The sequence below is a fragment of the Variovorax sp. OV084 genome (genome assembly GCF_900111625.1).
Lineage (GTDB): Bacteria > Pseudomonadota > Gammaproteobacteria > Burkholderiales > Burkholderiaceae_C > Variovorax.
In genome coordinates, this window is sequence record NZ_FOII01000002.1 from 730,154 (window position 1) to 787,824 (window position 57,671).

45 protein-coding genes (2 of these 45 running past the window's edge) are annotated in these 57,671 nt (G+C 67.3%); 19 read left to right on the plus strand and 26 right to left on the minus strand.

What is annotated here, in order from left to right:
- The 5 genes from BMW87_RS09735 to BMW87_RS09750 all read left to right on the plus strand — a co-directional run.
- A protein-coding gene (locus tag BMW87_RS09735; RefSeq protein ID WP_093075975.1) for a phosphocholine-specific phospholipase C crosses the window boundary here: on the plus strand, positions 1-1,060 show its final stretch. The gene continues 1,184 nt to the left of window position 1, outside the view; 1,060 of the gene's 2,244 nt are visible here — the last part of the coding sequence; its start codon lies off the left edge, out of view; its stop codon occupies positions 1,058-1,060.
- 127 nt (positions 1,061-1,187) lie between these two features.
- The gene (locus BMW87_RS35070; RefSeq protein ID WP_177192752.1) at positions 1,188-1,361 is read left to right on the plus strand and encodes a hypothetical protein; all 174 of its coding nucleotides are present in this window, start codon (positions 1,188-1,190) and stop codon (positions 1,359-1,361) included.
- 28 nt (positions 1,362-1,389) lie between these two features.
- A complete protein-coding gene (locus tag BMW87_RS09740; RefSeq protein ID WP_093075976.1) occupies positions 1,390-3,648 on the plus strand; it encodes a phosphocholine-specific phospholipase C in 2,259 nt (752 codons plus the stop codon).
- Between the two features lie 20 nt (positions 3,649-3,668).
- Positions 3,669-5,063 carry an 8-oxoguanine deaminase gene (locus BMW87_RS09745; RefSeq protein WP_093048272.1) on the plus strand — a complete coding sequence of 465 codons (1,395 nt, stop codon included), beginning with the start codon at positions 3,669-3,671 and terminating at the stop codon, positions 5,061-5,063.
- 168 nt (positions 5,064-5,231) lie between these two features.
- Positions 5,232-7,241 (plus strand): lipoxygenase family protein, encoded by a 2,010-nt coding sequence (locus tag BMW87_RS09750; protein WP_093075978.1) that lies wholly within the window; start codon positions 5,232-5,234, stop codon positions 7,239-7,241.
- An 18-nt stretch (positions 7,242-7,259) separates the two neighbouring features.
- On the opposite strand, the gene BMW87_RS09755 is transcribed toward BMW87_RS09750, so the two are convergent.
- From BMW87_RS09755 to BMW87_RS09765, 3 genes are read right to left on the minus strand one after another with little or no spacing between them, the layout of a single operon-like run.
- Positions 7,260-8,546, minus strand: a complete 1,287-nt coding sequence (locus BMW87_RS09755; RefSeq protein WP_093075979.1) for a c-type cytochrome — start codon at positions 8,544-8,546, stop codon at positions 7,260-7,262.
- A gap of 13 nt (positions 8,547-8,559) precedes the next feature.
- A complete protein-coding gene (locus BMW87_RS09760) occupies positions 8,560-9,267 on the minus strand; it encodes a c-type cytochrome (RefSeq protein WP_093075981.1) in 708 nt (235 codons plus the stop codon).
- Positions 9,264-9,452 (minus strand): DUF2970 domain-containing protein, encoded by a 189-nt coding sequence (locus BMW87_RS09765; protein ID WP_093050271.1) that lies wholly within the window; start codon positions 9,450-9,452, stop codon positions 9,264-9,266. The genes BMW87_RS09760 and BMW87_RS09765 overlap by 4 nt, the downstream gene beginning before the upstream one ends.
- Before the next feature lie 99 nt (positions 9,453-9,551).
- Here BMW87_RS09765 and BMW87_RS09770 point away from each other — a divergent pair, with 99 nt between their 5' ends.
- Complete coding sequence (locus tag BMW87_RS09770) at positions 9,552-10,970, plus strand: aminotransferase-like domain-containing protein (RefSeq protein ID WP_093075982.1); 1,419 nt, start codon at positions 9,552-9,554, stop codon at positions 10,968-10,970.
- Here the strand turns inward: BMW87_RS09770 and BMW87_RS09775 are convergent.
- The 6 genes from BMW87_RS09775 to BMW87_RS09800 form a co-directional block, all read right to left on the minus strand.
- A complete protein-coding gene (locus BMW87_RS09775) occupies positions 10,918-12,183 on the minus strand; it encodes an MFS transporter (RefSeq protein ID WP_093075984.1) in 1,266 nt (421 codons plus the stop codon). The two genes, BMW87_RS09770 and BMW87_RS09775, sit on opposite strands and share 53 nt — an antisense overlap.
- Positions 12,184-12,484: 301 nt before the next feature.
- Positions 12,485-13,312 carry a phosphonoacetaldehyde hydrolase gene (gene phnX / locus BMW87_RS09780; RefSeq protein ID WP_093075985.1) on the minus strand — a complete coding sequence of 276 codons (828 nt, stop codon included), beginning with the start codon at positions 13,310-13,312 and terminating at the stop codon, positions 12,485-12,487.
- Positions 13,313-13,361: 49 nt separating this feature from the next.
- A complete protein-coding gene (locus tag BMW87_RS09785) occupies positions 13,362-14,501 on the minus strand; it encodes a TIGR03364 family FAD-dependent oxidoreductase (protein WP_093075987.1) in 1,140 nt (379 codons plus the stop codon).
- The gene (locus tag BMW87_RS09790; protein WP_093075988.1) at positions 14,498-16,213 is read right to left on the minus strand and encodes a putative 2-aminoethylphosphonate ABC transporter permease subunit; all 1,716 of its coding nucleotides are present in this window, start codon (positions 16,211-16,213) and stop codon (positions 14,498-14,500) included. The genes BMW87_RS09785 and BMW87_RS09790 overlap by 4 nt, the downstream gene beginning before the upstream one ends.
- 2 nt (positions 16,214-16,215) lie before the next feature.
- Positions 16,216-17,295, minus strand: coding sequence for an ABC transporter ATP-binding protein (locus tag BMW87_RS09795; RefSeq protein ID WP_093075990.1), 1,080 nt, complete (start codon positions 17,293-17,295; stop codon positions 16,216-16,218).
- A gap of 31 nt (positions 17,296-17,326) precedes the next feature.
- Complete coding sequence (locus BMW87_RS09800) at positions 17,327-18,361, minus strand: putative 2-aminoethylphosphonate ABC transporter substrate-binding protein (RefSeq protein ID WP_093048250.1); 1,035 nt, start codon at positions 18,359-18,361, stop codon at positions 17,327-17,329.
- Between the two features lie 259 nt (positions 18,362-18,620).
- Here BMW87_RS09800 and BMW87_RS09805 point away from each other — a divergent pair, with 259 nt between their 5' ends.
- Complete coding sequence (locus BMW87_RS09805; protein ID WP_093048247.1) at positions 18,621-19,181, plus strand: phosphonate degradation HD-domain oxygenase; 561 nt, start codon at positions 18,621-18,623, stop codon at positions 19,179-19,181.
- Between the two features lie 123 nt (positions 19,182-19,304).
- Entirely contained in the window at positions 19,305-21,098 is a 1,794-nt protein-coding gene (locus BMW87_RS09810) for an ABC transporter ATP-binding protein/permease (protein WP_093075991.1), read from the plus strand.
- Here BMW87_RS09810 and queC read toward each other — a convergent pair.
- Complete coding sequence (gene queC / locus BMW87_RS09815) at positions 21,080-21,784, minus strand: 7-cyano-7-deazaguanine synthase QueC (RefSeq protein WP_093048241.1); 705 nt, start codon at positions 21,782-21,784, stop codon at positions 21,080-21,082. The genes BMW87_RS09810 and queC overlap by 19 nt on opposite strands.
- Positions 21,785-21,867: 83 nt before the next feature.
- On the opposite strand from queC, the gene BMW87_RS09820 reads away from it, so the two are divergent.
- The 4 genes from BMW87_RS09820 (at position 21,868) to BMW87_RS09835 (ending at position 26,212) form a co-directional block, all read left to right on the plus strand.
- The gene (locus tag BMW87_RS09820) at positions 21,868-22,278 is read left to right on the plus strand and encodes a DUF2177 family protein (protein WP_093075993.1); all 411 of its coding nucleotides are present in this window, start codon (positions 21,868-21,870) and stop codon (positions 22,276-22,278) included.
- Between the two features lie 186 nt (positions 22,279-22,464).
- Complete coding sequence (locus BMW87_RS09825) at positions 22,465-23,937, plus strand: alkaline phosphatase (protein WP_093075994.1); 1,473 nt, start codon at positions 22,465-22,467, stop codon at positions 23,935-23,937.
- A gap of 32 nt (positions 23,938-23,969) precedes the next feature.
- On the plus strand, positions 23,970-25,502 hold the full coding sequence (locus tag BMW87_RS09830; RefSeq protein ID WP_256216709.1) for an alkaline phosphatase: 1,533 nt from the start codon (positions 23,970-23,972) through the stop codon (positions 25,500-25,502).
- The gene (locus tag BMW87_RS09835; protein ID WP_256216710.1) at positions 25,499-26,212 is read left to right on the plus strand and encodes a hypothetical protein; all 714 of its coding nucleotides are present in this window, start codon (positions 25,499-25,501) and stop codon (positions 26,210-26,212) included. Before BMW87_RS09830 ends, BMW87_RS09835 begins: the two co-directional genes overlap by 4 nt.
- Before the next feature lie 19 nt (positions 26,213-26,231).
- Here BMW87_RS09835 and BMW87_RS09840 read toward each other — a convergent pair whose 3' ends face one another.
- Together BMW87_RS09840 and BMW87_RS09845 are read right to left on the minus strand one after the other, a co-directional pair.
- The gene (locus BMW87_RS09840) at positions 26,232-26,711 is read right to left on the minus strand and encodes a cyanophycin metabolism-associated DUF1854 family protein (protein ID WP_093075996.1); all 480 of its coding nucleotides are present in this window, start codon (positions 26,709-26,711) and stop codon (positions 26,232-26,234) included.
- Positions 26,708-28,993 (minus strand): cyanophycin metabolism-associated ABC transporter, encoded by a 2,286-nt coding sequence (locus BMW87_RS09845; RefSeq protein ID WP_093075997.1) that lies wholly within the window; start codon positions 28,991-28,993, stop codon positions 26,708-26,710. The genes BMW87_RS09840 and BMW87_RS09845 overlap by 4 nt, the downstream gene beginning before the upstream one ends.
- An 85-nt stretch (positions 28,994-29,078) precedes the next feature.
- On the opposite strand from BMW87_RS09845, the gene cphA (BMW87_RS09850) reads away from it, so the two are divergent.
- The 5 genes from cphA (BMW87_RS09850) (at position 29,079) to BMW87_RS09870 (ending at position 35,528) form a co-directional block, all read left to right on the plus strand.
- Positions 29,079-31,370, plus strand: a complete 2,292-nt coding sequence (cphA, locus tag BMW87_RS09850; RefSeq protein ID WP_093075999.1) for a cyanophycin synthetase — start codon at positions 29,079-29,081, stop codon at positions 31,368-31,370.
- A 58-nt stretch (positions 31,371-31,428) separates the two neighbouring features.
- Positions 31,429-33,996, plus strand: coding sequence for a cyanophycin synthetase (gene cphA, locus BMW87_RS09855; RefSeq protein WP_093048222.1), 2,568 nt, complete (start codon positions 31,429-31,431; stop codon positions 33,994-33,996).
- A gap of 151 nt (positions 33,997-34,147) precedes the next feature.
- Positions 34,148-34,558 (plus strand): hypothetical protein, encoded by a 411-nt coding sequence (locus BMW87_RS09860; RefSeq protein WP_093076001.1) that lies wholly within the window; start codon positions 34,148-34,150, stop codon positions 34,556-34,558.
- A gap of 68 nt (positions 34,559-34,626) precedes the next feature.
- Positions 34,627-35,121, plus strand: coding sequence for a hypothetical protein (locus BMW87_RS09865; protein WP_093076002.1), 495 nt, complete (start codon positions 34,627-34,629; stop codon positions 35,119-35,121).
- A gap of 134 nt (positions 35,122-35,255) precedes the next feature.
- Positions 35,256-35,528, plus strand: coding sequence for a hypothetical protein (locus tag BMW87_RS09870; RefSeq protein WP_093048213.1), 273 nt, complete (start codon positions 35,256-35,258; stop codon positions 35,526-35,528).
- A 19-nt stretch (positions 35,529-35,547) separates the two neighbouring features.
- Here the strand turns inward: BMW87_RS09870 and BMW87_RS09875 are convergent, their stop codons facing one another.
- The 10 genes from BMW87_RS09875 to BMW87_RS09920 form a co-directional block, all read right to left on the minus strand.
- On the minus strand, positions 35,548-36,465 hold the full coding sequence (locus tag BMW87_RS09875) for a dihydrodipicolinate synthase family protein (RefSeq protein WP_093048210.1): 918 nt from the start codon (positions 36,463-36,465) through the stop codon (positions 35,548-35,550).
- A 9-nt stretch (positions 36,466-36,474) separates the two neighbouring features.
- A complete protein-coding gene (locus BMW87_RS09880; RefSeq protein ID WP_093076004.1) occupies positions 36,475-38,223 on the minus strand; it encodes an IlvD/Edd family dehydratase in 1,749 nt (582 codons plus the stop codon).
- Between the two features lie 27 nt (positions 38,224-38,250).
- Complete coding sequence (gene yjfF / locus BMW87_RS09885; RefSeq protein WP_093076005.1) at positions 38,251-39,285, minus strand: galactofuranose ABC transporter, permease protein YjfF; 1,035 nt, start codon at positions 39,283-39,285, stop codon at positions 38,251-38,253.
- Positions 39,282-40,295, minus strand: a complete 1,014-nt coding sequence (locus BMW87_RS09890; protein ID WP_371258799.1) for an ABC transporter permease — start codon at positions 40,293-40,295, stop codon at positions 39,282-39,284. Before BMW87_RS09890 ends, yjfF begins: the two co-directional genes overlap by 4 nt.
- 148 nt (positions 40,296-40,443) lie before the next feature.
- Positions 40,444-41,967 (minus strand): sugar ABC transporter ATP-binding protein, encoded by a 1,524-nt coding sequence (locus tag BMW87_RS09895; protein WP_093076008.1) that lies wholly within the window; start codon positions 41,965-41,967, stop codon positions 40,444-40,446.
- Positions 41,968-41,976: 9 nt separating this feature from the next.
- Positions 41,977-43,188, minus strand: coding sequence for a multiple monosaccharide ABC transporter permease (gene mmsB / locus BMW87_RS09900; RefSeq protein ID WP_093076010.1), 1,212 nt, complete (start codon positions 43,186-43,188; stop codon positions 41,977-41,979).
- Complete coding sequence (mmsA, locus tag BMW87_RS09905) at positions 43,175-44,701, minus strand: multiple monosaccharide ABC transporter ATP-binding protein (RefSeq protein WP_093050256.1); 1,527 nt, start codon at positions 44,699-44,701, stop codon at positions 43,175-43,177. Before mmsA ends, mmsB begins: the two co-directional genes overlap by 14 nt.
- 41 nt (positions 44,702-44,742) lie before the next feature.
- Positions 44,743-45,813 (minus strand): multiple monosaccharide ABC transporter substrate-binding protein, encoded by a 1,071-nt coding sequence (gene chvE, locus BMW87_RS09910; protein ID WP_093048199.1) that lies wholly within the window; start codon positions 45,811-45,813, stop codon positions 44,743-44,745.
- 12 nt (positions 45,814-45,825) lie between these two features.
- Positions 45,826-46,791: an ABC transporter substrate-binding protein gene (locus BMW87_RS09915; RefSeq protein WP_093076011.1), complete on the minus strand. Its 966-nt coding sequence runs from the start codon at positions 46,789-46,791 to the stop codon at positions 45,826-45,828.
- Positions 46,792-46,843: 52 nt separating this feature from the next.
- On the minus strand, positions 46,844-48,298 hold the full coding sequence (locus BMW87_RS09920; protein WP_093048193.1) for an aldehyde dehydrogenase family protein: 1,455 nt from the start codon (positions 48,296-48,298) through the stop codon (positions 46,844-46,846).
- A gap of 146 nt (positions 48,299-48,444) precedes the next feature.
- Here BMW87_RS09920 and BMW87_RS09925 point away from each other — a divergent pair, with 146 nt between their 5' ends.
- A complete protein-coding gene (locus BMW87_RS09925) occupies positions 48,445-49,404 on the plus strand; it encodes a LysR family transcriptional regulator (protein WP_093048190.1) in 960 nt (319 codons plus the stop codon).
- A gap of 114 nt (positions 49,405-49,518) precedes the next feature.
- On the opposite strand, the gene BMW87_RS09935 is transcribed toward BMW87_RS09925, so the two are convergent.
- Positions 49,519-50,292 carry an SDR family NAD(P)-dependent oxidoreductase gene (locus BMW87_RS09935; protein WP_093076014.1) on the minus strand — a complete coding sequence of 258 codons (774 nt, stop codon included), beginning with the start codon at positions 50,290-50,292 and terminating at the stop codon, positions 49,519-49,521.
- Between the two features lie 133 nt (positions 50,293-50,425).
- Between BMW87_RS09935 and BMW87_RS09940 the strand changes: the two genes are divergently transcribed.
- On the plus strand, positions 50,426-51,364 hold the full coding sequence (locus BMW87_RS09940; protein ID WP_093048181.1) for an SMP-30/gluconolactonase/LRE family protein: 939 nt from the start codon (positions 50,426-50,428) through the stop codon (positions 51,362-51,364).
- 1 nt (position 51,365) lies between these two features.
- Here BMW87_RS09940 and BMW87_RS09945 read toward each other — a convergent pair whose 3' ends face one another.
- The 3 genes in view from BMW87_RS09945 to BMW87_RS09955 are tightly spaced (at most 24 nt apart) and all read right to left on the minus strand, a layout consistent with a single transcriptional unit that may run on beyond the window.
- Positions 51,366-52,442: an aldose epimerase family protein gene (locus BMW87_RS09945; RefSeq protein ID WP_093076016.1), complete on the minus strand. Its 1,077-nt coding sequence runs from the start codon at positions 52,440-52,442 to the stop codon at positions 51,366-51,368.
- 24 nt (positions 52,443-52,466) lie between these two features.
- Positions 52,467-53,408 carry an alpha/beta hydrolase family protein gene (locus BMW87_RS09950; protein WP_093076017.1) on the minus strand — a complete coding sequence of 314 codons (942 nt, stop codon included), beginning with the start codon at positions 53,406-53,408 and terminating at the stop codon, positions 52,467-52,469.
- Positions 53,405-57,671, minus strand: the 3' portion of a protein-coding gene (locus BMW87_RS09955) for a CapA family protein (RefSeq protein WP_093076019.1). 479 nt of this gene lie beyond the right edge of the window; the window shows 4,267 of its 4,746 coding nt (coding positions 480-4,746); the start codon falls outside the window, past its right edge; it ends in the stop codon at positions 53,405-53,407. The genes BMW87_RS09950 and BMW87_RS09955 overlap by 4 nt, the downstream gene beginning before the upstream one ends.

Genomic DNA, 57,671 nt, shown 5'->3' on the forward strand with positions numbered 1-57,671 from the left:
TGCATCGACGCTCGCGGGCAAGAGCACGCTGCCTGCGCAGGACATGAGCTACGAGTACTTCACGCACCCCGCGCCGCCCGGCATTCCCACCGCCCAGCCCACGCCCGACGGCAACGTGTACGGCCCCGGCATGCGCGTGCCGATGTACGTGATCTCGCCGTGGAGCCGTGGCGGCTGGGTCAACTCGCAGGTGTTCGACCACACCTCGGTGCTGCGCTTCGTCGAGGCGCGCTTCGGCGTGAAGGAGGACAACATCAGCCCGTTCCGCCGCGCGGTGTGCGGCGACCTCACGAGCGCCTTCAACTTCGCGACGCCCAACACCGAGGTGCTGCCGGTGCTGGCGGGCAGCCGCACCAAGGCCGAGGCCGACAAGGTCCGCGCCGACCAGGACGTGCTGCCGCAGGTGGTGCCGCCGGCCAACGCGCAATTGCCGCAGCAGGCCACGGGTACGCGGCCCTCGCGCGCCTTGCCCTACGAGCTGCACACAAGCGCCAAGGCCGACGCGACCGGCGGCAAGCTGCAGCTGCTGTTCGCCAACACCGGCAAGGCCGCGGCAGTCTTCCACGTGTACGACAAGAAGCATCTCGATCGCCTGCCGCGCCGCTACATGGTCGAGGCGGGCAAGACGCTCGACGACACCTGGACGCCCGCCGCCGGAGACAACGGCCTCTATGACCTGTGGGTGCTCGGTCCCAACGGCTTCCATCGACAGTTCAAGGGCAATGTGAATGCGTCGGGCACGAGCAACGCTGCGCCCGAAGTACGCGTGTGCTACGACATCACCAACGGCAATGTCTACCTGAACATGCGTAACGACGGCAAGGCGACGTGCAAGTTCACCGTCACCGCCAAGGCCTACCGCACAGACGGCCCGTGGACTGCGAGCGTGAACGGCGGCGCCAACGTAGACCAGCACTGGGAGCTTGCGAACAGCGGCCAGTGGTACGACTTCGCCGTTACCTGCGACGCCGACCCGGCCTACTACCGCCGCTTTGCCGGCCGCGTGGAAACCGGCAAGCACACGGTAAGCGACCCCGCGATGGGCATGGCCGACCTCTGAGCCTCGCCATGCATCGATGACGAGGCGTGGAGCGCGCAATGCGCGCTTACACCTCGGCATCGAAGGGTTCATCTCGATGTCACCCGGGCTTCCTAGCCTCGGCGCACAACATCGAGAGGATCTCCCCATGCGATTCATCACTTCGCGCACGCATCTCGCGTGCGCGCTGCTCTTCATTGCCTGCACGTTCTCCGCATGCGGCGGCAGCGACGGTGGCGGCTTCGCCGGCCTGCCCACACCGGACACCACGACAACCCCACCGGATACGGGCGTCAAGCCCGAAAAGCGCTGCGCTCCCTGATCGCCCGAAGAACCACAACAAGCTGCCCATGAATTCACGCCGCAAATTCCTCACCGGCACGGCCACCACCGGCCTTGCCGCCCTCTCGCTCAGCGCCTTCCCACCCAGCATCCGCCGCGCACTCGCCATTCCGGCCAACAACAAGACCGGCACCATCCAGGACGTCGAGCACATCGTCGTGCTGATGCAGGAAAACCGCTCCTTCGACCACTACTTCGGCACGCTGCCGGGCGTGCGCGGCTTCGGTGACCGCTTCACCGTTCCACTGCCGGGCGGGCGCAACGTGTGGCAGCAGAGCGATGCCGGTGGCAAGCTCGTGCTGCCCTACCACCTCGACCAGACCAAGGGCAACGCGCAGCGCGTGAGCGGCACGCCGCACGAGTGGCTCGACAGCCAGGAAGCATGGGACGGCGGCCGCCTCTCCCAATGGCCGCGCTACAAGACCAGCGCAGCCATGGGCTACTTCAAGGAAGCGGAAGTGCCGTTCCAGTTCTCGCTGGCCAACGCCTTCACGCTCTGCGACAGCTACCACTGCGCCATGCACACCGGAACGGACGCCAACCGCTCCTTCCACCTGACGGGCACCAACGGCTCGACCGCGCAGAACGTTGCCTTCGTCAACAACGAGTGGGACTGGCTCGACGGACGCGCTTCCGCCGTGAACACCGGCTACACGTGGAAGACCTATGCCGAGCGGCTCGAAGACGCAGGCGTGAGCTGGATCTGCTACCAGAACATGCCCGACGAATGGGGCGACAACATGCTCGGCGCCTTCCGCCAGTTCAGGCGCGCCAACCGGGCATCCCCTTTCCCGGTCTCCAGCGGCGGCGCTCCCAACGCGCCCTATTCCAACAGCGGCCAGGCAACGCCCTATCACGCCTACGACCCCGCCAGCGACAACCCGGGCAACCCGCTCTACAAGGGCATCGCCAACACCTTGCCGGGCAGCAAGCCGGAGGAGTACCTGGATGCGTTCCGCAGCGACATCAAGGCCGGCCGCCTGCCGCAGGTGAGCTGGATCAACGCCCCGTCCATCTATTGCGAACACCCGGGCCCATCAAGCCCGGTGCAAGGCGCCTGGTTCCTGCAGGAAATACTGGACGCGCTGACAGCCGTGCCGGAGGTCTGGAGCAAGACCGTGGTGCTGGTCAACTTCGACGAGAACGACGGCTACTTCGACCATGTGCCGTCGCCGTCCGCGCCATCGCTGATCAACCCCATCGACTCCAGGAGCGCCGCCGCGGGCAAGACGACGCTCACCGATGCCGACCTTGTGCACGAGTACTTCACGCAGCAGCCACCGGAAGGCAGCCGTTCGCAGCCTGCACCCGACGGCCGCGTGTTCGGCCCCGGCCCGCGCGTGCCGCTGTACGTTCTCTCGCCATGGAGCCGCGGCGGCTGGGTCAACTCGCAGGTGTTCGACCACACCTCGGTGCTGCGCTTCATCGAGGCGCGCTTCGGCGTGAAGGAGCCGAACATCTCGCCCTACCGCCGCGCCGTGTGCGGCGACCTCACGAGCGCCTTCAACTTCGCGACGCCCAACAGCGAGGCCCTGCCCACGCTCACCGGCCGCAAGAACAGGACCGAGGCCGACAAGCTGCGCCTCGACCAGGAAGCGCTGACACAGGTGCCGCTGCCGCTCGATCCGCAGTTGCCGAAGCAGCCCACCGGCACGCGCCCCTCGCGCGCCCTGCCGTACGAACTGCACACCAGCGCCAAGGCCGACGTGGTCAACGGCAAACTGCAGTTGCTGCTCCTCAACACCGGCAAGGCGGCTGCCGTGTTCCACGTCTACGACAAGCGCCACCTCGACCGCCTGCCGCGCCGCTACATGGTCGAAGCGGGCAAGAAGCTCGACGACACCTGGGCCGCAATGGCCGACGACGCCGGCCTCTACGACCTGTGGGTGCTCGGTCCCAACGGCTTTCACCGTCACTTCAAGGGCAACCTCAACACGCTGCGCGCAGGCGATGCGGCGCAGCCCGAGGTGCGCGTGTGCTACGACATCGCCAACGGCAACGTCTACCTGAATATGCGCAACGACGGCAAGGCCGCGTGCAAGCTCACCATCGTCGCCAAGGCCTACCGTACAGACGGGCCGTGGACCGCGACGGTGAACGGCGGTGCCAACGTCGACCAGCACTGGGATCTCGCAGCCAGCGGCCAGTGGTACGACTTCGCCGTCACCTGCGATGCCGACCCGGCCTACTACCGCCGCTTCGCCGGCCGCGTCGAAACCGGCAAGCACACGGTGAGCGATCCGGCCATGGGCTTGCCCGACCTCTGAGCCCCGGCAAGAATGCCGGCATGCTGATGATTCTTCGACATGCCGACGTTCTGCTCACCATGGACGCCGCCCGGCGCGAGATCGCCGACGGCGCCGTGGTGTGCGACGGGCCCGCGGTGGCCTGGGCAGGCCCCACGGCCGACCTTCCCATCGCGTATCACGACGCTCTGCGCAACGGCCAGGCCGAGGCCATCGACATGCACGGCCATGTGGTGATGCCGGGCCTGGTCAACACGCACCACCACATGTACCAGAGCCTCACGCGCGCCGTGCCCGAGGCGCAAGACGCCGAGCTGTTCGGCTGGCTCACCAACCTGTACCTGCTGTGGGCGCGCCTCACGCCCGAGATGATCCGCGTGTCGACGCAGACCGCGATGGCCGAGCTGATGCTCTCCGGCTGCACCACCACCAGCGACCATCTCTACCTGTTTCCCAACGGCTCGAAACTCGACGATTCGATCGAGGCGGCGGACGCGATGGGCATGCGCTTCCACGCGGCACGCGGGAGCATGAGCGTGGGCCGCAGCGCAGGCGGCCTGCCGCCCGACGAGGTGGTGGAGACGGAAGAAGCCATCCTGCGCGACAGCGAACGGCTCATCGGCCGCTGGCACGACGCGTCGCGCCATTCGATGCGCCGCATCGTGCTCGCGCCGTGTTCGCCGTTCTCGGTGTCGCGCGACCTGATGCGGCTTTCGGCCGAGCTGGCGCGTGAGCGCGGCGTGTCGCTGCACACGCATCTGGCCGAGAACGACAACGACGTGGCCTATTCGCGCGAGAAGTTCGGCATGACGCCGGCCGAGTACGCCGAAGACCTGGGCTGGGTCGGCCGCGACGTGTGGCACGCGCACTGCGTGAAGCTCGACGAGGCCGGCATCGCGCTGTTCGGCCGCACCGGCACCGGCGTGGCGCACTGCCCCTGCTCCAACATGCGGCTGGCCTCGGGCATCGCGCCCATCGGCGCAATGCGCCGCGCGGGCGTGCCCGTGGGGCTGGGCGTGGATGGCAGCGCGTCGAACGACGGCGCGCACATGCTGGGCGAGGCACGGCAGGCCATGCTGCTGCAGCGCGTGGGCTACGGCCCGGCGGCGATGACGGCACGCGAGGCGCTGGAAATCGCCACGCTGGGCGGCGCGCGCGTGCTGGGGCGCGACGACATCGGCGCCATCGCGCCAGGCATGTCGGCGGACATCGTCGCCTTCGACATGCGCGGCGTGGCGCATGCGGGCGCGGGGCATGACCCAGTGGCGGCGCTGGTGTTCTGCACCCCAGGGACGGTGTCGCTGAGCGTGATCAACGGGGCGGTCCGCATCCGCGACGGCGGCTTTACCGGGCTGGAGCTGGCTCCGCTGCTGGCAAGGCATCGCGACCTTGCACGCACGCTCTACGACGGCGCGCGGCACCCGCACACGGCCTGAGCTCCCCGGCAGCGCCGGTTGAGTGCCTTCGAGCCCTAGGCACCAACCCTTATTGCCAACGCCAGAGCCCCTCCGCAGAATCCGCCCACTGAATAGAACGACCGTTCTATTCAGTGGCCGAGCACGCCATCGGCCTTCCCAAGATTCACAACAACAGGGAACTCCCCGATGAAGCGCAGAGACATCCTCAAATGGTCCGCCTCGGCGGGCAGCCTGGGCCTGCTGGCCGGCAAACCATCCACCGCATCGGCCGCCCTGCCGGTGCTCAAGCCCACGCTGCCGCAGAAGATCGACCCGATCAGCGCCACGCTGCGGCGGCTCGAACTGGTGGGACGGCAGACAACTTACCTCTGGACCGAATCGCACATCAACCTGGCCGGCGTGCCGATGGGCGCGGTGGTGCCCCCGGGCGAACTGCCGGCGCTGGAGCACCAGCTAAAGACCATCGCGAAGGCGCTGGAAGCCGTTACCAATTTCGCGGCCTCGTTCGCCACCAGCGCGCTGGCCTCGGGCAGCCTGCAGTCGCTCGACAACCTGCGCACGCGCCTGGCTGGCCTGCAGGCCAGCTTCGACCAGCTGCTGGCCGCCAACGGCGGGCTGGCGACGCTGCCGGCAACGGTGCTGAACCTGCTGGGCACACTCACCGGCACGGCGGGCGACATCGCCACGCAGCTCAAGCAGATTCACCACGACCTGCTGTCGCAAGGCCCGCTGGGCGCGCTGAACGGGCCGAAGACGGTAGCGCAGTACGACGCGCTGTTCGTCACCATCGAAAAGCCGGCCATCTCGCAGCTGCTGCACGACAACGACCTGTTCGCGGCCATGCGCGTGTCCGGGCCCAACCCGATGCTGATCCAGCGAGCGACGGCGCTGCCGGCGAAGTTTCCGCTGAGCGACACGCAGTACCGGCAGGTGATGGGCGCCGGCGACAGCCTCGCCGATGCGGCCGCCTCCGGCCGGCTCTACCTGCTCGACTACGAAGGCCTGGGCGACATGGCGCCGGCAGGTCCGCAGGTCAAGCCGCTCACCGGCACTGCCTACATCCATGCGCCCATCGCGCTGTTCGCCCGACCCAAGACCGGCCGCTCGCTGGTGCCGGTCGCAATCCAGTGCGGACAAGACCCGACGCTGAGCCCGATCTTCCTTCGCGTGGACGACACCGCCAAGGCCGAGGCCTACTGGGCATGGCAATCGGCAAAGACCGTGGTGCAGGTGGCGGACTTCAACTACCACGAGATGTTCGTGCACCTGGGCCGCACGCACCTGATGTCGGAGGCCTTCGCGATGGCCACGCAGCGCCAGTTCGCGACTGCGCATCCGCTGAGCCGGCTGCTGTCGCCGCACCTGGAGGGCGCGATGTTCATCAACGAGTTCGCGACGCTGATCATCATGGCGCCGCTGACCACGGGCGACGTGATCCTCACCGCGCCCATCGAGACGCTGCAGCGCGAGTGCGGCCGCGACCGGCTGGCCTACGACTTCTACGACCGCATGATGCTGCCCAACGACCTGCGCACGCGCGGCGTGGACGACACGGCGGCGCTGCCCGACTACCCGTACCGCGACGACGCGCTGCTGGTGTGGAACGCCATCGCGCAATGGGTCGGCGACTACGTGGCCACCTACTACCTGAGCGACGCCGACGTCACCGGCGACTACGAACTCAAGGCCTGGGCCACCGAACTCGCGACCAGCGGCAAGGTGCACGGCTTCCGGCCGATCACCACGCGCGCGCAGCTCATCGACGTGCTGACCGCGATCATCTTCAACGCCAGCGCGCAGCATGCGGCGGTGAACTTCCCACAGTACTCGGTGATGACCTATGCGCCCTTCAGCGCTGGCGCGGGCGGCGTGCCGGCGCCGACCAGCAGTGCGGGTCAGAACGAAGCAAGCTGGTCGCAGATGCTGCCTTCGCGGCTGGCAGCGCAGGAGCAGATCCTGCTGTTCCACATCCTCGGCGGCGTGTACTACCGGCCATTGGGCGAGTACAAGGACAACATGTTCCCGCATCTGCCAGTGCTGCTCGACCCTGCCATCGCCGGGCAAGGCGGGCCGCTGGAGCGCTTCCGCAACGCGCTCGTCGGCATCGAGAACACCATCCGCCAGCGCAACACCACGCGCACGCGGCCTTACGAGCACCTGCTGCCGAGCCGCATTCCTTCGAGCACGAACATCTGAAGCGGATGCGGGCGCCGCTCAGCGGCGCATGGTGTCCAGCTGCGTGACGGGCGCGCTGTCGTTGCCCCACGAACCGCGCACGTAGGTGAGCACGGCCGCGACCTCGGTCGCATCCAGCGTCTGGCCGAACGGCGGCATGCCGTAGGGACGCGGATTGCCGGGGGTCGAGGGCAGGAAGCCGCCATGTGCGATCACCTGGATCAGGTTGGTGGGCCGCGCCATGTTGACTGCGCGGTTGCCCGCGAGCGGGGGGTAGGCGCCCGCCGCGCCCTGCCCCTGGTCGCCATGGCAGTAGGCGCAGCGCTGGTCATAGATCTTCGCGCCGCGCGTCATGGTGCCGGCATCGCGGCGGATGGGGGCCTTCGCGATAACGGCGTCGGCCTCGGGCTTCGGCGCATCAGGCAGGTCCTTCAGATAGCTCGCCATGGCCGTCAAGTCGGCTTCGCTCAGGTACTGCGTGCTGCGGAACACCACGTCGGCCATCGGGCCCATGACCGAGCCGCGCGGTGCGACACCGCTCTTGAGCAGCGCCACCACGTCGGCCGCGGGCCAGTCGGCCACGCCGGCTTCATGCGGATCGTTGAGCGAAGGTGCGTACCAGTTCTCGACGGCGATGAGGCCGCCCGAAAGGCCCAGCTTGGTTTCGGTCGCACCCAGCGAATTGCGACTGCCGTGGCAGGCGATGCAATGGCCCAAACCGTTGACCAGGTAGGCACCCCGGTTCCATTCGGCCGGCTTGCCGGCATTGGCCACGAAGGGCTCGGGCTTGAACGACAGCACGCGCCACACGGCCAGTGCCGCCTGCGTGTCGTAGGGGAAGCGCAGCCGGTGCGCCTTGTTGGGCTCGGCTGCGGGCGGCACGCTGCGCAGATAGGCGTAGATCGCGTCCGAATCCTCGCGCGTCACCTGCGTGAAGTTGGGGTACGGAAACGCCGGGTACAGCAGCCGCCCGTCCTTGCTGCGGCCGTTGTGCATCGCGCGCCAGAAGTGCGCGCTGCTCCAGCCGCCGATGCCGGCCTTGTCGTCGGGCGTGAGGTTGCTCGAATAGATGGTGCCGAAGGGCGTTTCGATCGGCAGGCCGCCCGCATAGGGCTGGCCGCCGCGCGTGGTGTGGCAGCCCGCGCAGTTGCCGGCCAGCGCGAGGTAGCGTCCGCGCTCGACCAGTTGCGGCGTGGCGGCGAAGGCTTCGGCTTGCACGGGCAGCGGGTCTTCGCCGCGCAGGTTCATGGCCACGATGCCGCCGGCGGCGGCTGCGCCGAGCACGATCAGCGCCAGCAGCGTCCAGGCCAGGTGTCGGAGTTTCATGGGCGCTGCTCCGTCACTTCGGCATGCCGCCGCAAGTCACCGGCAGCGGCGCGGGCAGCGAGGCCGCGGGCTTCGTGTCGGCCGGCATCGGCTGCACGGCAAGCCAGCTCGCAACGGCGTTGATGTCGGCGGTGCTCATGCGCCGGCCGACGTCGGCCATGCAGTCGGGCGGCAGCGCATGCCGCTCGCTCGTGAGCCATGCGCCGAGCTGCGACGAAACATAGAGCCGCGGCAGCCCCAGCAGCCCCGGAATGGCCGGCTGCACGCCCGTGAGCGCCGCGCCGTGGCACTGCACGCAGGCGGGTATGCTGCGCGCCGCATCGCCTTCGCGCACGAGCTGGCGGCCGCGCTGCAGCTGCTCGGGCGTTGCGTCGCTGGTGGGGGAAATCGGCGGATAAGGCAGCTGCAGCCCGGCAAAGTACTCGGCCATCTCGCGCAGGTATGCATCCGACAGGTGCTGCACCATGTACGCCATGTCGCTGTTGAAGCGCCGGCCGTCCCTGAAGCTCACGAGCTGGTTGAACAGGTAGCCGGCCGGCTTGCCCGCCAGCCGCGGAAAGTAGCCCGCGTTGGTGGTCGCGCCCTCGCGGCCGTGGCAGGCGATGCAGGCGGCCACGCGCTGCTCGATGGTGTCGGGCACCGTGGCCGGCGTCGCGGCGCCCGCCATGCCCTGCACGGCGAGCAGCAGCCCGGCAACGGCGAGGCGAATGTGCAGCTTCATGTACCGGCAGCGTAGTGCGCCAGCGCCAGCAGCCCCGCTATCAGCAGCAGCACCATCACGAATGCCACGCCGATCAGCGGCAGGATGCCGACTTGCGCGGTCCGCTTGTCGGCGTCGGCGCGGCGGCCACCCAGCCCGATGAAACTCCAGAGAACGGCGCGCACCGCGCGCATGAGATTCGACATGGGGTCGAGTGTGGCCCAGTCGGGCCAGAAAAAACAGATGCAGATCCGCACCAATTGACCGGTGCAGATAAAGTGCTGCCGAATGAAGAACACCCCACGATGAAGCGATATGAAGCCCTGGCCGCAGACATCGAGGCCTCGATCCGCAACGGCACCCTGAAGACCGGCGACCGCCTGCCCTCCGTGCGCCACACCGGGCAGAGCCGCGGGGTCAGCGCATCGACCGTGTTCCAGGCCTACTACCTGCTGGAGGCGCGCGGCCTCGTGCGCGCACGCGACCGCTCGGGCTACTACGTGGCCGGTGGCGGCCTGCGCGATGCGCCGCCCGAGTCCACCCACACCTCGCGCCCGGCAGACGGGCCGCTGTCGCTCGACGTGAGCGACAAGGTGTTCGACATCCTCGAGGCCAGCATGTCGCGCAAGGTCGTGCCCTTCGGCTCGGCCTTTCCGAGCCCCTTGCTGTTTCCGCTGGCGCGGCTCGGGCAGTTCATGGCCGCCAGCGCCAAGTCGCTCGACCCATGGAGCACGGTGGACGACCTCACGCCAGGCAGCGCAGCGCTGCGCCGGCAGATCGCGCTGCGCTACCTGGCCGACGGCATGCCGGTGCCGGCAGACGAAATCGTCATTACCAACGGCGCACTCGAAGCGCTCAACCTCTGCCTCGCGGCGGTCACGCGGCCGGGCGACGCGGTGATCGTCGAGTCGCCAACTTTCTATGCCGCGCTGCAGGCGCTGGAGCGCATGGGCCTGCGGGCCATCGAGGTGCCGACGCATCCGGGCGAAGGCATCGACCTCGAAGCGCTGGAGCTGGCCATCGCGGCGCACAAGCCCACCGCGTGCTGGCTAATGACCACCTTCCAGAACCCGCTGGGCAGCCTGATGCCCGATGCAAAGAAGAAGGCGCTGGTGGAGCTGCTCGCGCGGCACGAACTGCCGCTGATCGAGGACGACGTATACGCCGAGCTCTACTTCGGCGAGCGGCGTCCCGCGCCAGCCAAGGCCTTCGACACACAGGGGCTGGTGCTGCACTGCTCGTCGTTCTCGAAGTGCCTGGCACCCGGCTATCGCATCGGCTGGACCTCGGCCGGCCGCTTCGCGCGCAAGGTCGCGCGGCAAAAGCTCACGACCACGCTCAGCACCTCGGCGCCCGCGCAGCTGGCGCTAGCTGGATATCTCGAAAAAGGCGGGCTCGACAAGCACCTGCGCAAGCTGCGGCAGACGCTGGCGATGCAGCAGGCCACCTTCGCGCAGGCTGTGGGTCATTACTTTCCGCCGGGCACGCGCGCCACGCGGCCGCTGGGCGGGTACTTCCTGTGGGTCGAGCTGCCGGCGCGCGCGAACACGCTGGAGATTCACCGCAAGGCGCTGGAGCTCGGCATCAGCGTCGCGCCCGGGCCGATCTTCTCGGCCACGCGCGCCTTCACCAACTGCCTGCGGCTGAACTACGGCCACCCGTGGAGTGCGCTCAGCGAGCAGGCGATGCAGACACTCGGCCGGCTGGCTGCCGAAGCGTCCTGAACAGCAGGAAAGCCGCGATGCTCACGTTTAGCAGGTTCCAGCCGATGCCGTTCAGAAAGGCCGCGTGGTAGCTGCCCGTGAGGTCGAACACCTTGCCCGACATCCACCCGCCCAGCGCCATGCCGAACAGCGTGAACATCAGCACCGTGCCCACGCGCGCGCCCGCCTCCTTCGGCGGAAAGTGCTCGCGCACGATGATTGCGTACGACGGCACGATGCCGCCCTGGAACAGCCCGAACAGCGCCGAGATCACGTAGAGCGGCACCAGCCCGTCGAAGGGCAAAAACAGCAGCAGCGCCACGCACTGCAGCAAGCCGCCAAGCAGCAGCGTGCGCAGCCCGCCGATGCGGTCGCAGATGGCGCCCGACACCAGCCGGCTCACGATGCCGAAGCCCAGCATCAGCGACAGCATCATCGCGCCTTGCGCCGGCCCGTAGCCCAGGTCGCCGCAGTAGGCCACGATGTGCACCTGCGGCATTGCCATCGCCACGCAGCAGGCCACGCCGGCCACGCACAACAGGCTCTGTGCCGCACCCATGCTCAGGCCGAAAGGCCGCGTCATGTCGCGCACCGCGGCCCTGTTCGAAGCGTTGGCGGGCGGTGCATCAGCCAGCGCAGGCGGCCGCGCGCGGAAGAACAGGGCAAGCAGTGCCATCGTCAGCCCGCAGAAGATGCCCATGCCGATGTAGGTCTGGCGCCAGCCCACCGTTTCGACGAAGTGCTGCGCGATCGGCGGCCACACCGCGCCCGCGAGGTAGTTGCCGCTCGCGCACACCGCCACCGCGATGCCGCGCCGCTTGACGAACCACAGCGAGGTGTCGGCCACCAGCGGCGCAAAAGCCACCGAGCTGCCGAGCAGGCCGACCAACAATGCCTGCGCGATGGTGAAGGACACGATGCCGCCAGAGAGGCCCGTCGCGATGTACCCCGCACCGAGAAACACGGAGCCCATCAGCAGCGGCCGCATCACGCCGACGCGATCGGCCAGCTTGCCCATCAGCACACCGCCGAAGCCGAAGCCCAGCATCAGCAGCGTGTAGGGCAGCGAGGCGTCGGCACGCGCGACGCCGAACTCGGCCTGCACCGCGGGCAGCATCACCGACACCACGTACATGCCGCTGCTGCCGACCGTCATGACGAGCAGCGTGAGGCCCAGGCGCACCATGGCGTAGCGTGAATCCGCCTGATGGGCGGTTGTCTCGTTTGTCTTCATTTTTGTCTCCGCGACGAGGATACCCCGTGACGCGGAAACGCGAGGCACGCGCAGAGCCCGGTGGTGTCAAACCACCTTCAGGCTCGGCATTGGCTCAGTGTGCGAATGGCGCGGGTGTGGCGACAAAGCTCGTCGAAGCCTTCGGCATGGGTCCACCCGGCTTCGGCCTGTCGTCGCACGCGGCCGTCAGCAGGCCCACGCAGAACAGAAGAAGAACAAAGCTTGTGCTTCTCATCATGGCGGGCATGCTATGCCCGCGAAGGCGTGCGTCAAGTCGGACGCTGCCGCTTCTGGCTACAGGTCAGGCGACGACAGGCCGCTCGCCGCGCTGCAGCCGGCGTTCGATGTCTTCCAGCACCTGCGGCAAGTCGGCCACGCTGTCGATCACGTAATGCGCGCCGGCCGCTTCGAGCTCGGCGGTGGCGCGTGCGCGGCGCTCTTGCTGCTGGCCTTCATCGAGCGCCTGCCATTCGGCCAGCGTGAGACCGTTCACGTTGCCACTGACAGCCACGCCCACGGCCCAGGTGCCCGCGTTGAGGCCTTCCTGCAGGCCGACACCGGTGTCGTCGACCTTCACCACGGTGTGCGGCGGCCACACACCGAGGTCGGCGAAGCAGCGGTACATCATGAGCGGCGACGGGCGGCCTTCGGCGAGGTCGCCGCCGCACACGAGGTTGTCGGGCGCATAACCGCCGGCCGCGGCGATGGGCGCGACCACTTCCATGATCGGGCGGTTGTAGCCGGTGGTCGAACCGATCTTCAGGCCGCGCTGGCGCAGCACGCCGACGGCCTCGAGCGCGCCCGGAATGAAGTCGGCATGGTCGCGTGCGCTGGCTGCGTTCATGGGCGTGAAGATTTCATACAGCTTGTCGGCATCGGCGTCGTTGAACGCATGGCCGTGCTTTGCCTCCCACTGGGCATTGATGCGCGGCAGCGTGCCCAGCGCCTTGATGTGGTCCCACTTGGCCACGCCCATCGGTCCGCGCGCCTCGGCGATGGTGATGTCTATGCCGAACTGCTCGAACAGCTTCACGAAGGCACCCATGGGGGCGCAGGAGCCGAAATCGAGGATGGTGCCGGCCCAGTCGAAGACGACGGCCTGGAGCTGGGAGTGGTTGTGGGCGTTCATGGCGGCTGAGATGAAGAGGTTCGGAAGGAAGGCAACGGCCCTGCAGCCGTCACCAGGCGTTGAAGACATCGTGCGCGATGCCGAAACCGGTGCTCGCGCCGCTGCCGCTGGTGACCAGCACCACGCGCGTGGCGTCGTCGGGCGCGTCGATCACGCAGGGCGTGGTCTTCGATGAGGGGTACACGCCGGTCCAGCGCTCGGTGACCTGCGCGGCCTCGAGGTTCAGCGTGCTGCGCAGGTGGCTCAGGATGAGCTGGTCGACCTCCTCCATCGCGAAGGGCTCGGGCGCGTCGGCGTAGTGGTGCGAGTCACCGACCACCAGCGAGCCGTCGGCGCTCTGCACCACGATCAGGTGGATGCCGTGAGCGAGCGACGCGGCCTCTTCCTGCTGCAGGCGTGCGCGCAACGCGGCGGCCTCTGGTAGCGTGCTGTAGCCCTCGTAGCGCACAAGGCTCAGGTCCGACATTACCGAGCCGGGCAGACGGAAGCCCGCCTCGGGCTTCACGCGCAGCATCTGCAGGCGGCACAGCGTGAGGTCGTGCGCGGCAATACGGCCAGCGAACAGGCCGTGCAGGTCGGTGTTGGTGCAGACCACCACGCGCTCGGCATGCAGCGTGCCGAGCGAGGTACGTACGCGGGGCGTTTCGACTTCGAGCACGGCTTCGCTGAAACGGAAGGTCACGCCGTGCGCCTCGGCCAGCCATTTGGTCAGCAGGCCGATGGCGGTGCGCGATTCGACGCGCAGTTCGTGCGGGCTGAAAAGCACCGAGCGCGCGTCCGCCAGGCTCAGCGCCGGCGCCTTGGCCTGCGCATCGGCGGCGTCGAGCAGTTCGCAGCCCTTGCCCATCGGCGTGCGCATGAAGGCTTCGAGCACATCGTGCGCCTCGGGGCGATAGGCTGCGAGCCAGAGGTTGCGGTGCACGACCTCGATGCCGGCCTGCGGCGCGACCTCGTTCCACACACCGCGGGAATGCATCGCGCGGCGCCACATGTCGCCCGGCGCCTGGCCGGTGATGGTGATGAAGCCGAAGTTGCGAATCGAAGCGCCGATGCAGGCTGCGTCGCGCTCGATCACGCAGACCTTGAGGCCGCGCTGCACGGCGCTGTAGGCGTGGGCCAGGCCGACGATGCCAGCGCCGACCACGATGAGATCGAAGCCGTCCGGGTCGTGTGCGGGGGCAGCGATCATCGTTGTCTCCAGGCCTGGGTGCGCTTGAGCGCCCACTGCCCGGCCAGCGCGAACACGCCCCGGCCGATGGCGGCAGTGAGCATGATCAGCGAAGCCATGGCAGCGGCGGGCGCGACGTCGCCGGCGTCGTCCATGTTGAGCACGGCGATGGCGGCGAGCGTGGTCTGCGGCGAGTAGAGGAACACGACGGCCGACACTGTCGTCATCGCGTTGACGAAGAAATAGCCACCCACATTGAGCACGGTCGGCAGCGCCACCGGCAGGTGCACGCGCCACAGCGTGCGCCAGAACGGCACGCCCATCGACTCGGACACCAGCTCGTATTCGCGGTCGAGCTGGCGCAGCGCCGTGAGCGAAGTCAGGTGCGCCACCGAGAAGAAGTGCGCCACCGTGCACACCACGAGGATGGTCATGCTGCCGTAGATGGCACGCAGCGGGTTCGAAGGCGAGATGAAGAAGAAGATGTAGCCCACACCAAGCACCAGCCCTGGCACCGCGAGCGGCAGGTTGGCCAGCAGGTTCAGCAGTTCGCGCAGCAAGCCGAAGTGGCGCGGCTTCTCGACGAAATAGGCCGAGATGAAGGTGATGAATGCACCCGCCACTGCCGCGCACACGGCCAGCCGCAGCGAGTTGAAGTAGCTGCCCCAGCCGCCCCCGTCCATGTTGCTGAAGTCGTAGTTCTTGAACGACGGCACGAGGTTGTAGGGCCAGAAGGTGGCCAGCGAGGCGAACACCGCCATGCCGATCATCACGAGGATGCCGCAGGCCGTGAGCACGCAGAAGGCCAGCAGTGCGCGGTCGCGCACCTTCATGGGCTCGGGCTGATAGGGCGTGGCACGCGCCGACAGCGCCGCCGCCTGCTTGCTGCGCACGTGGCGCTCGACCAGGAACGACAGCACCGCCGGAATCAGCAGCACGAGGCCGACCACCGCGCCCATCTGGAAGTTCTGCTGCCCGACCACCTGCTTGTAGATGTCGGTCGCGAGCACGCCGGTCTGCCCGCCCACCACCTTCGGCACGCCGAAGTCGGTGATGACCAGCACGAACACGACCATCGCGGCCACGATGAGGCCGTAGCGCGAGGCCGGCAGCGTCACCGTGCGGAAGATGCGCCAGCGCGAGGCGCCCAGCGTCTGCGCGGCCTCGTAGAGCCGGCCGTCGGAAGTGGCCATGGCGGTGGTGAGGATCAGCAGCGCATGCGGCAGCGTCCAGAACACCGAGCCGAGCACGATGCCCAGCGGGCCGTAAATGGACGCACCCCCCAGCAGCCCCTTGAACAGGCCCTGGTTGCCGAACAGGTAGACGAGGCTGATCGCGGGCAGCAGCGAAGGCGCGAGCAGCGGTACCAGCGCCACCGCGCGCAGCAGGCCCTTGGCCGGCATGCAGGACAGTGTGAGCCCGTAGGCGTACACGTAGGCGATGCCCGTGCAGATTACGGCGCTGAGGGCTGCGAGCCCCAGGCTGTTGAAGGCCGACTGCACCAGCGCCGGGTTGTCGAGGTAGCGCGCGAAGTTGGCAAGGCCCACGAACGCGCCCGCGTGGTCGAAGAAGCTCTGGCCGACCAATGCGCCGACCGGCAACGCGACGATCACCACCAGCAGCAGCACGACCAACAACACGGCCGCGCCCGTCAGCCAGCGCTCGCGGTCGAATGCGCTGCCACGCGCCACCACCACCGGCACAACGGCGATGGCGTCGGGAGAACTGCTCATGCTCAGTTCGCCAGGACCGACAGCGCGTTCAGGGGCAGCTGGATATGCACCATGCTGCTCGGCACCAGCGGATCGCTGCCGCCGCCGCGCGCATCGGCGGGCAACTCGGCCTCGATCTCGATGCCCAGTGGCTCGCAGGCCAGGCGGGCCGAGGTGCGGTTGCCGAAGAACTCGGTGTCGAGCAGGCGTGCCGCAAAGCTGTTGGCGCCGAGCTCGGTGCCGAAGCGCTTCACGACCACGTGCTCGGGCCGGATGCCCACGGTTGCCTGCGAACCGACGCTGAGGCTGCCGGGCGCACAGAACAGCTCGCTGTCGCGCACGCGCACCTTGCCGTCGGCCAGCACGGTGGCCGGCAGCATGTTCATGCGGCCCACGAAGCCCGCCACGAAGCGGGTACGCGGCTGGCGGTACAACTCGTCGGGCGTGCCGGCCTGCTCGATGCGGCCGTTGTGCATCAGCACCACGCGGTCGGCCATCGAGAGGGCTTCTTCCTGGTCGTGCGTGACCATGATGGTGACGATGCCCAGGCGCTTCTGCAGCGCGCGGATTTCGCTGCGCAGGCTGGCGCGCACCTGCGCGTCGAGCGCGGAGAGCGGCTCGTCGAGCAGCAGCAGGCGCGGATTGGGCGCAAGCGCACGCGCCAGTGCAATGCGCTGCTGCTGTCCGCCCGAGAGCTGGACGGGGTATTTGTCGGCATGCGCGGCCAGGCCGACGAGGTCGAGCATCTCGCGTGAGCGCTTGGCCATCTCACGGGCCAGTGCGCCTGTGGGGTGCAGGCCGTAGGCGATGTTCTGCGCGGCCGTCAGGTTGGGGAACAGTGCGTACGACTGGAACACCACGCCGAAGCCGCGCGCCGCGGGCGGCAGGCCCGCGATGTCCTGGCCGCCGAGCAGGATCTGGCCGTTGTCGGCGCGCTCGATGCCGCAGACGATGCGCAGCAGCGTGGTCTTGCCGCAGCCCGAGGGGCCGAGCAGGCACACGAACTCGCCGGGCTCGATGTCGAGATCGATGCCGTCGAGCACGCGTGTGGCGCCAAAGGACTTGCCGATGCCGCGAAGGGAAAGAAAGCTGCTGCTCGTCATGACCGGATACCGCTTGGCTTCAACGACAGGATCAAAGCGGCTTCTTTTCCGACTTGGACTCGTAGCGCTTCGACCATTCCGTCAGGATGCGGTCGCGGTTGGCTGCCGCCCAGTTGAAGTCGTTCTTGGCGAGCAGCTTCTCGACGTCGCCCGGCACGAATTCAAGCTTTTCCTGGATGCCCGGCAGCGCGAGCACAGCGAAGTTCTTGGCATACAACTCGTTGGCCTGCTTGGTCACGGCCCAGTCGGCGAGCGCCTTGGCTGCGTCCTGCTTCTTGCTGGTCTTCATGATGCCGGTGGCTTCCATGTCCCAGCCCAGGCCTTCCTTCGGCAGCACGATGTCGATGGGAGCGCCGTCGCGCTTGGTCTTGTTGGCGCGGTATTCGAAAGACATGCCGAGCGCGAACTCGCCGGCGCCGGCCTGGCGGCAGGGCTTGCTGCCCGACTGGCTGTAGATGCCGATGTTCTGGTGCAGCGCGTCCATGTACTTCCACGCCTTTTCTTCACCCATCATCTGGATCCAGCCCGACACCATCAGGTAGCCGGTGCCCGAGGCGGCCGGGTTGGGCATGGTGATCTGGCCCTTGTAGACCGGGTTGGTCAGGTCGGCCCAGCTGGTGGGCTTGGGCAGGTTCTTCTTCTGCGCTTCGGCGGTGTTGAAGCAGATGGCCGAGGACCACACGTCCATGCCGACCCACTTGGGCGGGTTGGCCGCATCGCGCATGGTCGGCTTGATGGCGTCGAGGCCCTTGGGCGCGTAGGGCTGGAGCATGCCTTCCTTGTCGAGCAGCATCAGCGAGGTGGCGGCCAGGCCCCACACCACGTCGGCCTGCGGGTTGGCCTTTTCGGCCAGCAGCTTGGCGGTGACGATACCGGTCGAGTCGCGCACGAACTTCAGCTCGATGCTCGGGTTCTCCTTTTCGAATGCGGCCTTGTAGGCCTGCACCTGGTCGGCTTCGAGCGCGGTGTAGACCAGCAGCTCGGTGCGGCCCTGGGCCGATGCGGCAAAAGCCAGCGAGAACAGGGCGGCCGGCACGAAGGCCCAGCGGAGTTGACGATGCAGCATGGTGGAGGTTCTCTTGGGAAAAGTAGAAAGGACGCGATGCGGGACACACGGGCAGGCAAGCGAAAGTACGCAAGTGCCGTTCAGCGATGCGGGCGATGCTGGCACCGGCATGTGACAAGAATTTGTCAGATGCCCCAGAAACACCCAAATACCCATAAATACACCCTAGGCCGGCGATGTCGCGGCGGCTTCGTCATCCGCATGTCATTGCGTCGCGTCAAGCTGCCGGAGTTATTCCCTGTGTTTTCGCTTCGCTTTCATGACACTCGACCTTGCCGAGATCGCCCGCCTGTTCGCTGAACGCGGTGGAGTCGCGTACGCGGGCGAGCCCGTGTCCCAGCTGGAACACGCGCTGCAATGCGCCTGGCTCGCGGAACAGGCCGGCGCGAGCGATTCACTGGTCACCGCCGCGCTGCTGCATGACCTGGGCCACCTGCTGATCGCCGAGCACCAGACGCTATCGCAGTCTCCTACCCAACTGGGCATCGACGACCGCCATCAATACATCGCACTGCCCTTGCTGCGCGGCGCCTTCGACATCGAAGTGCGCGAGCCGATCCGCCTGCATGTGGACGCCAAGCGCTACCTGTGCGCGACGCGGCCCGACTATTTCTCGAAGCTCTCGCCCGATTCGGTGCGCAGCCTGGCCCTGCAAGGCGGCGTGATGGACGCGGAAGCGGCGCAGCGCTTTGCCACGCACCGCTGGTCGGGTGACGCCGTGCGGCTGAGGCTGTGGGACGAAGAGGCGAAGGCGCAAGGGCTACAAACGCCGCCGCTGGCGCATTTCCTGGCGACGGCGGCCAGGGTCATGTTGCACTGACGGGCCTGTTTTTCGGAGGCTGGGCAAGGTTTCAGGCCGATTTCAGGCCGGATTAAGAAACTCTTGTCTACGATGGTTTCTTCATGATGACCGGCGCCGCACGGGCGCCTGCGAGGAAACCACATGTCTTCATCCGTCACCGCGCGCGCAAGCACGTTCATCCAGGTACTGCGCCGCGTCTTCTCGCTCGCGGCGCCCTACTTCCGGTCCGAGGAGAAATGGCGCGCGCGCGCCATGCTGCTGGCCATCGTCGCGCTCAACCTCTTCTATGTATATGTGGCGGTGCTGGGCAACCAGTGGTACGGGCGCTTCTACGACGCGCTGCAGAACAAGGACGTGACGACCTTCTGGCGCGAAGTGCGCGTGTTCGGCTGGATCGCCTTCTTCAACATCGCGGTGCAGGTGCTGAAGTTCTACATAACCCAGCTGCTGCAGCTGCGCTGGCGCACCTGGATGACGCGCAGCTACCTGTCGCGCTGGATGGCGGACCGCACCTTCTATCACCTGGAACTCGCGCGCTACGCCAACAAGGACGGCCACACGCCGGACAACCCCGACCAGCGCCTCCAGGAAGACATGCAGATCTTCACCAGTTCCACGATGACGCTCTCAATGGGCCTGTTGAACGCCGTCGTCACGCTCCTGAGCTTCATCGGCCTGCTCTGGGGGCTGTCGGGCAATTTCTCGTTCACGTTCAGCGGCACCACCTACCAGATCGTCGGCGCGATGGTTTGGCTGGCACTGGGTTATTCCATCGTCGGCACCGTCGTCACGCATTTCATCGGCCGTCCGCTGATCGGGCTGAACTTCAGGCAGCAGCGCTTCGAGGCCGATTTCCGGCACCACCTCGTGCGCGTGCGGGAGTACAGCGAAGCCATCGCACTGGACCACGGCGAGAAGGTCGAGCGGGGCCAGCTCGACCTGCGCTTCGGCGATGTGCTGCGCAACTACCTGCTGCTGATCAAGCAGCAGAAGAACCTCGTCACCTTCACCTCGTTCTTCGGGCAAGCGGCGGTGATTTTTCCGTTTCTCGTGGCGGCGCAGCAGTACTTTGGCGGCGCGTTCCAGCTCGGCCACCTGATGCAGATCGGCTCGGCCTTCGGCAAGGTGCAGGAGTCGCTCAGCTGGTTCGTCGACAACTACGACAGCGTGGCCGTCTGGCGCGCCACCACCGACCGTCTCACCAGCTTCGATGACAGCATGACGGCCCACGCCTCGCGGGACGATGCCCTGCAGCGCGCGCCCTCGGAGATGCTGCAAACCGACGACCTCGCAGTCGCGCTGCCGAACGGCACGCCGCTGCTTGCCGGCGCCGCGCTGGCGGTGAAGCCCGGTGACAGCGTGCTGCTGCAGGGGCCCTCGGGCAGCGGCAAGTCGACGCTGTTCCGCTCGTTCGCGGGCATCTGGCCGTTCTCGAAGGGCAAGCTGCAGGTGCCCGACAACGTCGCCTTCATGCCCCAGCGGCCCTACGTGCCCGACGGCAAGCTGCGCGATGCGCTGACCTACCCCAACCCCGCATCGAACTTCAGCGACGACCAGTTGCGCCAGGCCCTGACCGACGCGCTGTTGCCCGACCTCGTGAGCCGCCTTGACGACAGCGACGCCTGGAGCCAGAAGCTCTCCGGCGGCGAGCAGCAGCGCCTGGCCATCGCGCGGGTACTGCTCAAGAAACCGGCATGGCTGTTCGCCGACGAGATCACCAGCGCGCTCGATGCGCAGGCCGAGAGCGTGCTCTACAAGCGGCTCGCCGCCACGGTGCACGCCGCCGGCGGGGCGATGGTGTCGATCGCGCACCGCGCGGCCGTGGGCGACTTCCACAACCAGCGATGGACGCTGGTGCCGCAGGAAGACGGCGCCGCCGGTGGCGCGCGCTACCGGCTGAACACCTCAGCGGGGGTTCAGCCCGCCGCGGCGTAGCGCTCCCAGCCCTTCTTGCGCAGGTCGCAGGCAGGGCACTCGCCGCAACCGTAGCCCCAGGCCTGGCGGTGCACGCGGTCGCCGAGGTAGCAGGTGTGGGTCTCTTCCACGATCAGGTCGACCAGCGGCTCGCCGCCCAGACGGTGCGCCATGGTCCAGGTCTCGGCCTTGTCGATCCACATGAGCGGCGTCTCGATGACGAGGCGGCGCTCCAGCCCGAGCGACAGCGCGAGCTGCATCGCCTTCATGGTGTCGTCGCGGCAGTCGGGGTAGCCCGAGAAGTCGGTCTCGCAGACACCGGTGACGATCACCTGCAGCCCGCGCCGGTAGGCCAGCGCGCCGGCCAGCGTGAGAAACAACAGGTTGCGCCCGGGCACGAAGGTGTTGGGCAGGCCGTCGGCCTGCATGGCGAAGGCGACCTCTTCGGTGAGCGAGGAGCCGCCGAGCTGCGCCAGCGCTGCAAGCGTGAGCACATGGTCTTCGCCCAGGCGCGGCGCCCAGTCGGGAAAGCGCTCGCGCATCTTCGAGAGGATGGTGCCGCGCACGTCGAGCTCGACGCGGTGGCGCTGCCCGTAGTCGAAGCCCAGGGTTTCGACGCGCTGGTACTTCGAGAGCGCATCGGCGAGGCAGGTGGTCGAGTCCTGGCCGCCGGAGAACAGAACGAGGGCGGTGGTGTGCAGGGGCATATCCGTCGGCGGCGGTGCATGCCGCCGTAGTCCAAAGGCGCGATTTTCGCAGGTGCCCCGGGGGCGTGGATACGATCTCCCACATGAACGCCAAACACCTGCTTGCATGGGTCGCCACTTTCGCGGTGCTGCTGGCGCTCGACGTGCTCTGGCTCGGCTTCGTCGCCAAGAACATGTACCAGCAGGCCATGGGCGATCTGATGTCGCCGAATCCGCGGCTGGGCTTCGCGGCCCTGTTCTACCTCACCTACCCCGTTGGCCTGCTGGTGTTCGCGATCGTGCCCGGCCTGCGGGCACGCGGCGTGACGCGGGCGGCGCTGCTGGGCGGGCTGTTCGGCCTGTTCTGCTACGGCACCTATGACCTCACCAACCTCGCCGTGATCCGCGACTGGCCGCTTGCGCTGTCGTTCATCGACCTGGCATGGGGCACGCTTGTGAGCGGCCTTGCCGCGGCAGCCGGCGCAGCGGCGCTGCGCTGGTTCGCGTCGCGCTGAGTAGTCGCCTCAGTTAGCCGGCGTGCGTGACGCGCCGAAGACAGTTCGCGCCTTTATTTCGATAAGAGCGCTGAACTTTCATTCGGCTTTCAACTCGTCACGGCCGGGTCATCTGACGTCTTTAGATTTCACCTCCAGAAATGGTGCACGCCCGGTGCACCGGTCAAACAACCACCCGAGGGAATCATGACCCAACGCTTCATTGCCCCGGCGCTGCTGGGCGCCTCACTACTGCTGTCCGCTTGCGGCGGCAGCAACAACAACGGCGTCGTGTTGCCGTTCATTCCGCCGACGACCAGCCCGCCGCCGGCCGCGCAGGCATCCAAGAACGTCCTGTTCTTCCTCGGCGACGGCATGGGCATCACCACCATGACCGCCGCGCGCATCTACAAGGTCGGCGAAGACGGCGACCTCACGATGGACACGCTGCCCGAGACGGCCTTCGTCCACACCTATTCGAACGACGCGCAAGTAACCGACAGCGCCCCCTCGATGTCGGCCTACATGACCGGCGTGAAGATGAACAACGAAGTCATCTCGATGAGCCCCGAGACCAAGGCCGCCGACGCCTCCGGCAAGGCCTATCAGGTCAATTTCGACAGCACCTGCCCCTCGGGCAACGGCCAGGCCGTTGAAACGCTGCTGGAGCAGAGCAAGGCCAAGGGCTACGCAACCGGCGTGGTGACCACCACCCGTATCACCCACGCCACGCCTGCAGCCACGTACTCGCACGTGTGCCACCGCGACGCGGAAAACACCATCGCCGCCGCGCTCGTGCCGGGCGGCGCGGGCTACAACGGCAAGCTGGGTGACGGCGTCGACGTGTTCTTCGGCGGTGGCACCGACTACTTCATCGCCAAGGAAGCCGGCGGCAAGCGCAACGACAAGCGCGACCTGATCGCCGAGTTGAAGACCGCCAAATACAGCTTCGCCGCCAACAAGACCGAGTTCGACAAGCTGCCGGCCGACGGCGCCACCAAGATCGCCGGCCTCTTCACCAAGAGCCACATGGCCTACGACCTCGACCGCGATGCCACCAAGGAGCCGAGCCTGGCCGAGATGACCGGCAAGGCCATCGACGCGCTGGCCGCGCGCAAGAAGGGCTTCTTCCTGATGGTGGAAGGCGGGCGCATCGACCACGCGCTGCACGCCACCAACGCGCGCCGCGCACTGCAGGACACCGGTGCCTTCGACGACGCCATCAAGCTCGCGCTCGACAAGATGCAGGCCATCGATCCGGGCCTGAAGAACACGCTGGTGGTTGTCACGGCCGACCACGACCACACGCTGCAGCTCAACGGCTATGCCGCGCGCACCGGCAAGACCGAGGCCGGCAAGCCGGGCGTGCTCGGCCTCGTGAAGGACTACGTCGACACCAGCAAGACCAGCAAGGACGTGGACGGCAACCCATACACCATCATCGGTTTCGGCAACGGCCCGCGCCGCCTCGCCACGCGCGGCCCGATCTCCGACGCCGAGCTGGAAAACAAGGACTACCGGCAGGAAGCCGTGGTGCCGATGGATGCGGCCAGCGATTCCGAAACCCATGGCGGTGCCGACGTGTTCCTCGGCGCGCAGGGCCTGGGCGCCGACAACTTCGCCGGCGTGATCACCAACACCGACGTGTTCGGCCTCATCAAGAAGGCGGTCGGCCTGTGAAGGGCAGCGAGCGCTCATCGACGAACACAACCATGAACACGACCATGAACCGCATCACCCGCAACACCCGCCTGGCAGCCGCCCTCGTCTGCGCCGCCGCCGGCACCCTGGCCGGCACCGCGCACGCCGCCGGCGAAGCCAAGAACGTCATCTTCTTCCTCGGCGACGGCATGGGTCCCGTCACGGTGACCGCCGCGCGCATCTACAAGGGCGAAAAGCAACTGGCCGCCAAGCCCGGCTCGCTGGTGAGCCCCGAGCGCGCCAACCTCGTCATGCAGTCGCTGCCGTACGCGGCGCGCGTGAAGACCTTCTCGCTCGACGGCCAGACCACCGACAGCGCGCCCTCCATGGCCGCCTACATGACCGGCGTGAAGATGCGCAACGAGGTGATCTCGATGTCGGGCGACACCACCGCCGTCGACAGCACCGGCAAGCAGTACATCAACGGCGAGGACACGACCTGCCAGCCGACCAACGGCAAGGCCGTCGACACGCTGCTCGAACTCGCCAAGGCCAAGGGCCGCGCGGTGGGTGCGGTGTCGACCACGCGCGTCGGCCATGCCACGCCGGCCACCACCTACTCGCACATCTGCAACCGCAACGGCTACAACACCATCGCCGAGCAGAGCGTGCCGGGCCACGCCAACTACAACCCCAAGCTGCTCGACGGCATCGACGTGCTGATGGGCGGCGGCCAGCGCAACTACCTGCCGGTCGCGACCAACCCCAGCAGCAAGCGCACCGACGGCGCCGACCTGGTGGCCGCAATGAAGGCCAAGGGCTACACCTACGTCGACACCGGCACCAAGCTCAAGACCGTCGATACGGCGGCCACCAGCAAGCTGCTGGGCCTGTTCTCGCAGAGCGAAATGGCCTACGAGCTCGACCGCGTGAAGCAGAGCCTCGACCAGCCCAGCCTGTCGGACATGACCGAGAAGGCGCTCGGCGTGCTCAGCAAGAACGACAAGGGCTTCTTCCTGATGGTGGAAGGCGGCCGCATCGACCACGCGCTGCACGGCACCAACGCCAAGCGCGCGCTGGAAGACACGCTGGCCTTCGACGCGGCCATCCAGACCGCGCTCGACTACATGGAGAAGAAGGACCCGGGCCTGAAGAACACGCTGGTGGTGGTCACGGCCGACCATGACCATGCGATTGCCTTCAACGGCTATCCGAAGATCGGCAACCCGATTCTCGGCAAGGTCAACAGCTACTCCGACGGCAAGCTGGCAAAGGCGACCGATGGCAAGCCCTACACCACGCTGGTGTTCGGCAACGGCGGCCGGCCCAACGCAACGGGCTCCAGCCAGGTCAACGCGGAAGACGGCAACAAGCCGTGGATCGCACCGGCCCGTGCGACTTCGCGCGACGACCAGACCGCGATGGACACCGAGGACGACAACTTCCTGCAGGAAGTCGGCATCAACCTCGGCACGCCCGGCGCGGAAACCCATGGCGGCGGCGACGTGATGCTGTTCGCCGGCGGCGCGGGCTCGAAGATCTTCAAGGGCACCGTGGAGAACATCAAGGTGTTCAACAAGGTCAAAGAGGCGGCAGGTCTGTGAGCGTTCCCTCGACGCTCAAGACGCTGCTGGCGGCTGCGGCCCTCTCAGTGCTTCCGCTGGCAGCCAGCGTCGCCGGCGATGCCGAGGCGCCCGACCAGAACCTGCGCATCCAGCACCATGTGCTGACGATCGGCAAGGACGGCGTTCAGCGCGAAAGCCGCTACGCCGACCTGATGTTCCGCCGCGCCGGCACGGTGTGGATCGAACGCGAGCTGCCCCCTGCACTGCGCGCCGACCACGACCACGAGGCCAGCGAAGGCAAGGTGCACATCGGCCACTCGCACGCCGACAACACCGCGGCGCCGCTGTGGCTGCGCCGCGATGCAGCCGGCAAGGTGCAGGTGGGCATGGTGCTGCGCCAGCAGCGCAAGCTGATCGAGGTCGACAAGGCCAACTACGGCAACGTGGGCTACGGCGGCTCGTGGGCAAATGCCTACTGGCTGGTCGACCCCGCCAGCCTGCCGCACATGAAGGCGCTGGGCACGGCCGGCAACAAGGGCGTGCAGCGCTACGAGGTACAGCAGGGCGAGAGCACGCTGCGCATCGACTGGGACGTGGCTGGCCGCTACGCCCGCAAGATCGAGCAGCGCAATGCGCACGGCACCTCGCTCAACGTGATGACGGCTTCGGCCATCCCGGCGCCGAAGACGCTGCCATGGCAGATCGCCGACGCCTATGAGCGCGGCGAGTACTCCGACCTGCTGGACTGATCGAACCGGGCCGGGCGCCTCAGAGGAAGCGCTCGAGCAGCTTGCGCGAGGCCCGGTCGAGCGTCTTCACATCGGGAATGCGGAACTGCACGCCGTGCGCGCTCGCAATGAGCAGCGCACCTCCTTCGAGCCGGCGGATGTCTTCCTCGGCCTTCAGCACGAAGGTGGTGTCGCCGCGGTCGGTGCTGATGGTCCAGGTGCTGGGCACGCCGAAGCTCGACACGCCGTGCAGGCGCAGCAGCGTGGGCGCGAAGTCGCGCACTGCGAGTTCTTCTTCCAGCAGCGTCCTGGCCTGCGCCGGCAGTTGATCGACGCTGTCGATCCAGACCAGTTCGCGCCCTTCGCTGCCGACCAGCGAAATGCCATGGCCGGGCGCGCTCAGCGGAAAGGCCCGCACAGGCACGACGCCCACATGGCGCTCGCCCTGCGCGTCGGTCAGCACCAGGCGGCCGAAGGCATCGCGTTCGAGTTCGAAAGATGGGGTGTTGTGCTCGGTCATGCGTCCCCCGCCGGATGGGCTGCGTGGCTGATGGCCAGCGGCGCCTGCGCGTTGGCGCGCTCGTCGGCGGCTCCTTCGCTCGCGTCGTCGTCGCCCTGGCGCAGTTGCGCCTGGTAGAGCCGCCAGTAGGCGCCCTGCTTCGCCATCAAGGCGTCGTGCGGTCCCACTTCGACCACCTCGCCGCGGTCCATGACCACGAGCCGGTCGGCCTTGCGCAGCGTCGACAGGCGGTGCGCGATGGCGATGGTGGTGCGGCCCTGCACGAGGTTGTCGAGCGCCTTCTGGATTTCCTTCTCGGTTTCGGTGTCCACGGCCGAGGTCGCCTCGTCGAGGATCAGGATGCGCGGGTCGATCAGCAGCGCGCGCGCGATGCTGATGCGCTGGCGCTCGCCGCCTGACAAGCCCTGCCCGCGCTCGCCCACCAGCGAGTCGTAGCCGTGCTGCAGCCGCAGGATGAAGTCGTGTGCGTGGGCCGCACGGGCTGCGGCGACGACTTCCTCGCGCGTGGCGTCGGGCTTGCCGTAGGCGATGTTCTGCGCGATGGTGCCGAAGAACAAAAACGGCTCTTGCAGCACCAGCCCCACGTGGCGGCGGTAGTCGGCCACGGCGAAGCGGCGGATGTCGGTGCCGTCGACCTTGATGGCGCCGTCGGTCACGTCGTAGAAGCGGCAGATCAGGTTGACCAGCGTGCTCTTGCCCGAGCCGCTGTGGCCCACGAGGCCGATCATCTCGCCGGGCTCGATCACCAGGTCGAGGTCGTGGATCACCGCGCGCGAGCCGTAGCGAAAGCCCAGCCCGCTCATCTCGATGCGGCCCTGCACGCGCTCCACCTTCACCGGGTTGGCCGGCTCGGGCACGTTGCTCACGTGGTCGAGGATGTCGAAGATGCGCTTGGCGCCCGCCGCAGCCTTCTGCGTGACCGAGACGATGCGGCTCATCGAGTCGAGTCGCGTGTAGAAGCGGCCGATGTAGGCGATGAAGGCGGTGAGCACACCCACCGTGATGCTGCCGCGCGCCACCTGCCAGATGCCGAAGGCCCAGACCACGAGCAGGCCGATTTCGGTCAGCAGCGACACGGTCGGCGTGAACAGCGACCAGGTGCGGTTGAGCTTGTCGTTCACCTGCAGGTTGTAGGCGTTGGCAATGCGAAAGCGCTCGGCTTCGCGGCGCTCTTGCGCGAAGGCCTTGACCACGCGGATGCCGGGAATGGTGTCGGCCAGCACGTTCGTCACCTCGGACCACACGCGGTCGATCTTCTCGAAGCCGGTGCGCAGGCGGTCGCGCACGACGTGGATCATCCAGGCGATGAAGGGCAGTGGCACCAGCGTGACCACGGCCAGCAGCGGGTTGATGGAAAACAGGATGGCCGCGGTCATCACGATCATCAGCACGTCGTTGGCGAAATCGAGCGCGTGCAAAGACAGGAAAACGTTGATGCGGTCGGTTTCCGAGCCGATGCGCGCCATCAGGTCGCCGGTGCGCTTGCCGCCGAAATAGTCCAGCGGCAGGGTCAGCAGGTGTTCGTAAGTGGTGGTGCGCAGGTCGGCGCCGATGCGCTCGGACACCAGCGCCAGCAGGTAGGTGCGCGCCCAGCCCAGCCCCCAGCCGACCAGCGCCGCGATCAGCAGGCCGCCCAGGTACAGGCCCACGCGCATGGTGTCGATCTTCTGCCCGTTCTGGAACGGAATCAGGATGTCGTCCATCAGCGGGATGGTCAGGTACGGCGGCACCAAGGTGGCGGCGGTGGAGATCAGGGTCAGCAGAAACCCTGCAATCAGCTGCTTGCGGTAGGGCTTGGCGAAGCGGCCCAGGCGCAGCAGCACCCAGGTCGAGGGGGGGGTCTGGAGCTCGGTGTCGGCCGGTTCGTCGCCATCGGCGACCTCGATGACTTCGGGTGTCTCCTTGGCGACACCGGCCATGCGCTGGCCGAAAAGCTTGAGCAGCCGCAGGGCCGCGGCCTGCCCGGCCAGGGTGTAGCGCCAGCGGCCCAACCGGCCTGCAGGCCCCGTCAGATCTAGTGTTCCGACGCCTGAGTGGTCGGACAGGCGCAGTTCGAGGGCCGCGTCTGTTAGTGGCCACTCACGCCATTCACCGCCCGGTTCGAGCGCGATCAGCCTCTGGTCAGTCAGGGCCACTAGGGCGGAAGCGAAGCGAAGTTGGTCGTCGAGGTCAACCGACAGTATTACCAGAACGTTTTCCGCGACTGCGAGCCGGTTTTTCAGCGCGTCTGAAGCCGCCTCTGTTTCGCCCTCCCGGGTGCCGACTGGATCGTGATGTTGCATTGTGTTTCTTTGACTCTTGCCCGTCGCGGGCCGCATGGACCGCGTCATGGCGCCCTTCGTCGGGCGCCGATTCTGACTGATCGCCATGGGCGCGCTTGAAGGCGCCGTGGTGCTCGGCCAAAGCACATCGAACGTTTGCATGACCCGTTTCGACGACATCCGACTGCTGCGCATCAACTATTTGCGTGGCCCCAACCTCTGGACCTACCGTCCGGTGCTCGAAGTCTGGCTCGATCTGGGCCAACTGGAAGATTACCCCTCCAACAAGATCGACGGTTTCACCGACCGCCTGACCGGCCTGCTGCCGGCGCTCATCGAGCACCATTGCGGCGTGGGCGAGCGCGGCGGCTTCATCCAGCGCCTGACCGAAGGCACCTGGTCGGGCCACGTGCTCGAACACGTCGTCATCGAACTGCTGAACCTGGCCGGCATGCCGACCGGCTTCGGGCAAACCCGCAGCACCTCGGAGCACGGCGTCTACCGCATGGTGTTCCGCGCGCGTGACGAGCAGGTCGCCCGCGTGGCGCTGGCCGAGGGCCACCGCCTGCTGATGGCGGCCATCAACAACGACCCGTTCACCGCCGCCGACGTGCAGAAGGCGGTCGACGCGGTCAAGGCCAAGGTGGAAGACTGCTACCTCGGCCCGAGCACCGCCGCCATCGTGGCCGCCGCCACCGACCGCGGCATTCCGCACATGCGCCTGAACAGCGGCAACCTGGTGCAGTTGGGCTACGGCGCCAACCAGCAGCGCATCTGGACCGCCGAAACCGACTACACCAGCGCCATCGGCGAATCGATCGCCAGCGACAAGGAACTGACCAAGTCCCTGCTCGCAAGCTGCGGCGTGCCCGTGCCCGAAGGCCAGGTGGTCGCCAATGCCGAAGAAGCCTGGGAAGCCGCCGAGGACATCGGCCTGCCGGTGGTCGTGAAACCCTCCGACGCCAACCACGGCCGCGGTGTGTCGCTCGAACTGACGACGCGCGAAGAAGTCTTTGCCGCCTTCGCGGTCGCCGAGCCCGAGGGCAGCGACGTGATGGTCGAGCGCTTCATCCGCGGCCACGAACACCGCCTGCTGGTGGTGGGTGGCGAGGTGGTGGCGGCCGCGCGCGGCGAGATCATCACCGTGACCGGCGACGGCCAGAGCAGCGTGCGCGACCTCATCGACAAGCAGCTCAACAGCGACCCGCGCCGCGGCGCCGAAGAAGAGTTTCCGCTCGACGTGATCGTGATCGACACCGACGCCAAGCTGCAGCTCGAACTCAAGCGCCAGGAGCTGGACGCCAACGCCGTGCCGGCCGCCGGCCGCGTGGTCACGATCCAGCGCAACGGCAACATGGCCAACGACTGCACCGACCAGGTCCACCCCGAAGTCGCGCACGCCGCCGTGCTGGCCGCGCGCGTGGTGGGCCTCGACATCGCCGGCATCGACCTCGTGGCGCAAGACATTTCCAAGCCGCTGGGCCCGCAGCGCGGCGCGATCGTCGAAGTCAACGCCGGCCCCGGCTTGCTGATGCACCTGAAGCCGGCCGTCGGTTCGCCGCGCCCGGTGGGCCGCGCCATCTGCGACCACCTGTTCCCCAACGACGCGCCCGGGCGCATTCCCGTGGTCGGCGTGGCCGGCTCGCGCGACACCGCCGTGCTGGCGCGCCTCGTGGCCTGGCTGATCGGCCTGGGCGGACGCCACACCGGCCTCGCCTGCCGCGACGGCCTGTTCCTCGAACGCCGCCGCGTCGATGCACGCGACAGCGCCAACTGGGACGCCGGCCACCGCCTGCTCGTGAACCGCGCCGTGCAGGCCGTGGTGATCGAGAACGGCGCCGAAACCATCCTGCGCGACGGCCTTTCTTATGACCGCTGCGAAGTCGGCATCGTCACCGACCTCGAAGGCTCTGAAACGCTGGCCGACTACGACATCACCGAGAGCGACCAGATGGTCAAGGTGCTGCGCACGCAGGTCGACGTGGTGCTGTCCGAAGGCACCGCCGTGCTGAACGCGGCCGACCCGCGCGTAGCCGGCCTCGCGCCGCTGTGCGATGGCGCCGTCATCCTGTATTCGGCCGACTCGCAGGCCGCCGACCTCACCGCGCACCAGACCGCCGGCGGCAAGGCCGTGCTGGTGCGGCAAGACCGCGTGGTGCTGGCCAACGGCAGCAGCGAATCGTTCCTGCCGGGCCTCGGCCGGCTGACCGTGTGGCGCGCCACTCATGCCGGCGTGAGCCTCGAAAGCCTGCTGGCCGCCGTGGCCGCGGCCTGGGCCATGGGCATTCCGCTGAACCTGATCGGCGCCGGCGTGGAGGCCTTCGAGGCCGACCTGCAGGCGGCGCTGGCCTCGCTGCAGCTGTCTCAGACCCAGCCCCTCCAAACCCAATTCGCCTGAGCGTTGCACCCGCATCGCCTCGCTCCCGCCTCGTCAAGACCGTAGCCCTCGCAGCCCCATGAAAGTCACCCGCATCCGAGCCCTTCGCGGGCCCAATCTCTGGAGCCGCCACACCGCCATCGAGGCAGTCGTGGCCTGCGAAGGCGACGAGAACGCCATCAGCAAGCTGGCCGGTTTCGAGGCGCGCCTGCGTGCGCGCTTCCCCACCATCGGCGAACTGCACCCGATGGTGCTGGGCCAGCCGCTGGCGCTGGCCCACGTGCTTGAGAACGCCGCCGTGGCGCTGCAGGCCCAGGCCGGCTGCGCCGTCAACTTCGGCCACACCTCGCAAACCGTGGAAGACGGCGTCTACCAGGTCGTGTTCCAGTACAGCGAAGAAGCCGTCGGCCGCCGCGCGATCGAAGTGGCCGAGCAGCTCATCGCCGCCGCCCTGACCGACACCGCCTTCGACGCCAACGCCGCCATCACCGAGTTGCGCGACCTCGACGAATCCGAGCGCCTGGGCCCGAGCACCGGCTCCATCGTCGATGCCGCCGTGGCACGCGGCATTCCGTACCGCCGGCTCACCAGCGGCAGCCTCGTGCAATTCGGCTGGGGTTCGAAACAGCGCCGCATCCAGGCCGCTGAGGTCGACAGCACCAGCGGCGTGGCCGAATCGATCGCGCAGGACAAGGAACTGACCAAGCAGCTGCTCAACGCCGCTGGCGTGCCCGTTCCGCTGGGCCGGCCCGTGAGCAGCGCCGAAGACGGCTGGGCCGCCGCCAACGAGATCGGCCTGCCGGTCGTGGTGAAGCCGCAGGACGGCAACCAGGGCAAGGGCGTCACGGTCAACATCAACTCGCGCGAAGAACTGTTCGCGGCCTACGACTCGGCCGCCGCCTACGGCGAGGTGATGGTCGAGAAGTTTCTCCCCGGTTTCGACTTCCGCCTGCTGGTGGTGGGCGACCGCCTCGTGGCCGCCGCGCGGCGCGACCCGCCGCAGGTGATCGGCGACGGCAGCTCCACGGTTCGCCAGCTGGTCGATACCGTGAACCTCGACCCGCGCCGCGGCGAGGGCCATGCCACCTCGCTCACCAAGATCCGCCTCGACGACATCGCCATCGGCCGGCTCGAAGCCCAGGGCCTCGCGCCCGACAGCGTGCCCGCGCGCGGCCAGCGCGTGGTGCTGCGCAACAACGCGAACCTTTCCACCGGCGGCACCGCCACCGACGTGACCGACACCGTGCACCCTGAAGTTGCGGCGCGCGCCGTCGATGCGGCACAGATGGTCGGCCTGCACATCTGCGGCGTCGACATGGTGTGCGAGAACGTGCTGCGCCCGCTCGAAGAGCAGCACGGCGGCGTGGTCGAAGTGAATGCCGCGCCCGGCCTTCGCATGCACATCTCGCCTTCGTTCGGCCGCGGCCGCGCGGTCGGCGAAGCGGTGATGGACACCCTCTTCGCCCATGGCGACGACGGCCGCATTCCCGTGGTTGCCGTCACCGGCACCAACGGCAAGACCACCACCGCGCGCCTCATCAACCATCTGCTCGCGTCGAGCGGCCTGCGCACCGGCATGACCAACACCGACGGCGTGTACGTCGACGGCCGCCAGACCGACAGCGGCGACTGCAGCGGCCCCAAGAGCGCGCGCAACGTGCTGATGCACCCCGACGTGGATGCGGCCGTGTTCGAAGTGGCCCGCGGCGGCGTGCTGCGCGAAGGCCTCGGCTTCGACCGCTGCCAGGTGGCCGTGGTCACCAACATCGGCAGCGGCGACCACCTGGGCCTGAACTACATCACCACCGTCGAAGACCTTGCGGTGCTCAAGCGCGTGATCGTGCGCAACGTGGCGGCCGACGGCTACGCGGTGCTCAACGCAGCCGACCCGAACGTCGCTGCCATGGCGGCCGGCTGCCCCGGCCACGTGATCTTCTTCACCGCCGACCGCATGCACCCGGTCATGGCCACGCACCGCGCGCAAGGCAAGCGCACCGTGTACGTCGACCAGGACACGCTGGTCGCGGCCGAGGGCTCGTGGCGCGAACGCATCGCGCTGCGCGACGTGCCCATCACGCGCGGCGGCACCATCGGCTTCCAGGTCGACAACGTCATGGCCTCCGTGGCCGCGGCCTGGGCCGTGGGCCTCGATTGGGACACCATCCGCAGCGGCCTTGCGAGCTTCATGAACGACGCGGCCGGCGTGCCCGGGCGCTTCAACGTCATGGACTACCGCGGCGCCACCGTGATAGCCGACTACGGCCACAACACCGACGCCATGCGCGCACTGGTGTCTGCCGTGGACACGATGCCCGCGAAGAAGCGCTCGGTGGTGATCAGCGGCGCGGGCGACCGGCGCGATTCGGACATCCGCGACCAGACGGCCATCCTCGGCCAGGCCTTCGACGACGTGATCCTCTATCAGGATGCGGCGCAACGCGGCCGCGCCGACGGCGAAGTCATGGCGCTGCTGCGCCAGGGCCTGCAGGGCGCGGCTCGCACGCGCTATATCGACGAGATCCGCGGCGAGTTCGTGGCAATCGATACGGCATTGGCGCGGCTACAGCCCGGCGACCTGTCCTTGATCCTTGTCGACCAGGTCGAGGAAGCGCTCGCTCACCTGGCACAGCGCATCGCAGCGGGCTGAAGCCCCGCTTGCCGGACACGTCCCACATGCAGGGGCGCGTCCGGCCCAGTCCATGGGTGCGGCTGTCCCACAGACCGCAGGCCCCGACCGGCACCAGACTGTGGCTCCGGTCACGCACCTCCCGGAGGGCGTGGCTTCACCAGGAGCCCGCATGACAACAACAGTTCGTTCGATCCTCTCTGCCACGGCCCTTTTCGCCGCCAGTGGTTTCATCGTTTTCGGCGCACAGACGGCCAGCGCACAGGCACCGGGCTCCGAAGCCCGCATGCAAAAGGAACGCGCCACCTGCGACGGCGTGCAGCAGGACCGCGCCGCGTGCCTGCGCGAAGCCGGCGCAGCCCGCCAGGAGGCCGGACGCAGCGGCCTCACCAGCCCCAGCCCCGCCCGCGAACAGGTCAACGCCCTCGCCCGCTGCAGCGAACTACCCGCCGTCGAACAGCCCGACTGCGAGGCCCGCATCAAGGGGGGAGCACGCACCACCACCGAAGGCAGCGTGATGGGCGGCGGCGTGATCCGCGAAACCGTGACGCCCCTGCCGCCGCAGACCCTGCCGGCACGTTGACTGAACCCGGTCTCCTGCGGGAGGTCGAACATTTCCCTGGTTTTTCAGCTCGCTTCAAGGAGTCATCCATGAAAAGCACTACTCGCAACACTCGTTCAATGCTCTTCGCCGTGCTCGCCGTTGGCGCTCTGGTGGCCTCCACCGCTGTCTCGGCCGCGTCGCCGCGCCGTGGTGAAGCGCCCGCCGGTATCTATCAGCAGGAACTGGCCGTCTGCGGCCACAACCAGCAAGACCGCGCTGCCTGCATCCGCGAAGCCGGCGCCGCACGCCAGGCAGCCGCCCAGGGCGGCCTGACCAGCGCACCCGACTACCGCGCCAATGCGCTCGCGCGCTGCGGCCTGCAACAGCAGCCGGACGACCGCGCTGCCTGCGAGGCCCGCGTGCTCGGCAGCAGCGGCAACACCCAGGCCAACGTCGACGGCAGCGTGATGGGCGGTGGCGTGATCCGCGAATCGGTCACCACCATCGTGATGCCCGCGCCGGCCATGGCACCGGAGCCGATGCCCATGCCTCGGCCAATGCCTCGTCCGATGCCCCAACCGATGCCCGCGCCCCTGCGCTGAGTGAGCTTTGCACCGGAGGCGTCGCCAACCCGCGCGGTGGGCTGGCGATGCCCCTACTGTCACAGTACTGTCACAAAAGGCAGTTGCACGCTAGCTATAGTTCTCGGTCCCTGCCTACCGAGGAATCCTTTCCCATGAATGCCATCAAGGTCGCTCGCCGATTCATCGAAACGGACCCGGCCAACGAATCGGCCAAGATCCTGGCCCAACTCGTGTTGGCTCTAGAGTCCGAACGCAGCTTCGAACTGGTCACGCTTTACAACCTCGACTACAAGAGCTTCCAGCTCGCAATGGACATCCTGAAGGAATGGCGGCTCGACCGCTACTACGCCAGCAAGTCCAAGCTGTTCGATCTGTCGCTGCAGGTCAGCGAACTCGAAAAGAACAGCAGCACCCCCGAGGCCTGAGCGGCCTCTTTCCCCGTCCCTACTTCCCCCAGCGCAGCACCATCGGATCCAGCCGCTTCGCGGTTTCGATCAGGCCGGCACGCGTGTCGGGGTGCATCGCCGGCAACGGGTGACGCGGCGCTTCGCAGGCGATCACCCCGCCCTCCTTCATCAGCGATTTGCAAGCCAGCAGGCCCGCCTGCCGGTTTTCGTAGTTGATCAGCGGCAGCCACTGCTGATACAGCGCGAAGGCCTTGTCGCGGTCGCCTGATCGGTGCGCCTCGATGATCGGCCGGATGCCGTCCGGGTAGCCGCCACCGGTCATCGACCCGGTCGCGCCGGCGTCGAGGTCGGGCATCAGCGTGATGGCTTCTTCGCCGTCCCACGGGCCTTCGATGGCGTCTCCGCCCAGGCGGATCAGCTCGCGCAGCTTCGCGGCCGCGCCAGCGGTCTCGATCTTGAAATACGCGACATGCTCGATCTCCTTGGCCATGCGCGCGAGGAACGGCGCCGACAGCACCGTGCCGCTGGCCGGCGCGTCCTGGATCATGATCGGAATGCCCACCGCGTCCGACAGCCCCGCATAGAACTCGAAGATCTGCGGCTCAGGCACGCGGAAAGTCGCGCCGTGGTACGGCGGCATCACCATCAGCATCGCAGCGCCCATGTCCTGCGCGCGGCGGCTGCGTTCGGCGCACACCTTGGTGCTGTAGTGCGTGGTGGTCACGATCACCGGCACGCGACCTTTCACGTGTTCGAGGATGGTTCGCGTGAGCACTTCGCGCTCTTCGTCGGACAGCACGAACTGCTCCGAGAAATTGGCCAGGATGCACAGGCCGTCCGAGCCCGCGTCGATCATGAAATCGACGCAACGCTTCTGGCTTTCGAGGTCGAGCGCGCCCTGTTCGGTGAAGGTGGTGGGCACCACCGGGAAAATGCCGCGGTATCTGGGTGTCATGACGATGAATCAGTGTGAATGGCGGGGAACGGCCGAGCCTCTGCAGCCGACCAGAAAATCGAAGTCGCAGCCTTCGTCGGCCTGCAGCACGTGGTTGACGTAGAGCTTCTGGTAGCCACCGCCGCGCGTGCTCATCGGCTGTGCGTCGGAGGCGGTCAGCGACGCCAGGCGCGACGCCAGCTCTTCGTCGCTGATGTCGAGATGCAAGCGCCCCGCATCGCAATCGAGCTCAATCCAGTCGCCGTCGCGCACCGCCGCGAGCGGCCCGCCATCCGCTGCCTCGGGCGCGACGTGCAGCACCACGGTGCCATAGGCCGTGCCGCTCATGCGCGCATCCGAGATGCGCACCATGTCCTTGATGCCCTGGCGCAGCAGCTTCGGCGGCAGCCCCATGTTGCCGACCTCGGCCATGCCGGGGTAGCCCTTGGGGCCGCAGTTCTTCATCACGAGGATCGAGCTGGCATCGACGTCGAGGTCTTCATCGACGATGCGCGCCTTGTAGTGCTCCAGGTTCTCGAACACCACCGCCTTGCCGCGGTGCTTCAGCAGCTCCGGCGTCGCGGCCGAGGGCTTGAGCACCGCGCCGCGCGGCGACAGGTTGCCGCGCAGGATGCGGATGCCGCCGTCGGCGATCAGCGGGTTGCTCAGCGGGCGGATCACTTCGTCATCGAGACTGGGCGCCTCGCGCACGTTGTCCCAGATCGACTGGCCGTTGACGGTGAGCGCATCGGGGTGCGGCAGCAAACCGTTCTCGCCGAGCCGGCGCAGCACCGCGGGCAAACCGCCGGCGTAATAGAACTCTTCCATCAGGAAGCGCCCCGAAGGCATCAGGTCGACGATGGTCGGCGTGTTGCTGCCAATGCGCGTCCAGTCTTCCAGCTCCAGATCGACGCCGATGCGCCCCGCGATCGCCTTCAGGTGAATCACCGCATTGGTCGATCCGCCGATGGCCGCATTCACGCGGATCGCATTCTCGAAAGCCTCGCGCGTGAGGATCTTCGACAGCGTGAGCCCCTCCTTCGCCATCTGCACCGCGCGCATGCCCGACATCTGCGCGAGCACATAGCGCCGCGCATCGACGGCCGGAATGGCTGCGTTGTGCGGCAGCGAAGTGCCCAGCGCCTCGGCCATGCAGGCCATGGTCGAGGCCGTGCCCATGGTGTTGCAGGTGCCCGCCGAGCGCGACATGCCGCCTTCGGCCGAGAGAAACTGGTGCAGGTTGATCTCGCCCGCCTTCAGCGATTCATGCAGCTGCCACACGGCCGTGCCCGAGCCGATGTTCTTGCCTTCGAGCTTGCCGTTGAGCATCGGTCCGCCCGTGACCACGATGGCTGGGATGTCGCAGCTCGCCGCGCCCATCAGCAGCGCGGGCGTGGTCTTGTCGCAGCCCGTGAGCAGCACCACCGCATCGACCGGGTTGCCGCGGATGGCTTCTTCCACGTCCATGCTCGCGAGGTTGCGCGTGAGCATCGCGGTGGGCCGCAGGTTCGACTCGCCGTTGGAGAACACCGGAAATTCGACCGGGAAACCGCCCGCCTCCGAGATGCCGCGCTTCACGTGCTCGGCGATCTTGCGGAAGTGCGCGTTGCACGGCGTGAGCTCCGACCAGGTGTTGCAGATGCCGATGATCGGCCGGCCATCGAACTCGTGGTCCGGAATGCCCTGGTTCTTCATCCAGCTTCGGTACATGAAGCCGTTCTTGTCGGCCGACCCGAACCATTCGGTCGAGCGCAGTTTCTTCGGAGGGGTGTCCGGCATGCGAGGTGTCCTGGGAAAAATTGAAAGTCAGCGCCGGGGTGCGCGCGAGGTAAAGAAGCGTTGCAGCAGGCAGAACACGAACAGCAGCGCACCGACGACGATGCGCGTCCACCACGAGCTCAGCGTGCCGTCGAATGAAATGAGCGTCTGGATGATCCCGAGCATCAGCACGCCGAACAGCGTGCCCGCCACATAGCCCACACCGCCCGTGAGCAGCGTGCCGCCGATCACCACCGCTGCGATGGCGTCGAGCTCCAGCCCTATCGCGTGCAAGCCGTAGCCAGAGAGCATGTAGAAGGTGAAGATCACCCCCGCCAGCGCCGAGCAGAAGCCCGAGAGCGTGTACACGCCAATGAGCGTGCGGCGCACCGGCAGGCCCATCAACATTGCCGAATGCTCGCTGCCGCCAATGGCGTAAACCGCGCGGCCGAAGGGCGTGCAGTGCGCAATGAAAATCGCCGCCAGCAGCACCACGATGGCGATCACCGCGCTGATCGACACCGAGGCCTCGCCCCAGATGGGAATGCGGATCTGCGAGACCTCCGAGTAGAACTCGTTGGTGATGCTGATCGAGTCGATGCTGATGAGGTAGCACAACCCGCGCGCCAGGAACATGCCTGCCAGCGTGACGATGAAAGGCTGCAGCCGGAAGCGTTCAATGAGCAGCCCCATGAATGCGCCGAAAGCCGTGCCCATCACCAGCACCAGCGGAATCACGATGCCCGGGCTCCAGCCGTGCTTCTCGACCAGCGAGGCCGACACCATGGTGGTGAGCGCGATCACCGAGCCCACCGACAGGTCGATGCCGCCCGAGAGAATCACGAAGGTCATGCCCACGGCAACGACGATCAGGAAGGCGTTGTCGATCAGCAGGTTGAGGAACACCTGCGCCGAGAAGAAACCGTCGTAGAAAACAGACCCCAGCGTCGCCACCAGCACGAACAGCGAGATGGTCGCTGCCAGCGGCAGGTACTTCGGGTTGAGCCTCTTGCTCCCTTTCCCCTGTGTCCCGCGCGCGGGAGAAGACTGGGGTGAGGGTGTCGCATCAATCACCGCGCTCATACCTTCGCCCCTTCATGCGCCGGCCGCTGCACCAGCGACCGCACTTCCGCCCTGAACTCGGGCGACTGCAGCAGCATCACCGCAAACACCACGCCGGCCTTCACCACGAGATTGATCTCCGGCGGCACCCCCAGCGAATAGATCGCATAGGTCAGCGTCTGGATGATGAGCGCGCCGATCACGCTACCCACCAGGCTGAAGCGCCCACCAGTCAGCGCAGTGCCGCCCAGCGTCACCGCCAGGATCGCATCGAGCTCGATCAGTTGACCTGCGTTGTTGCCGTCCGCGCTCTTCACGTTGGAGCTGATCAGCAGCCCCGCCACGCCCGCGCAAGCACCACAGAAGGCATAGGCACCAACAATCAGTCGCCGCGCCTGCACGCCCGCCACGCGCGCCGCCGTCGGGTTGATGCCCACCGCCTGAATGAACAGCCCCAGCGCCGTGCGCGTGATCGCCAGATACAGCAACACGAACACCGCCGCCACGATGAACAGCGAGAACGGCAGCCCCAGCAGATAACCACTGCCGAGGAAGAAGAAGGGCTTGTAGTAGATCGTGATGATCTGCCCATCGGCAATCAGCTGCGCAATGCCGCGCCCGGCCACCATGAGGATCAGCGTCGCGATGATCGGCTGCATGCCTACCTTGGCCACCAGCAGACCGTTCCACAGCCCGCACAGCAGCGCAATGCCGATGGCCGCGAGGATCGCGAGCGACATCGGGAACCGGCTCACGTCATTGGCCACCGAGCCGCCGATCATCCAGGCCGCGAGCGCCGCCGCGATAGCCACCACCGCGCCTACCGAAATGTCGATGCCGCGCGTGGCGATCACCAGCGTCATGCCCAACGACACCAGCACGAGCGGTGCTGCGCGGTTGAGGATGTCGATCAGGCTGCCGTAGAGATGGCCTTCTCGCCATTCGAGATGCAGGAAGCTGGAGTTGAAGGCTGTGTTGACTGCGAGCAGGAGCAACAGCGTGATCAGTGGCCACGCAAGTCTGTGGCGCATTGCGTTCGCCAGGTGGTTGTGTTTTTTTTCGGCCATGGTCAGTTGCTCCGGCACGCGTTGTATTCGGGGCGTGTGTGAATGACACCGGGTGCTCCCCTCCGCGAATGTCTCCCGTCGACGTGATCGCGCCCCAAGGACAGGAGGTTGTTCATGCCGCAGCAATCATTTCGTAGACCTCGTCCTCGGAAGAGCCGCCCGGCAGCTCTCCTACCTTCTTCCGGTCCCGCAACACCACGATGCGATGCGCCACCCGCACCACCTCGCTCATCTCCGACGAGATGAAGATCACCGCCATGCCCGCCTTCGCGAGCCTCAGAATTTCTTCCATGATTTCCTGCTTGGCCGCCACGTCGATGCCGCGCGTCGGCTCGTCGAGAATCAGCAGGCGCGGCTCGGTCGCGAGCCAGCGCGCGATCATTGCCTTCTGCTGGTTGCCACCCGAGAGCAGGCCGATGGGGGTCTCGACACTCGCGGTCTTGATGCCGAGCGACTTGACGAAGCGCTCGGCCATCTCGGTCTGCTCGGCGTGCGACAGGAAGCGCCGCGTGCCCAGCCGCGCCTGCAAGGCGAGTGCAATGTTCTCGCGCACCGACAGTTCTGCAACGATGCCGTCGGTCTTGCGTTCCTCGGGGCACAGCGCTAGGCCTTCGCGGATCGCATCGGCCGGATTCGAGAAACTGACAGCGCGGCCATCAACCTTGAGCACGCCACGGTCCGGCGACTCCAGCCCGAACAGCAGCCGCGCAAGCTCCGTGCGGCCCGCGCCCAGCAGGCCCGCAATGCCGACGACCTCGCCTGCACGCACGCGCAAGTCGGTCGCCTGCAGTTGCCCCGCCTGACCTAGCCCTTCGGCCTGCAGCAAAGCCGGTGCCGCTTCATCGAACGCAGGCAACGCAGCAGGCCGCGCCGATTGCGCCGCCAGCTCACGCCCGAGCATCGCGGCAATCAGCGCCTGCGGCCCGAGATCTGCCACGCGCCACTCCCCGATCCAGCTGCCGTTGCGCAGCACCGTGATGCGGTCCGACACCGCGTACATCTGGTTGAGGAAGTGCGTCACGAAGACGATGGCCAGTCCTTCGCCGCGCAAACGCCGCAGCACCTCGAACAGCTTCTCAACCTCGTCATCGTCCAGGCTCGACGTCGGCTCGTCGAGGATCAGCACCTTCGACGACACGCCCAGCGCTCGCGCGATCGCCACCATCTGCTGCACCGCCACCGAGTAGCTCGACAGCAGCCGCGTCACGTCGATGTCGAGCCCGATGCGCGCCAGCAGTTCTTCGGCGCGCCGGTTCACGCAAGCCCAGTCGATGCGAAAGCCTTGTGCCACGCCGCAGCGCGGATAGCGCCCCGCGAACACGTTCTCCGCCACCGACAGGTTCGGGCACAGGTTCACCTCCTGGTAGACCGTGCTGATGCCCAGCTTCTGGGCCTCCAGCGGCGAATGCGGGTGAATCGGCTGGCCGTCGAGGAATATCTCGCCACCGCTCGACGGCAGCACGCCCGTCAGCACCTTGATCAGCGTCGATTTGCCCGCGCCGTTCTGCCCCATCAGTGCGTGGATCTCGCCCGGGTACAACCGCAACTGCACGTCGCGCAGCACCGGAATGCCGCCGAACTGCTTGTGGATGCCCTTGAGCTCCAGCACGGGCGAGGGAGTGTCGTCGTCAGCCATGTACAGCCGTCACTTGTTCTTGTTGTAGACGTCGATGAACACCGCCGCCAGCAGCACCAGCCCCTTGATGACCTGCTGGTAGTCGATGCCGATGCCCAGGATCGACATGCCGTTGTTCATCACGCCCATGATGAAGGCGCCGATCACCGCGCCCATCACCCGGCCCACGCCGCCCGAGGCCGAGGCACCACCGATGAAGCAGGCCGCGATCACATCGAGCTCGAAGCCCAGGCCCGCCTTGGGCGTGGCCGTGTTGAGCCGCGCCGCGAACACCAGGCCCGCCAATGCCGCGAGCGCGCCCATGTTCACGAAAGTGAGGAACGCAAGCCGCTGCGTCTTCACGCCCGACAGCCGCGCCGCCTTCTCATTGCCGCCCAGCGCATAGATGCGCCGGCCGATGGTCGTGCGGTTGGTGACGAAGTCGTACACCACGATCAGCACCGCCATCACGATCAGCACATTGGGCAGGCCCTTGTAGGTCGAGAGCAGGTAGCTGAAGAACAGGATGATGGCCGCGAAGAACAGGTTCTTCACCAGGAAGAAGGCATACGGCTCCTGCTCCATGCCGTGCGCCGCCAGCTTGGCGCGCCCGCGCAGCTTGAAGAACACCAGCGCCGCGGCGGCCAGCGCGCCCACCACCAGCGAGGTGGTGCGCAACGCATCGCCACCCAGCGGATCGGGAATGAAGCCCGAGCTGAGCCGCTGGAACTCCACCGGGAACGGCCCCACCGACTGCCCCGCCAGCAGCGCCAGCGTGAGCCCCTTGAACACCAGCATGCCCGCGAGCGTGACGATGAACGAAGGGATCTTGCGAAACGCCACGAACCAGCCCTGCGCCGCACCGATGACTGCGCCCGCAAGAATGCTCACGATGGCCGTGGGCACGAAGTGCCACTCGTACTCCACCATCAGCACCGCAGCCAGCGCGCCGATGAAGCCGCACACCGAGCCCACCGACAAGTCGATGTGCCCCGCCACGATCACCAGCAGCATGCCCAGCGCCATGATGACCACGTAGCTGTTCTGCAGCAGCAGGTTGGTGAGGTTCAGTGGCCGCAGCAGCGTACCGTCGGTCAGCACCTGGAACAGCACCATGATCGCGACCAGCGAGATCAGCATGCCGTATTCGCGCAGGTTGTTCTTCAGGAAGCCGACGTGCAGCTTCGGCGCTTCGGAAGCGGGAATGGCAGCCTTCACCGCGTTGACTTCAGGCTGCGACATGAACCGAACTCCCCGCACTCACGATGGCATGCATGATGCGTTCCTGCGAGGCCTCGGCGGCCGGAAACTCGGCGACGAAGCGCCCCTCGTTCATCACGTAGATGCGGTCGCACATGCCGAGCAGTTCCGGCAGTTCCGAAGAAATCATGAGAATGCCTTTGCCCTCGCTCGCGAGCTGGTCGATGATGGTGTAGATCTCGTACTTGGCGCCCACGTCGATGCCGCGCGTGGGCTCGTCGAGAATCAGCAGCTCGGGCTTGGTGAAGAGCCATTTGCTCAGCACCACCTTCTGCTGGTTGCCTCCCGACAAATTGACCACCAGCTGCTCGACGCCCGAGCAGCGGATGTTGAGCGCCTTGCGGTACTCGTTGGCCACCTTGAATTCGCGCCCGTTGTCGATCACCGAAGACTCGGAAATCGCATCGAGATTCGCCAGGCTGATGTTCTTGCGGATGTCTTCCTCCAGCACCAGCCCCAGGCCCTTGCGGTCTTCGGTGACGTAGGCGATGCCGTGGTCGATGGCCTTGCGCACCGTGCTCACGTCCACCTGCTTGCCATGCATGAACACCGAGCCGCTGATGCGCTGCCCGTAGGACTTGCCGAACACGCTCATGGCCAGCTCGGTGCGGCCCGCGCCCATGAGGCCCGCAATGCCGACGATCTCGCCCTTGCGCACGTTCAGGCTCACGCCCTTGATCTGCTCGCGGTCGGCATGCAGCGCATGGTGCACGCGCCAGTCGCGCACCTCGAACACGGTCTCGCCGATCTTCGGGTCGCGCTGCGGATAGCGGTGCGCCATGTCGCGCCCGACCATGCCGCGGATGATGCGGTCTTCGCTGATCGCCTGCCGCGCGCAGTCCATCGTCTCGACCGTGGCGCCGTCACGCAGCACGGTGATCGAATCGGCCACCTTGGCGATCTCGTTGAGCTTGTGCGAGATGAGGATCGACGCGATGCCCTGGCGCTTGAGCTCCAGCAGGAGCATCAGCAGCGCATCGCTGTCGTTCTCGTTCAGGCTGGCGGTGGGCTCGTCGAGTATCAGCAGCTTCACCTCCTTGGCCAGCGCCTTGGCGATTTCCACCAGCTGCTGCTTGCCCACGCCCAGGTCGGTCACCAGCGTGGTCGGCGGCTCCTTCAGGCCCACCTTGGCGAGCAGCTCGCGCGTCTTCGCATAGGCGGCAAACCAGTCGATCACACCGCCGCTGGCAATCTCGTTGCCCAGGAAGATGTTCTCGGCAATGGACAGCAGCGGCACCAGCGCCAGCTCCTGGTGGATGATGATGATGCCCAGCTTCTCGCTGTCGGCAATGCCCCGGAAGCGGCGCAGCTCGCCCTCGAAATGGATCTCGCCGGTGTAAGAGTCGCACGGGTAGACGCCGCTGAGCACCTTCATGAGAGTCGACTTGCCCGCGCCGTTCTCACCCACTACCGCGTGGATCTCCCCGGCGCGCACGCTGAGGTTGACGTTGCTCAGCGCCTTCACGCCGGGAAACGTCTTGGTGATGCCACGCATCTCGAGGATTGCACCAGCATCGGCGATGCTGCTTTCGATGCTCACTTGATCTGGCTTTCCTTGTAGTAGCCGCTGTCGACCAGCACCGTCTTCCAGTTCGACGCATCCACGCTCACTGGCTTCAGCAGGTACGAGGGCACGACCTTGATGCCGTTGTTGTAGGTCTTGGTGTCGTTCACCTCGGGTGTCTTGCCCGAGAGCATGGCGTCGACCATCGCCACCGTGACCTTGGCCAGCTCGCGCGTGTCCTTGAACACGGTGGAAGTCTGTTCCTTGCGCAGGATCGACTTGACCGAGGGCACCTCGGCGTCCTGACCCGACACGATGGGCATCGGCTGCGAGCCCGAGCCGTAGCCCACGCCCTTGAGCGACGACAGGATGCCGATGGACAGGCCGTCGTACGGCGACAGCACCGCGTCGACACGGTCCTTGGTGTAGTAGGCCGACAGCAGGTTGTCCATGCGCGCCTGCGCCACCGCACCGTCCCAGCGCAGCGTGCCGACCTTGTCCATGCCCATCTGCTTGCTGCGCACCACCAGCTTGCCGCTGTCGATGTAGGGCTTGAGCACCGAGAGCGCGCCGTTGTAGAAGAAGAAGGCGTTGTTGTCGTCGGGCGAGCCGCCGAACAGTTCGATGTTGAACGGGCCCTTGCCGCTCTTCAGGCCCAGCGCCGCCTCGATCGACTGCGCCTGCAGCACGCCGACCTGGAAGTTGTCGAAGGTCGCGTAGTAGTCGACGTTCTTCGAACCCTTGATGAGCCGGTCGTACGCGATGACCTTCACGCCCTTGTCGGCCGCCTTCTGCAGCACGTCGGACAGCGTGGTGCCGTCGATGGCCGCGATGACCAGGACCTTCGAGCCCTTGGTCACCATGTTCTCGATCTGCGCGAGCTGGTTCGGGATGTCGTCGTCGGCGTACTGCAGGTCGGTCTTGTAGCCCTTGTCCTTGAAGTACTTGACCATGTTGGCGCCGTCGGCAATCCAGCGGGCCGACGACTTGGTGGGCATCGAGATGGCGATCAGGCCCTTGTCCTGCGCGTTGGCCAGCGGCGTGAAGCCGACGATGGCGAACGCGATGCCCGCGAGAGAGGCTTTGAGGAATTTGCGTTTCATGGGTGTGGGCTCTCAGTACTTGCGATTGGGGAATTCTTTGGCTGCGACTTCCATCGGGAAGATGCCCTCGACCGTCACGATGCGCTTGGGCAGCGTCTTGCCGTCCTTGATGTCTTTCACGGCCTGCATCAGCTGCGGCCCGAGCAGCGGGCTGCATTCGACCGACACGTTGAGCTTGCCGGCGATCATGGCTTCGAAGGCGCCCTTCACCCCGTCGATGGAGATGATGGTGATGTCCTTCGCCGGCTTCAGGCCGGCTTCCTCGATGGCCTGGATCGCGCCGATGGCCATGTCGTCGTTGTGCGCGAACAGCACATTGATCTTCTTGCCCTCGGCCTTCAGGAAGGCTTCCATCACTTCCTTGCCCTTGGCGCGCGTGAAGTCGCCGGTCTGCGAGCGGATGATCTTGAACTTCGGGTCGGCCTTGATGATTTCCTCGAAGCCCTTCTTGCGGTCGATGGCCGGGGCCGAGCCCACAGTGCCCTGCAGCTCGACGATGTTCACTTCGCCCTTCTGGTCCTTCATCTTCTCGACCAGCCAGCGGCCCGCCTTGCGGCCTTCCTCGGTGAAGTCGGAGCCCATGAAGGTCACGTAGAGCGAGTCGTCCTTGGTGTTGACGGAGCGGTCGGTCAGCACCACCGGGATCTTGGCGGCCTTGGCCTCGCGCAGCACCGTTTCCCAGCCCGACTCGACCACCGGCGAGAACGCGATCACGTCCACCTTCTGCGCGATGTACGAGCGGATGGCCTTGATCTGGTTTTCCTGCTTCTGCTGCGCATCGGAGAACTTGAGATCGATGCCCGCCTCCTTGGCCGACGACTTGATCGACTCGGTGTTGGCAGTGCGCCATTCGCTCTCGGCCCCCACCTGCGCAAAGCCGAGCACCAGTTTTTTCTGCGCGAGCGCAGAGAGGGGCAGCATGCCACTGAGGGCAGCGGCGGCGAGCGCGGTGTTGAGGGTGCGGCGATTCATGGTCATGGAATGTCTCCTTCTGTTGACTTGCTTGTTGAGAACCGTTTTTCGTCGCGGCTCAGGCCAGCATGTAGCCGGTCTTCACCGTCGTGTAGAACTCCGCGGCGTGGCGCCCTTGTTCGCGCGGCCCGTAGCCCGACCCCTTGCGGCCGCCGAAGGGCACGTGGAAGTCCACCCCCGCGGTCGGCAGATTGACCATCGTCATGCCGACCACGGCATGGCGCCTGAAATGCATCGCGTGCTTCAGCGAATTGGTGCAGATGCCCGCGCACAGGCCGAAGGGCGTGTCGTTGCACAGCGCGAGCGCTTCGTCGTAGTCGTCGGCGCGCAGCACGCAGGCCAGCGGGCCGAAGATCTCCTCGCGCGCGATGCGGTGCGAGGGCTTGGCCAGGAACAGCGCGGGGCTCATGTAGTGGCCGACGGTGGCGCGCTCCAGCGCTTCGCCGCCCCACACATGCTCGGCGCCTTCTTCGCGCGCCACGTCGACCCAGGCGAGGTTCTGCGCCAGGCGTTCTTCGTCGGCCACCGGGCCGATGTCGACGCCGCGCTCCAGCGCGTGGCCGATCTTCAGTGTCTTGAGCCGCTGGCGCAGCTTTGCGACGAAGGCGTCGTGCACCGCCGCTTCGACGATGAGCCGGCTCGACGCGGTGCAGCGCTGGCCTGCCGAGAAGTACGCGCCCTGCACCGCGCAATCGACGGCGCGGTCGAGGTCGGCGTCGGCCAGCACCACCAGCGCGTTCTTGCCGCCCGTCTCCAGCTGCACCTTGGCGCGCCTCGCGGCAGCGGCCTGCAGGATGCGCTCGCCGTTGGCCATGGAGCCCGTGAAGCTCAGCGCATCGACCAGCGCGCTGTCGACCAGCGCCTGCCCCACTTCGCGGCCGCTGCCCATCACGAGGTTGAAGGCACCGGCCGGCAGGGCCGCGCGGCTGATGATCTCGGTCAGCGCCCAGCCGCAGGCCGGCACCAGTTCGGCCGGCTTGAACACCACGCTGTTGCCATGGGCCAGCGCGGGCGCGATCTTCCAGGCCGGAATGACGAAGGGCGAGTTCCACGGCGTGATGAGCCCCACCACGCCGACCGGCTCGCGCGTGACGTCGACCTGCACGCCCGCGCGCACCGAGGCCACGTTCTCGCCTCCGCCGCCTCGCAGGGCTTCACCCGCGAAGAACTTGAAGATCTGGCCCGCGCGCGCCACTTCCGCAACGGCTTCGGGCAGGGTCTTGCCCTCTTCGCGCGCCAGCAGCAGGCCCAGGTCGTCCTTGCGTGCGAGCAGCTCGGCGCCGATGCGGTCGAGCACGTCGGCGCGCCGCTGCGGCGTGCTGTGGCTCCAGTGGGGAAAGGCCTCGGTGGCCGCGCGGATGGCGGCTTCGGCCTGGCGGCGATCGGCGCGTGCGTACTCGGCCACCACTTCACTGGTGTCCGAGGGATTGGCGCTCACACCCGTGGTCGCGCTGGTTTCCCAGCGGCCATTGATGTACTGCCGCACGTTCTGATGGATCTCGCCGTGAATCACCGGGGCGCGGACCTTGTCTCTGTTGTTTTTGGAGTGCTGCGAGTCTATGAATAGATTTGATATCAATCCAATCGTTTTTTAAGCAAAATGGATATCGATCATCGGATTCTGGAAAACCCGATCAGTCCTTCGTTTCAAGAGACGACATGACCAACTACAACCACTGGTTCATCCGCGCCCGGCTCAAGACCCGGCAACTGCTGCTGCTCGTGGCCCTGGCCGAGGAAGGCAACATTCACCGCGCGGCGCAGGTGCTCAACATGACGCAGCCCGCCGCCTCCAAGCTGCTGAAAGACCTGGAAGACGTGCTGGAGGTGCCGCTGTTCGACCGCCTGCCGCGCGGCATGCGCCCGACCTGGTACGGCGAGACCATGATCCGCCACGCCCGCGTCGCGCTCGCGAGCCTGAACCAGGCGCACGACGAACTCACCGCGCTCAAGGCCGGCCGCTTCGGCCAGGTGAGCGTGGGCGCCATCACCGCGCCGGGCCTCACGCTGATGCCGCCTGCCGTGGCCATGGTGAAGCGCGAACAGCCCGACCTGCGCGTGTCGCTGGAAATCGAGACCAGCCCGGTGCTGATCGAACGGCTGGAGCAAGGCAAGCTAGACATCCTGGTGGCGCGGCTCTTTGCCGAGCACGACAAGTCACAGCTGCGCTATGAGGCGCTGACCGAAGAGCCCGTGTGCGCGCTGGTGCGCCCCGGCCATCCGCTGCTAGGCGTGAGCGGGCTCACGCTGCGCGACGTGGTGAGCGCCGGCTGGATCGTGCCGCCCGCAGGCAGCGTGCTGCGCCACCGCTTCGAGCTGATGTTCCAGGAAGAAGGCCTCGCCCCACCGACCAACACCATCGAGAGCTCGGCCCTGCTCTTCATCACGCGCATGCTGCAGCAGAGCGACATGGTGGCCGTGCTGGCGACCGACGTGGCGCGCTACTACGCAGCGCACGGCATCGTGTCGCTGCTGCCGCTGGACATGCCCTGCCACATGGACGCCTTCGGCATCATCACGCGCACCGACCGGCTGCTGTCGCCGGCGGCGAAGGTGATGATGAAGGCGCTGAAGACGGCCAGCATGAGCGTCTACGGACGCAAACTCGAGATCGATTGACCGGATTCATTCGCGGAATGCCGCGGAACCGGCTTTGCCGGGCCGCTGGCATTGCCCCCCGCGAGGGGGTTGGCGAGGCGACACGAAGTGCGCGAAGCCTGGGGGAGTGCCTGATTACGTCCAGCCGGCGTCGACGGTGAACTCTTGCGCCGTGCACATCTTCGCGTCGTCAGACGCGAGGAACAGCACCATGCGCGCGATGTCTTCCGGCATCAGCTTGTCGGGCAGGCACTGGTTGCGCTGCAAGGCCTTCTCGCCCTCTTCATCGAGCCACAGCTTCACCTGCCGCTCGGTCATCACCCAGCCGGGCGACACGGTGTTGATGCGGATGCGGTCGCGGCCCAGGTCCACCGCGAGCCCGCGCGTGAGCCCGTTCACCGACGACTTGGCAATTGCGTAGCAGGGGTAGCCCGATCCCTTGGTCTGCCAGCCCGTCGAGCCCAGGTTGACCACCGAGCCGAAGCCCAGCCGCTTCATGCCCGGCACCACCGACTGGATCGCGAACAGCGCGGGCCGCTCGTTGATGGCCATGCGGTTGTCGTAGTAGTCGGGCGTGACCGATTCGAGCGTGTGGCGGTCGTCGCTCGCCACGTTGTTGACCAGCACAGCGAAGTCGCCGAGTTCGGCGGCCGCGTCGGCAATGGCCTTCTGCAGCGCGGCGATGTCGCGCACGTCGCAGGCGCGCCACCATGGCGCCGCGTAGCCGGCCTCTTTGATCTGCTGCGCGAGCGCCGCGCTGGCGCCCTCGGCAATATCGACGAAGGCTACGCGCGCGCCCTGCGCAGCAAAAGCAGCGACGATGGCCGCACCAATGCCGCTGCCGCCACCGGTGACGAACACTGTGCGGTCCTTCAGGCTGGGATGAATGGAAAGCTGGGGGGAATTCAAGAAAAGTCTCCGAGGTACGCATCACACGACATTGCAATATGAATATCAGTTGATGCCAGTATTTTCAATTTCCGTTATCAATATGCCTTGATACGATCCGCCGCGTCAAGAAGACATCACAAGGAAAGAACAAATGAAAGAGACAAGCCCCCTTCCCTCATTGCCCGCGCCTTCGGTCGCAGGCGAGCCCGAATGCATCTGGCCCGCCGGCGCCGAGCTCGGCGAGGGCACGCTCTGGTCGCAGCGCGAACAGGCGCTCTACTGGATCGACATCCTCACGCCGCGCCTGTTCTGGTTTCGCCCCGCCGACGGTGCGCGACGGGCCTGGCAGTTCGACGAAGAGATCACCGCGATCTCCGAGCGCGCGACGGCACCGGGCCTGATCCTCACGCTGCGCCGCGGCTTCGCTCTCTTCGACACGACACAGCTGCCGGGTGCCGGCGCGAAGCCGCACTACCTGCACCAGCCCGAACCCGAGCGCACCGGCAACCGCTTCAACGACGGCAAGTGCGACAGCCGCGGCCGCTTCTGGGGCGGCAGCATGGACTTCGACTGCAAGGCTCCCACCGGCGCGCTCTACCGCTACGACGCCGACGGCCGCTGCACGAAGCACGACGACGGCTTCGAAGTGACCAACGGCCCGACGTGGTCGGCCGACGGCCGCACCATGTATTTCAACAACACGGTGCTGAACAATCTCTACGCCTACGACTTCGACATGGAAGCGGGCACCGTGTCGAACCGGCGCGTGTGGCACCGCTTTCCGAAGCCCGATGGCTTGCCCGACGGCATGACCACCGACGCGGCCGGCCGGTTGTGGATCGCGCACTGGGGCGGCTCGTGCGTGACTTGCCATGACCCAGTGAGCGCAGCCGAGCTGTGTCGCATCGTGCTGCCCGCGAGCCACGTCACCGACTGCGCCTTCGGCGATGCCGACCTGCGCACGCTCTACATCACGACCGCGCGCAACGGGCTTACTGCAGAACAGCAGGCGGCCGAGCCGCTGGCGGGTGGGTTGTTCAAGGTGCGCATCGACAGCCCGGGTGTGCCGGCGGCACTGTTCGCGGGCTAGTTCAGCCGATAACGCCGAAACGATGTTCCGTCGAGCTGCGAAACACCTCCCCCGGCCGCAGCACCGTAGACGGAAAGCCCGGCTGGTTCGGTGAGTCGGGATAGTGCTGCGTCTCCAGACACAGCCCATCGCCCTGCCGCAGGCTGGCACCCGCGCTGCCCATCAGGCTGCCGTCGAGAAAATTGCCTGAATAGAACTGCACCCCGGGCTCGCTGGTATGCACCTCCATGACGCGGCCTGTGGCCTCGTGCTCCAGCCGTGCCGCCAAAGCAAGGCCGCGATCGCCCTGCGCGCGGTCGAGCACCCAGTTGTGGTCATAGCCGTGTGCAAGCAGCAACTGTTCGTGGCCTTCGCGGATGCGCTCGCCAATATTGGTCGTAGTGCGAAAGTCGAACGGCGTCGAAGCCACATCGGCCAAGCCAGTCGGAATCAGCGTCGCATCCACCGGGCAGTAGCGGCTCGCGGGAATCGTCAGCCGGTGGTCCATCACCGAGCCGCTGCCTGCGAGGTTGAAGTAGTCGTGGTGGCTCAGGTTCAGCACCGTGGGCTTGTCGGTCAGGGCGCTGTAGTCGATGCGCCATGTGTTTGCGCTCGCCAGCAGCGTGTAGCGCACTGTCAGCTGTACCTCGCCGGGGTAGCCTTCTTCGCCGTCGGCGCTGGTGTAGCGCAGCTCGATGGCGATGTCGTCGCCGGCCTCTTGCGCCGACAGCGGCACGATGTCCCAGAAGCGCGTGCCGAATCCCTTCGCGCCGCCGTGCAGCGAGTTGACGCCATCGTTCAGCCCCAGCTGATGCGCCGTGCCGTCGAGCGTGAAGCGCCCCGCCGCGATCCGGTTCGCGAAGCGTCCGACGATGGTGCCGAAGTGCGGATGCGGCTTGAGGTAGTCGGCGAGCGTCGGCAAGCCCAGCACGATGTTCGCGCTGCGCCCATCGCGGTCGGGCACGCGCAGCGCGGTGACGATGCCGCCGAGGTTGATGGCGCTCAGGCTCAGGCCGCGGCCGTTGTTCAGGGTGTATTCGGTGACGGCGCGGCCGTCGGGCGTGCGGCCGAACTCGCGCGATGTGATGCTGCTGCTCATGTGTCTCCTGCCTGCCGGAATTGTTTAGGGGAACAACGCCTCGCGCGCGCACTGCGAAGCGGTGCGCAGCGCGATGCGGTCCTTGAGGTCATGGTAGTCGGGCGGCTCGGCGGCGTGCGTGCGCAGTTCGATGCGATGACCGGCCTTGGACACAGCGTCGGCAAAGCGCTCCTGCAGCGCGAAGGGCGTGTTCCTGTCGTCGCGGTTGCCGATCAGCACGATACGCCGTGCCGGGTCGCGCACGACGCCGCCCACGTGGTCCAGCGGGTCATAGAACTGCGCGCTGCCGGTGGTGTCGGTGCGGCCGTCTTTGGAGCGGCCCAGCAGGCGCGCGCGCTCCAGCAATCCGTAGGCACCCGAAGTCAGCACCGCGCAGGCCACGCGCGTGCGGCCCAGGGTGAGCAGCGCGGCGCCCGCGGTGGCACCGCCGCTGTGGCCGACGATGACGATGCGCTGCAGCCTGTGGCGCTGCATGAGCGCGTCGAGCGCGGCATCGAGCGCGTGGAACTCCACCAGCTGGCGGCGCTTGCGGTGATCGCCCGAAGAGCCGTACGTGCCGGGCCGCGCCACGAAGATCCACGGCACGCCCGCGCGGTCGCGGCTGCGCTGCGCATCGAGCATGCGCAGGTCTTCGGTGTTATCGGGAATGCGCGTGGGCGCCTGGTCCATCACGCTGTCGCGGTCGCCCGAGAACTGCACGATGGCGATGCGCGCGCCCTCGATGTCGTCGCTCGCGAAGTAGCGGATGCAGGCGGGGCCCTCTGCGGTCTGCACCCACAGGTAGCTGTTGCGGTCGGGGCAACCGGCGCGGTCGGCGGGCTGGTTCCAGTGCAGCACTTCGTCGTTGGCCGCGGCGAAGGGACGCGGCACGTCGGGGCCGGTGCGCTGCGCGCAGGCGGCCTGCGCCAGCGCGAGCAGAACGAGGGCGCAGCGCGCATATCGACGGAAGAGGCTCGATGCAGTCATAGCCGTTGCAGCAGTGCGGGGATGCTACCGAAGTCGGATCGGTCGCGGTCGCCCTTCACCAGCACCAGGTCACCGTCGCGCAAGAAGCCTTCGAGGTAGTTCGCGAGCTGCACGGCGTTGTCGAAGTGCGGGCCGAGCAGTTCGGCGGGCACTTCCTCGCGCAGCCAGCGCATTTCTTCGCCGTGCGTCACGAGGTGCTGGATGCCCGAGGCCAGCAGCGGCCCGGCCAGGCTGCGATGCATGGCCTCGGCGTCGTTGTCGAGATTGACGATGCGCCCCAGCACGCCGATCTTGCGCATCACAGGGCCGCTGCTCTCCGCGCGCTGCCAGGTGCGCACGAACTCCATCGCGTTATGCATCGACATGACTTCGGCGTTCCAGCTGTCGTCGATCAGCGTGGCCTGCACGCCGGCCTGCGTGCGCAGCGCGCGCACCTGCATCACCGAGGCCGGCAGGCGCACGTGCGGCATGCGCGCGCAGGCGGCCTCGCCATCGAAGCCCATGGCCAGCAGGGCCGCGAATGCGAGCGCCGAGTTGCGCACCAGCCCCGCGCTCTCGACCGGAAACAGGTACTCCAGCGTGCGCCCCGGCACGGCAATACGCACGCGGCAGCCGCCGCCGGGCTCGGGCCGGGTGTCCACAATGCGCACGTTGGCCTCGGGCCCGGCGCCGACCACCCAGACGGCGCCCGCCGTGCGCGCAGCCGCTGCAACCACCTGCTGCAGGCAGGGAATGTGATCGGGCACGATCGCCACGCCGCCGGGCTCCAGCCCCAGGAAGATGCGCGACTTGTATTCGGCCGTGAGCTCCAGCGTCGAGGCCTGGCGCGTCTGCGACAGGCCGATCTCGGTGATGAGTGCCACGTGCGGCCGCGCCACCAGCGAGATCGGGCCGCGGTCCATCCATAGCCCGCTCTGCGCCATCTCGAGGATGCACACGTCCACGTCGGGCCCGAGGTTGGCCAGCATGGCCGGCACGCCGACACGCGAGTTGTAGTTGTCGATGGTGGTGTGCACGCGCGCGCGCTCGGGCAGCAGGTCGCGCAGCATTGCGATGGTGGACGACTTGCCTACCGTGCCGGTCACGCCCACCACGAAGCCCTTGTAGCGCGCCCGCGCGGCGGCGCCCATGGCGAGCATTGCGGCAATGGGGTCGTCCACCTGCAGCAGCGGGAAGGCCGGGTCGAGCCCGTCCACCGCGTGCGCGACCACGGCGCCAGCCAGCTCGGAGTGCAGGCGAGGCAATTCGAGGTGGCGGTCCCAGTTGTCGGTGCGCGGCTTGCTGTAGTTCTCGTGCGCGGCCAGTGTGCGGTAGTCGGAGGCGACGAAGAGCGAGGGCTTCGGCAGCAGCCCCATGTGGACCGGGCCGCGCACCACCGAGTTGGCGAACCAGCCCGGCGGCGGCTCGACGAGCCATCGGCCGCGCGTGGCCTTTTGCAGTTGCTCGGCGGTCCACACGGGCGCGGGATCGGGGCCTGCGCCGGGGCGGTCGGCCATGAGCACTGGCGCTGTGCGTTCCGGCAAGGGCGTAGGAGCGTCCGGCACGCGCAGGCCGCACCACAGCGCGAGACGGCGCGCGGGTGGCAGGTCAGGCAGTGTGCCGCGCACGCTCACTTCGAGCTGCAGCACGTCGCTTTCCAGCAGGCCGCCGCGCGGCGGGCGCAGGCCGTAGCGGTCGCGGTAGATGCGGCCGGGCTCCCAGCGGCTGGTAGGCCACATCCAGTCGCAGGGGTCGTGGTCCATGCTCTCGCCCCAGGGCGGCATGCGGGTGCTGCGCATCGGCATCGCGCGGAAGTACAAGCGCAGGTCGGCCGCAACAGGCTCGTCAGCGGTCCAGAAAGATTCGACCCACAGCATGCGGCGCCCGACGATCTGCCGCGGCGTGCAGCGCAGGCCCACGAGGCGCAGCGGGCCGATCTGCAGTGGCGTGATGCGCGCGTCTTCGGGCACGGCGTCGACCAGCCATTCGGGCCGTGGTGTCTGTACCGGCTCCACGACAGGCGCCGGGCTGAAGACTGGTGCGGCTGCGGAGGCCGAGTCGGGCCGAAAGGCAGGCCGCTCGGGCGGCGACAGTCGCACCGCGCAACGGCCGCCAGGCACCAGAACCATCTCCGTCCCGAGCGCGCGGCATTGCGCCGCAAAGCGCTCGCTCAGCGCCTGCGCCTTGTCACCTTCGAGCTGCCGCGAGAAACCGAAGCCGACGCCAATGGGTGTGAACATCACCTCCTCGACACCGCGCGGCCCCAGCGTCAGCGAGAACACGCCCGAGTCTGCGAAGTCGTTGCGCACCGAGTCGAACAGCAGGTCGCCGGCGTCGTGCAGGATCGGCCGGCCGCGATAGATCTCGATGCCCTGCAGCACATGCGCCGAAGTACCGAGGATCGCGTCCGCGCCGGCATCGACGATGGCATGGCCGACTTCGATCTCGGCCTGCGTGGGTTCGGTCTCGAGGTTGGCGCCCCAGTGCACAGCCACCAGCACTACATCGGCCTCGCGGCGCGCGGCCTCGATGCGCGGCGCGAGCGCGGCGGTCCACGCAGCAGGGTCGTCCAGCGACAGCCAGGCGGCGCCCGCACGCTCGGCGGTGGCGGCAAATTCGGGCTGCGTGGCGTCGAGCGAGAACAGCGCCACGCGCACGCCGCCCGCGCGCCGGAACGCCGGGCGCAACGCGGCCTCTGGCGTACGGCCGGTGCCGGCGTGGGCGATGCCCGCCGCGTCCAGCAGGCCCTGCTGTTCCATGAGCGCATCGGGGCCGTAGTCGCCGCTGTGGTTGTTGGCGGTGGTGACCATGCCGATGCCGGCCTCGGTCAGCACCGCGAGCATTTCGGGGCGGGCGCGGTAGTAGTAGGGAGCCGTCTCGTCCTTGTCGACGCCCTGCTCGCCGATGGTGGCAACCACGCACTCGAGGTTCGCGATGCGCAGGTCTGCCTCGCGCAGCGCGGCGATGTCGCCGAGCATCTTTTTCGCGCCGCCGAGTTCGTGCAGCCGGTAGTGCTGGCGGCGCGCAAGATTCACGTCACCGCCCCAGGCAACGACACCGGTAGCTGTCGGCGCCTGCGCGCTCTGCTGCGCCTCGCGCTCCTTCAGCATCCGGTGATACGCCACATAGCCCGAGAGGTAATGCTCCACGTCGTCGATGCGCACGCGAAAGCTGTGGTGCTTGATGAAGAACGAGCCGGCGATGCGCGCCGGGTTACGGAAGAACATCGCCAGCTCGGGCCAGAAGTGGCCATTGGCGAGGTAGCGCGCGCGGTATGCCAGCGCGCGGTCGAACTTGTCGCGGTCGAGCCCGGCCAGCAGCGGGCGCAATGCGGGATCGGCTTCGAGCCGCAGCACCATGTCGCGCGCGGCCATCATCAGTTCGAGCAGCGTGGGAAAGGTGGTGATGCGCTCCAGCACGAAGTCGAGATAGCCCGCCACGTTCTGCAGGCCGAACTGGTAGTAGCGCGTCTCGGGCCGGTAGCGCGTGAGTTCGTTGACGCAGTAGCTCAGCCAGTGGTCGTGTGCGCGCCAGTGTTCGGCGGCAATGAAATGATCGAAGGCCTTCTCGACGACCGCGAGCCAGCGCTCGTCGCGCGTGAGGCCGTACAGCCGCATCAGGCCGAAGGCGGCCTCGCCGTCGTAGTAGATGACGCGGAACCTGTCCTTCACGTCGAGCGCGGGCGCATTCAGCACGTGCACGAAGCTGCCCGTCTCCGCATCCTGCATGTGGCGGATGCCGAGCGCGAGCTGCTCCAGCAGCGGCAGGTATTTCCTGTCGCCCGTGAGTTCGGTGTACTTGACCAGCGCGAGCAGGCACACGGCGTTGCCGCCGAGCTTGATCTCGCTGCCGATGTCCAGCAGGTAGGCGGCGCGTGTGCCGTCCGGCAGATGGGCCGGGCGGATCAGCGTGCCGGTGAGGAAGGCCAGCGAGCGGTCGATGGCGGCCTTGAGCGTGTCGCTGCGCGTGAACTCCCACGCTTCCAGCATCGCGTAGGTGGAGCTGGCGTGGCGCAGCGTGTTGTAGGTGGAGATAGCGCGGTCGAAGCAGGGAAACCAGCCGTAGTGGAACTCGCCCGTTGGCTTGACCTGCTCGGCGAGGTAGTTACCGGCGTTGTCGACCAGCGCATGGACTTGCCGCGCATTCCATTCGCGCAGCTCGCGAAATCCAGCCGCCTGGCCTTCGGCGGTGATGAGCCATGCACCCTTCGCATCCACGTACACGGCCCGCGTGGTGAAGCACCATACGAGCGCTGCGTCGTCAGTCGGAAAGTCGATCTCGCGG

What these genes read in the sequence shown, in the direction of transcription:
- BMW87_RS09875 (WP_093048210.1), bottom strand. Translation starts at nt 36,465, where the DNA reads ATGACACCCAGATACCGCGGCATTTTCCCGGTGGTGCCCACCACCTTC.
- BMW87_RS09750 (WP_093075978.1), top strand. Translation starts at nt 5,232, where the DNA reads ATGAAGCGCAGAGACATCCTCAAATGGTCCGCCTCGGCGGGCAGCCTG.
- BMW87_RS35070 (WP_177192752.1), top strand. Translation starts at nt 1,188, where the DNA reads ATGCGATTCATCACTTCGCGCACGCATCTCGCGTGCGCGCTGCTCTTC.
- BMW87_RS09915 (WP_093076011.1), bottom strand. Translation starts at nt 46,791, where the DNA reads ATGACCATGAATCGCCGCACCCTCAACACCGCGCTCGCCGCCGCTGCC.
- BMW87_RS09755 (WP_093075979.1), bottom strand. Translation starts at nt 8,546, where the DNA reads ATGAAACTCCGACACCTGGCCTGGACGCTGCTGGCGCTGATCGTGCTC.
- BMW87_RS09790 (WP_093075988.1), bottom strand. Translation starts at nt 16,213, where the DNA reads ATGAGCAGTTCTCCCGACGCCATCGCCGTTGTGCCGGTGGTGGTGGCG.
- BMW87_RS09825 (WP_093075994.1), top strand. Translation starts at nt 22,465, where the DNA reads ATGACCCAACGCTTCATTGCCCCGGCGCTGCTGGGCGCCTCACTACTG.
- BMW87_RS09800 (WP_093048250.1), bottom strand. Translation starts at nt 18,361, where the DNA reads ATGCTGCATCGTCAACTCCGCTGGGCCTTCGTGCCGGCCGCCCTGTTC.
- phnX (WP_093075985.1), bottom strand. Translation starts at nt 13,312, where the DNA reads ATGAACGCCCACAACCACTCCCAGCTCCAGGCCGTCGTCTTCGACTGG.
- BMW87_RS09945 (WP_093076016.1), bottom strand. Translation starts at nt 52,442, where the DNA reads ATGAGCAGCAGCATCACATCGCGCGAGTTCGGCCGCACGCCCGACGGC.
- BMW87_RS09795 (WP_093075990.1), bottom strand. Translation starts at nt 17,295, where the DNA reads ATGACGAGCAGCAGCTTTCTTTCCCTTCGCGGCATCGGCAAGTCCTTT.
- BMW87_RS09845 (WP_093075997.1), bottom strand. Translation starts at nt 28,993, where the DNA reads ATGCAACATCACGATCCAGTCGGCACCCGGGAGGGCGAAACAGAGGCG.
- BMW87_RS09810 (WP_093075991.1), top strand. Translation starts at nt 19,305, where the DNA reads ATGTCTTCATCCGTCACCGCGCGCGCAAGCACGTTCATCCAGGTACTG.
- BMW87_RS09760 (WP_093075981.1), bottom strand. Translation starts at nt 9,267, where the DNA reads ATGAAGCTGCACATTCGCCTCGCCGTTGCCGGGCTGCTGCTCGCCGTG.
- BMW87_RS09745 (WP_093048272.1), top strand. Translation starts at nt 3,669, where the DNA reads ATGCTGATGATTCTTCGACATGCCGACGTTCTGCTCACCATGGACGCC.
- mmsA (WP_093050256.1), bottom strand. Translation starts at nt 44,701, where the DNA reads ATGCGTGGCATCACCAAGACGTTTCCCGGCGTGAAGGCGCTGAGCAAC.
- BMW87_RS09870 (WP_093048213.1), top strand. Translation starts at nt 35,256, where the DNA reads ATGAATGCCATCAAGGTCGCTCGCCGATTCATCGAAACGGACCCGGCC.
- BMW87_RS09940 (WP_093048181.1), top strand. Translation starts at nt 50,426, where the DNA reads ATGAAAGAGACAAGCCCCCTTCCCTCATTGCCCGCGCCTTCGGTCGCA.
- BMW87_RS09925 (WP_093048190.1), top strand. Translation starts at nt 48,445, where the DNA reads ATGACCAACTACAACCACTGGTTCATCCGCGCCCGGCTCAAGACCCGG.
- BMW87_RS09740 (WP_093075976.1), top strand. Translation starts at nt 1,390, where the DNA reads ATGAATTCACGCCGCAAATTCCTCACCGGCACGGCCACCACCGGCCTT.
- yjfF (WP_093076005.1), bottom strand. Translation starts at nt 39,285, where the DNA reads ATGAGCGCGGTGATTGATGCGACACCCTCACCCCAGTCTTCTCCCGCG.
- BMW87_RS09820 (WP_093075993.1), top strand. Translation starts at nt 21,868, where the DNA reads ATGAACGCCAAACACCTGCTTGCATGGGTCGCCACTTTCGCGGTGCTG.
- cphA (WP_093048222.1), top strand. Translation starts at nt 31,429, where the DNA reads ATGAAAGTCACCCGCATCCGAGCCCTTCGCGGGCCCAATCTCTGGAGC.
- BMW87_RS09860 (WP_093076001.1), top strand. Translation starts at nt 34,148, where the DNA reads ATGACAACAACAGTTCGTTCGATCCTCTCTGCCACGGCCCTTTTCGCC.
- BMW87_RS09785 (WP_093075987.1), bottom strand. Translation starts at nt 14,501, where the DNA reads ATGATCGCTGCCCCCGCACACGACCCGGACGGCTTCGATCTCATCGTG.
- BMW87_RS09950 (WP_093076017.1), bottom strand. Translation starts at nt 53,408, where the DNA reads ATGACTGCATCGAGCCTCTTCCGTCGATATGCGCGCTGCGCCCTCGTT.
- BMW87_RS09895 (WP_093076008.1), bottom strand. Translation starts at nt 41,967, where the DNA reads ATGGCTGACGACGACACTCCCTCGCCCGTGCTGGAGCTCAAGGGCATC.
- cphA (WP_093075999.1), top strand. Translation starts at nt 29,079, where the DNA reads ATGGGCGCGCTTGAAGGCGCCGTGGTGCTCGGCCAAAGCACATCGAAC.
- chvE (WP_093048199.1), bottom strand. Translation starts at nt 45,813, where the DNA reads ATGAAACGCAAATTCCTCAAAGCCTCTCTCGCGGGCATCGCGTTCGCC.
- BMW87_RS09765 (WP_093050271.1), bottom strand. Translation starts at nt 9,452, where the DNA reads ATGTCGAATCTCATGCGCGCGGTGCGCGCCGTTCTCTGGAGTTTCATC.
- BMW87_RS09865 (WP_093076002.1), top strand. Translation starts at nt 34,627, where the DNA reads ATGAAAAGCACTACTCGCAACACTCGTTCAATGCTCTTCGCCGTGCTC.
- BMW87_RS09770 (WP_093075982.1), top strand. Translation starts at nt 9,552, where the DNA reads ATGAAGCGATATGAAGCCCTGGCCGCAGACATCGAGGCCTCGATCCGC.
- BMW87_RS09805 (WP_093048247.1), top strand. Translation starts at nt 18,621, where the DNA reads ATGACACTCGACCTTGCCGAGATCGCCCGCCTGTTCGCTGAACGCGGT.
- BMW87_RS09890 (WP_371258799.1), bottom strand. Translation starts at nt 40,295, where the DNA reads ATGCGCCACAGACTTGCGTGGCCACTGATCACGCTGTTGCTCCTGCTC.
- mmsB (WP_093076010.1), bottom strand. Translation starts at nt 43,188, where the DNA reads ATGTCGCAGCCTGAAGTCAACGCGGTGAAGGCTGCCATTCCCGCTTCC.
- BMW87_RS09775 (WP_093075984.1), bottom strand. Translation starts at nt 12,183, where the DNA reads ATGAAGACAAACGAGACAACCGCCCATCAGGCGGATTCACGCTACGCC.
- BMW87_RS09830 (WP_256216709.1), top strand. Translation starts at nt 23,970, where the DNA reads ATGAACACGACCATGAACCGCATCACCCGCAACACCCGCCTGGCAGCC.
- queC (WP_093048241.1), bottom strand. Translation starts at nt 21,784, where the DNA reads ATGCCCCTGCACACCACCGCCCTCGTTCTGTTCTCCGGCGGCCAGGAC.
- BMW87_RS09840 (WP_093075996.1), bottom strand. Translation starts at nt 26,711, where the DNA reads ATGACCGAGCACAACACCCCATCTTTCGAACTCGAACGCGATGCCTTC.
- BMW87_RS09880 (WP_093076004.1), bottom strand. Translation starts at nt 38,223, where the DNA reads ATGCCGGACACCCCTCCGAAGAAACTGCGCTCGACCGAATGGTTCGGG.